The 57671-nt window shown below is 61.7% G+C and carries 47 protein-coding genes and 2 pseudogenes; 30 read left to right on the top strand and 19 right to left on the bottom strand.

Features of this window, described 5'->3' with window-relative positions; genetic code table 11:
* Positions 1-217: 217 nt before the first annotated feature.
* Entirely contained in the window at positions 218-1099 is an 882-nt protein-coding gene (locus tag NE850_RS37205) for an aldo/keto reductase family oxidoreductase (protein ID WP_310700235.1), read from the bottom strand.
* An 89-nt stretch (positions 1100-1188) separates the two neighbouring features.
* Between NE850_RS37205 and NE850_RS37200 the strand changes: the two genes are divergently transcribed.
* On the top strand, positions 1189-1851 hold the full coding sequence (locus NE850_RS37200) for a TetR/AcrR family transcriptional regulator (RefSeq protein WP_007176076.1): 663 nt from the start codon (positions 1189-1191) through the stop codon (positions 1849-1851).
* A gap of 158 nt (positions 1852-2009) precedes the next feature.
* Here NE850_RS37200 and NE850_RS37195 read toward each other — a convergent pair whose 3' ends face one another.
* On the bottom strand, positions 2010-3140 hold the full coding sequence (locus NE850_RS37195) for an MBL fold metallo-hydrolase (RefSeq protein ID WP_007176075.1): 1131 nt from the start codon (positions 3138-3140) through the stop codon (positions 2010-2012).
* 86 nt (positions 3141-3226) lie between these two features.
* On the opposite strand from NE850_RS37195, the gene NE850_RS37190 reads away from it, so the two are divergent.
* Positions 3227-3850: a TetR/AcrR family transcriptional regulator gene (locus NE850_RS37190; protein ID WP_310700234.1), complete on the top strand. Its 624-nt coding sequence runs from the start codon at positions 3227-3229 to the stop codon at positions 3848-3850.
* Between the two features lie 96 nt (positions 3851-3946).
* Here the strand turns inward: NE850_RS37190 and NE850_RS37185 are convergent.
* Positions 3947-4632 (bottom strand): annotated as a pseudogene (locus tag NE850_RS37185) (substrate binding domain-containing protein); the annotation flags it as partial.
* On the opposite strand from NE850_RS37185, the pseudogene NE850_RS37180 reads away from it, so the two are divergent.
* Both NE850_RS37180 and NE850_RS37175 read left to right on the top strand, forming a co-directional pair.
* Positions 4618-4854, top strand: a pseudogene (locus tag NE850_RS37180) (PCC domain-containing protein); the annotation flags it as partial. The pseudogenes NE850_RS37185 and NE850_RS37180 sit on opposite strands and share 15 nt — an antisense overlap.
* A 152-nt stretch (positions 4855-5006) precedes the next feature.
* Entirely contained in the window at positions 5007-6854 is a 1848-nt protein-coding gene (locus NE850_RS37175; protein ID WP_310700233.1) for a diguanylate cyclase, read from the top strand.
* A 204-nt stretch (positions 6855-7058) separates the two neighbouring features.
* On the opposite strand, the gene ilvD is transcribed toward NE850_RS37175, so the two are convergent.
* Entirely contained in the window at positions 7059-8921 is a 1863-nt protein-coding gene (gene ilvD, locus NE850_RS37170; protein ID WP_310700232.1) for a dihydroxy-acid dehydratase, read from the bottom strand.
* Positions 8922-9188: 267 nt separating this feature from the next.
* Between ilvD and NE850_RS37165 the strand changes: the two genes are divergently transcribed.
* On the top strand, positions 9189-9842 hold the full coding sequence (locus NE850_RS37165) for an ureidoglycolate lyase (RefSeq protein ID WP_035516993.1): 654 nt from the start codon (positions 9189-9191) through the stop codon (positions 9840-9842).
* Between the two features lie 104 nt (positions 9843-9946).
* Here the strand turns inward: NE850_RS37165 and NE850_RS37160 are convergent, their stop codons facing one another.
* The 6 genes from NE850_RS37160 to NE850_RS37135 form a co-directional block, all read right to left on the bottom strand.
* Complete coding sequence (locus NE850_RS37160; RefSeq protein WP_310700231.1) at positions 9947-11569, bottom strand: methyl-accepting chemotaxis protein; 1623 nt, start codon at positions 11567-11569, stop codon at positions 9947-9949.
* A 232-nt stretch (positions 11570-11801) separates the two neighbouring features.
* On the bottom strand, positions 11802-12062 hold the full coding sequence (locus NE850_RS37155) for a LysR substrate-binding domain-containing protein (RefSeq protein WP_035516416.1): 261 nt from the start codon (positions 12060-12062) through the stop codon (positions 11802-11804).
* Between the two features lie 57 nt (positions 12063-12119).
* Positions 12120-13427 carry a chloride channel protein gene (locus NE850_RS37150; protein WP_007176069.1) on the bottom strand — a complete coding sequence of 436 codons (1308 nt, stop codon included), beginning with the start codon at positions 13425-13427 and terminating at the stop codon, positions 12120-12122.
* Between the two features lie 90 nt (positions 13428-13517).
* The gene (locus NE850_RS37145) at positions 13518-13937 is read right to left on the bottom strand and encodes a MarR family winged helix-turn-helix transcriptional regulator (protein WP_007176068.1); all 420 of its coding nucleotides are present in this window, start codon (positions 13935-13937) and stop codon (positions 13518-13520) included.
* 148 nt (positions 13938-14085) lie between these two features.
* Entirely contained in the window at positions 14086-14487 is a 402-nt protein-coding gene (locus NE850_RS37140) for a hypothetical protein (RefSeq protein ID WP_007176067.1), read from the bottom strand.
* Between the two features lie 316 nt (positions 14488-14803).
* The gene (locus tag NE850_RS37135; RefSeq protein ID WP_007176066.1) at positions 14804-15463 is read right to left on the bottom strand and encodes an NADPH-dependent F420 reductase; all 660 of its coding nucleotides are present in this window, start codon (positions 15461-15463) and stop codon (positions 14804-14806) included.
* A gap of 129 nt (positions 15464-15592) precedes the next feature.
* On the opposite strand from NE850_RS37135, the gene NE850_RS37130 reads away from it, so the two are divergent.
* A complete protein-coding gene (locus NE850_RS37130) occupies positions 15593-16480 on the top strand; it encodes a LysR family transcriptional regulator (protein ID WP_007176065.1) in 888 nt (295 codons plus the stop codon).
* A 63-nt stretch (positions 16481-16543) separates the two neighbouring features.
* On the opposite strand, the gene NE850_RS37125 is transcribed toward NE850_RS37130, so the two are convergent.
* A complete protein-coding gene (locus tag NE850_RS37125; RefSeq protein ID WP_007176064.1) occupies positions 16544-17170 on the bottom strand; it encodes a TetR/AcrR family transcriptional regulator in 627 nt (208 codons plus the stop codon).
* A gap of 238 nt (positions 17171-17408) precedes the next feature.
* On the opposite strand from NE850_RS37125, the gene NE850_RS37120 reads away from it, so the two are divergent.
* Positions 17409-17720 carry a hypothetical protein gene (locus NE850_RS37120; protein WP_007176063.1) on the top strand — a complete coding sequence of 104 codons (312 nt, stop codon included), beginning with the start codon at positions 17409-17411 and terminating at the stop codon, positions 17718-17720.
* Between the two features lie 50 nt (positions 17721-17770).
* Here the strand turns inward: NE850_RS37120 and NE850_RS37115 are convergent, their stop codons facing one another.
* Complete coding sequence (locus NE850_RS37115; RefSeq protein WP_007176062.1) at positions 17771-18655, bottom strand: LysR family transcriptional regulator; 885 nt, start codon at positions 18653-18655, stop codon at positions 17771-17773.
* A 76-nt stretch (positions 18656-18731) separates the two neighbouring features.
* On the opposite strand from NE850_RS37115, the gene NE850_RS37110 reads away from it, so the two are divergent.
* Positions 18732-20033 carry an aspartate aminotransferase family protein gene (locus NE850_RS37110; protein WP_165187686.1) on the top strand — a complete coding sequence of 434 codons (1302 nt, stop codon included), beginning with the start codon at positions 18732-18734 and terminating at the stop codon, positions 20031-20033.
* A gap of 73 nt (positions 20034-20106) precedes the next feature.
* Here the strand turns inward: NE850_RS37110 and NE850_RS37105 are convergent, their stop codons facing one another.
* The 3 genes from NE850_RS37105 to NE850_RS37095 form a co-directional block, all read right to left on the bottom strand.
* Positions 20107-21312 (bottom strand): S9 family peptidase, encoded by a 1206-nt coding sequence (locus NE850_RS37105; RefSeq protein ID WP_007176060.1) that lies wholly within the window; start codon positions 21310-21312, stop codon positions 20107-20109.
* Between the two features lie 132 nt (positions 21313-21444).
* Positions 21445-22404 (bottom strand): zinc-binding alcohol dehydrogenase family protein, encoded by a 960-nt coding sequence (locus NE850_RS37100; RefSeq protein ID WP_007176059.1) that lies wholly within the window; start codon positions 22402-22404, stop codon positions 21445-21447.
* Positions 22401-22685: a hypothetical protein gene (locus tag NE850_RS37095; RefSeq protein ID WP_007176058.1), complete on the bottom strand. Its 285-nt coding sequence runs from the start codon at positions 22683-22685 to the stop codon at positions 22401-22403. The genes NE850_RS37100 and NE850_RS37095 overlap by 4 nt, the downstream gene beginning before the upstream one ends.
* A 96-nt stretch (positions 22686-22781) precedes the next feature.
* On the opposite strand from NE850_RS37095, the gene NE850_RS37090 reads away from it, so the two are divergent.
* The 10 genes from NE850_RS37090 to NE850_RS37045 all read left to right on the top strand — a co-directional run bounded on the left by NE850_RS37090 (position 22782) and on the right by NE850_RS37045 (position 38690).
* Positions 22782-23597 carry a helix-turn-helix domain-containing protein gene (locus tag NE850_RS37090; RefSeq protein ID WP_007176057.1) on the top strand — a complete coding sequence of 272 codons (816 nt, stop codon included), beginning with the start codon at positions 22782-22784 and terminating at the stop codon, positions 23595-23597.
* 363 nt (positions 23598-23960) lie between these two features.
* Positions 23961-26900, top strand: a complete 2940-nt coding sequence (locus NE850_RS37085; RefSeq protein ID WP_007176056.1) for a GH92 family glycosyl hydrolase — start codon at positions 23961-23963, stop codon at positions 26898-26900.
* A gap of 526 nt (positions 26901-27426) precedes the next feature.
* Complete coding sequence (locus NE850_RS37080; protein ID WP_310700230.1) at positions 27427-29151, top strand: methyl-accepting chemotaxis protein; 1725 nt, start codon at positions 27427-27429, stop codon at positions 29149-29151.
* A gap of 11 nt (positions 29152-29162) precedes the next feature.
* Positions 29163-29453, top strand: coding sequence for a hypothetical protein (locus tag NE850_RS37075; RefSeq protein ID WP_007176054.1), 291 nt, complete (start codon positions 29163-29165; stop codon positions 29451-29453).
* A gap of 106 nt (positions 29454-29559) precedes the next feature.
* Positions 29560-29862 (top strand): hypothetical protein, encoded by a 303-nt coding sequence (locus NE850_RS37070; RefSeq protein WP_007176053.1) that lies wholly within the window; start codon positions 29560-29562, stop codon positions 29860-29862.
* A 497-nt stretch (positions 29863-30359) separates the two neighbouring features.
* Positions 30360-31733, top strand: a complete 1374-nt coding sequence (locus NE850_RS37065; protein WP_310700229.1) for a hypothetical protein — start codon at positions 30360-30362, stop codon at positions 31731-31733.
* The gene (locus tag NE850_RS37060; protein WP_310700228.1) at positions 31730-34621 is read left to right on the top strand and encodes an SEL1-like repeat protein; all 2892 of its coding nucleotides are present in this window, start codon (positions 31730-31732) and stop codon (positions 34619-34621) included. The genes NE850_RS37065 and NE850_RS37060 overlap by 4 nt, the downstream gene beginning before the upstream one ends.
* A gap of 259 nt (positions 34622-34880) precedes the next feature.
* Positions 34881-35642 (top strand): glucose 1-dehydrogenase, encoded by a 762-nt coding sequence (locus NE850_RS37055; protein WP_007176050.1) that lies wholly within the window; start codon positions 34881-34883, stop codon positions 35640-35642.
* A gap of 157 nt (positions 35643-35799) precedes the next feature.
* Entirely contained in the window at positions 35800-38055 is a 2256-nt protein-coding gene (locus tag NE850_RS37050; RefSeq protein ID WP_310700227.1) for an SdiA-regulated domain-containing protein, read from the top strand.
* A 161-nt stretch (positions 38056-38216) separates the two neighbouring features.
* Positions 38217-38690: a peroxiredoxin family protein gene (locus tag NE850_RS37045; protein WP_405044924.1), complete on the top strand. Its 474-nt coding sequence runs from the start codon at positions 38217-38219 to the stop codon at positions 38688-38690.
* On the opposite strand, the gene NE850_RS37040 is transcribed toward NE850_RS37045, so the two are convergent.
* Positions 38680-41070: a beta-propeller fold lactonase family protein gene (locus tag NE850_RS37040; RefSeq protein WP_157187670.1), complete on the bottom strand. Its 2391-nt coding sequence runs from the start codon at positions 41068-41070 to the stop codon at positions 38680-38682. The genes NE850_RS37045 and NE850_RS37040 overlap by 11 nt on opposite strands.
* A 736-nt stretch (positions 41071-41806) precedes the next feature.
* Between NE850_RS37040 and NE850_RS37035 the strand changes: the two genes are divergently transcribed.
* Positions 41807-42448 carry a DUF1254 domain-containing protein gene (locus NE850_RS37035; protein WP_197740265.1) on the top strand — a complete coding sequence of 214 codons (642 nt, stop codon included), beginning with the start codon at positions 41807-41809 and terminating at the stop codon, positions 42446-42448.
* Between the two features lie 161 nt (positions 42449-42609).
* Here NE850_RS37035 and NE850_RS37030 read toward each other — a convergent pair whose 3' ends face one another.
* Together NE850_RS37030 and NE850_RS37025 are read right to left on the bottom strand one after the other, a co-directional pair.
* Positions 42610-42918, bottom strand: coding sequence for a hypothetical protein (locus tag NE850_RS37030; RefSeq protein ID WP_007176043.1), 309 nt, complete (start codon positions 42916-42918; stop codon positions 42610-42612).
* A gap of 218 nt (positions 42919-43136) precedes the next feature.
* Positions 43137-44090, bottom strand: coding sequence for a LysR substrate-binding domain-containing protein (locus NE850_RS37025; RefSeq protein ID WP_007176042.1), 954 nt, complete (start codon positions 44088-44090; stop codon positions 43137-43139).
* Between the two features lie 160 nt (positions 44091-44250).
* Here NE850_RS37025 and NE850_RS37020 point away from each other — a divergent pair, with 160 nt between their 5' ends.
* The 11 genes from NE850_RS37020 to NE850_RS36970 all read left to right on the top strand — a co-directional run bounded on the left by NE850_RS37020 (position 44251) and on the right by NE850_RS36970 (position 57249).
* Positions 44251-45318: an ABC transporter substrate-binding protein gene (locus NE850_RS37020; protein WP_007176041.1), complete on the top strand. Its 1068-nt coding sequence runs from the start codon at positions 44251-44253 to the stop codon at positions 45316-45318.
* A 58-nt stretch (positions 45319-45376) separates the two neighbouring features.
* On the top strand, positions 45377-46456 hold the full coding sequence (locus NE850_RS37015; RefSeq protein WP_007176040.1) for an ABC transporter ATP-binding protein: 1080 nt from the start codon (positions 45377-45379) through the stop codon (positions 46454-46456).
* On the top strand, positions 46443-47315 hold the full coding sequence (locus tag NE850_RS37010; protein ID WP_007176039.1) for an ABC transporter permease: 873 nt from the start codon (positions 46443-46445) through the stop codon (positions 47313-47315). The genes NE850_RS37015 and NE850_RS37010 overlap by 14 nt, the downstream gene beginning before the upstream one ends.
* A gap of 14 nt (positions 47316-47329) precedes the next feature.
* The gene (locus NE850_RS37005; RefSeq protein WP_165187680.1) at positions 47330-48127 is read left to right on the top strand and encodes an ABC transporter permease; all 798 of its coding nucleotides are present in this window, start codon (positions 47330-47332) and stop codon (positions 48125-48127) included.
* Complete coding sequence (locus tag NE850_RS37000) at positions 48124-49260, top strand: FAD-binding oxidoreductase (RefSeq protein WP_007176037.1); 1137 nt, start codon at positions 48124-48126, stop codon at positions 49258-49260. Before NE850_RS37005 ends, NE850_RS37000 begins: the two co-directional genes overlap by 4 nt.
* Positions 49261-49267: 7 nt before the next feature.
* A complete protein-coding gene (locus NE850_RS36995; protein ID WP_007176036.1) occupies positions 49268-49639 on the top strand; it encodes a (2Fe-2S)-binding protein in 372 nt (123 codons plus the stop codon).
* A complete protein-coding gene (locus tag NE850_RS36990; protein WP_007176035.1) occupies positions 49629-51047 on the top strand; it encodes an FAD/NAD(P)-binding oxidoreductase in 1419 nt (472 codons plus the stop codon). Before NE850_RS36995 ends, NE850_RS36990 begins: the two co-directional genes overlap by 11 nt.
* Complete coding sequence (locus tag NE850_RS36985; protein ID WP_165187678.1) at positions 51040-52212, top strand: FAD-binding oxidoreductase; 1173 nt, start codon at positions 51040-51042, stop codon at positions 52210-52212. Before NE850_RS36990 ends, NE850_RS36985 begins: the two co-directional genes overlap by 8 nt.
* 77 nt (positions 52213-52289) lie before the next feature.
* Positions 52290-52643, top strand: a complete 354-nt coding sequence (locus NE850_RS36980; protein ID WP_007176033.1) for a RidA family protein — start codon at positions 52290-52292, stop codon at positions 52641-52643.
* A gap of 217 nt (positions 52644-52860) precedes the next feature.
* A complete protein-coding gene (locus tag NE850_RS36975; RefSeq protein ID WP_007176032.1) occupies positions 52861-54204 on the top strand; it encodes a TAXI family TRAP transporter solute-binding subunit in 1344 nt (447 codons plus the stop codon).
* 1005 nt (positions 54205-55209) lie between these two features.
* Positions 55210-57249, top strand: coding sequence for an arabinofuranosidase catalytic domain-containing protein (locus tag NE850_RS36970; protein WP_310700226.1), 2040 nt, complete (start codon positions 55210-55212; stop codon positions 57247-57249).
* A gap of 192 nt (positions 57250-57441) precedes the next feature.
* Here NE850_RS36970 and NE850_RS36965 read toward each other — a convergent pair.
* Positions 57442-57671 (bottom strand): 4Fe-4S dicluster domain-containing protein (locus tag NE850_RS36965; protein ID WP_310699881.1); only part of this gene is annotated, 230 nt, incomplete at its 5' end.

Genomic DNA, 57671 nt, shown 5'->3' with positions numbered 1-57671 from the left:
AACTTCAATGGGTTCCACGTTAGAGCTGGGCTTAAACATAGGCGTAAGACTACCTCAAAGTTTAAGCGTTCCTCGTGTCCGGTTTTCACGGGGGCCGCCCCAGAACTCACGTAGACACATCGTCGGGGAATGAAGTATCGAGCGGCACTCAGTGACTAACCGCACAGAGACCGCTTTGCGACTCTCTCCTTGATCCGGCCTCGAAAGCCCAATCGACTCAGTCCTGCGTATCCCCGGCACCGATTGTGTCCAACGACGCCAGGACATTCTCCGGCAACTGAAGATTCACGCTTTCAATGTTCTGTTCCAGATGCTCGACCGACGAGGTTCCGGGTATCAGCAGAATGTTCGGCGCGCGCTGTAGCAGCCATGCCAGGGCGACCTGCATCGGTGCCGCATCGCATCGATCCGCAGCGTCGCTCAGCGCATCGGCTTGCAGCGGAGAGAAGCCCCCGAGCGGAAAAAACGGGACATAGGCAATGCCATCTTCTGCAAGATGGTCAATCAGTGCGTCGTCGTTCCGGTGAACGAGGTTGTACATATTCTGCACGCACACAATGCTCGTAATCGCGCGTCCCTGCGCCACCTGCGTTGCGGTCACATTGCTCAGCCCAATGTGCCGGATCAAGCCTTTCGCCTGAAGCGCCGCGAGCGCCGTCAAAGGCTCTTCAATGTCGCCCTCGGTCGGTGCCGCGACGTCGAACATTACACGAAAGTTCACGACGTCCAGCGCATCGAGACCGAGATTGCGAAGGTTGTCGTGCACCGCCGACTCCAGTTCGGCCGCTGACGACGCAGCGTTCCACGATCCATCGCTACCTCGTCTGGCACCTACCTTCGTGACAATGGTCAGCGCATCAGGATAGGGATGAAGCGCCTCGCGGATAAGCTGATTTGTGACGTGGGGGCCATAAAAATCGCTCGTATCGATGTGGGTGATTCCTCTTTCGATAGCGGCACGCAGCACGGCTATCGCTGCGCCGCGGTCTTTCGGTGGGCCGAAAACGTGAGGGCCTGCTAGCTGCATCGCGCCGTAGCCCATGCGCGTAACAGGCAGATCGCCAAGTTGAAAAATGCCGGCCCGCGTAACTTCAGTCATTGATGCACTCCTTCTTTCGGGTTGTCGTTTCCGTAGCTGCGGGGTGTGCGGATAGAATACGAATAATCATTCAGATTGTGAATTCGCATATGCGGACCGATAACGGACAGGGGCTGAACGCCCGCAAACAGCCGCAACAGGCGCGCTCCCAGGCGACTGTGGACGCGATCTTCGATGCGACTATTCAGGTTTTGCTGGCTGAGGGGTTGCAGCGACTTACCACCATCCGCGTGGCGGAAAGAGCCGGAGTATCGGTTGGAACGCTTTACCAGTACTTTCCTCAAAAGCAGGCGCTTCTTTTTGCCGTGCTGCAGCGGCATCTGGAAAGAGTGGTGAGCGCGATGGAAAAAGCCGCTGCGTCAGCGCACCACGCTTCTTTGTCGGCAATGGTGAAGGCTGTGGTTGCGGCATTCGTAAAAGCAAAAACCGAGAATCTGGACGAATCGCGCGCCCTATACGCGGTTGCCCTCGAACTCGATTCACGCAGCTATGTTCGCGAAGTGGAGGCGCGCAACCGCGCGGCGCTGGAAGCCATGCTGAAGACGGCCTCCGATGCGGATTTTGACGACATTGCCATGACCACTTTCATGTTCATGGGAGCATTGGTCGGTCCCATACGTTTGCTGCTTGAAGCGAAGTCGCCGCAATCAATGATCCGGAAGTTTCGCGTTGAACTTGAATCGCTCTGTCTCGGGTATCTGGAACGGGAAGCGCATCCAAAGCGTTCAACGGATCAGACAGGATCCGCGTGAGTTTCGTCTAAGGCACGGCGCCCTGCGGCTCAAACATGAAAGGTCATATTCATGCGCGCGTCGCGGCGTTGTGCACCGCGGACAACGAAACCCCGAACAGGTTAATCCGGCGACCTCTGTCCGCTGTCATTCACGGATCACCCGACGCGCACAAGCAATCACGAAGACTTCGCGTCCCCGACATTGCGCGAAGCACATAGACGCCAGGCGGCCTTTGGCGCGGCGGCGGGCTCGACGGCGTGGCGCCACCAGCGTTCGCCGCGATGCGGCGCGCTCAGATCCAGCCGCTCGCCCATGCCGGGCGTCGACAGCGCGACACCGCGCACGAGAGCCAGCCCCATCACCCTTTCGAACGGCTCCTGCCAGTGGTGCATGGCGAGGTCGAAAGTGCCGTTGTGAATCGGCACGAGCCACTGGCCGCGCAGATCGATGTGCGCCTGCACTGTTTCTTCGGGCTGCATATGAACGTACGGCCACTGCTCGTCGTATGCGCCGGTCTCGACCAGCGTGACGTCGAATGGTCCGAGGCGCTCGCCGATAGTCCTGAACCCATCGAAGTAGCCAGTGTCGCCGCTGAAGAACACGCGCAGATCATCGTCGACTATCACCCACGACGCCCATAACGTGCTGTTGCCGTCGAACAGGCTACGACCCGAAAAGTGCTGCGCGGGCGTAGCGGTGAACTGCATGCCGTCCACCTCAGTGTCTTGCCACCAGTCGAATTGCCGTACCTTCGAGGCGTCGATGCCCCATTCGATCAACCGGTCGCCGACGCCGAGCGGTGTCAGAAACACGCCGGTGCTCTGCGCAAGCAAAAGCACGGTTTCGCGATCCAGGTGGTCATAGTGGTCGTGCGAGAGGATCACGCCTCGTAGCGGCGGCAAATCGGCGAGCGCGATGGGCGGCGCATGAAAGCGCTTCGGGCCGAGATTGCGGAACGGAGAAGCGCGCTCGGCGAACACCGGATCGGTCAGCCAGAACTGGCCGCGCAGCTTCAGCAGCATCGTTGAATGACCGAGCCGGTAGAGGCTGCGGTCCGGTGCCGCGTCGAGTTGCGAACGCGTCAGCGCTTCGATCGGCAACGCGGCTGTCGGCACGGTGCCGCGCGGTTTGTTGAACAGCACGTTCCACACAATGCCCAGTGTCTTGCGCAGGCCTTCGGCGGGACGCGGCTTGGCGTTGCGAAAGCGTTCGCCGTCATGCTGAGGTGAGTGGCTGGACAACGCGCGGCCGCGTTGCGCGGCGGTAACGCCGAGCACGCGGCTGACAAAGGCGGGAAGCGACGTCATAAGGTAGGCGGTCCGGGGAAAAAATGTACACTCCGCAGTGTAGTTTATTTTCGAGAAAAGTAAACTGCCCGGTGTAAAATCTCTGTATGGAATCTAGTGCCATCCGTGCCATCCCTCAGCGCCTGACTGATCGTAAGCGTGTCGCCATTGTTAGCGCCGCAATCGAGGAATTCCTCGCGGCCGGCTACGACGCGACCAGCATGGATCGTATCGCCGCGCGCGCGAACGCCTCGAAACGTACGGTCTATAACCATTTCCCAAGCAAGGAAGCACTTTTCGCGGCGATTCTCCATCAACTGTGGGACGCGAGCCAGCAGGGCGATGTTCCCGCCTACCGCGCCGACGAACCGTTGCGCGCACAACTGCTCGACCTGTTGAGCCGCAAGCTTCGGTTGCTGAACGACGAGTCCTTTCTGTCGCTTGCACGTGTGGCGATCGCGGCCGGTATCCATTCGCCGGAGCGGGCGCGGGACATGGTTGCCCGCCTCGGCGAACGCGAGGAAGACCTGACCGTGTGGGTGCGTGCCGCCGCCGCGGACGGCCGTCTCAAGACCGACGATCCGCTTTTCGCGGCGCTGCAGTTGCAGGCGCTGGTGAAGGGTTTTGCGTTCTGGCCGCAGGTGACGATGGGCCAGGCGCCGCTTGGCGAACGGGAACAAAGGCAGATCGCGGAATCGGCCGCTGATATGTTTCTCGCGCGATATGCGTGAGCGGATGTAACGCCGGCGAAGGCCGCTTTGCATCGAAGTCCGGCCGCACATACACAGTTAGCGGACACGAGATTTGTATCGTACAGGCTGAGTGCGCTACGACGCGCCGGTGAACCGCTTCAATCGCGACTTGAACCGCGCAAGCTCTTTGTCCGCGAGCACGTAATCGTTGCAGTCATGCAGGCGAGCGAAGGCGAGATCCAGAAAGGCTCGGACTCGCTTGGGCTGAGCAGTTCGGTTTCCGTAATAAAGATGCAACCCGATGTGCGCGCTCATATGCTGCAGGAGGACTGGCACCAGTCGTCCCGCCCGGACATGGGACGCAGCCGAGAAACTCGCGAGTTGTCCAATCACTTGCCCCGCGAGTACGGCTTGCACTTCAAGTTCGGTGTCGTTGGTCGCAAACGCGGGGGACATCTGCCGATGTTCGAGCTTGCCATCGAAGCTCAGGTACCAAGGCGCGACCTTGCCCGTGACGGGATGCCGGAACACGCTACAGCGGTGCGCCGCCAGGTCGTCCAGTGTCGATGGCGTTCCGTACGCTTCGAGATAGTCGGGTGTCGCGCACACAAGCATCTGGATGGGAATAGCTGTCGACCAATTACGCCCTCGCTGGCCGACGCCCCGATCCGGAAGCCGACATCGACGCGATCCAGCACCCAGTTGCCGATACCGTCATCGAGTTGGACATCCGGCTGAATACCGGGGTGCTCGCGACAGAACTCGTCGAGCAGCGGCATGAGGATAGCGGCGAACGACGATTTCGGCCCAACGGAGCGCATCTGCACATGTCGGTTGCCGACCCGCGTGGCCAGGTGTCTGGTGGTCACGTGGCGCGCGGTTGCATGATCCGCACAACCGCAGAGATATTGCTGGTGCTTCTTCCCGAATATCGCTTCTCCCGTGAGCGCGACCCGGGTTCAGGATTCATGGAACTTGTGATACAGAATGAACTACCCACGGATCACGCTCACCCCACACGTCCGGACAGCATCGACAAATAGTCATTTCGCCCCTGAACCGCTCTTCGAACCGACACCATCGCAGCGGTCTATTCCGGCATGGTCATCGGCCCCTTTCCCCTCAATTCGTGACGTTCGTCGCCGTTATACAATTGCCTGCCTCGATTCGCGACCTCCTACCGTAATGCGCCCCCATGCTGGCTAGCACCATTTCCGATGAAGACGCCGGTCCCTATTCCCCAACCGGGGCCAGCGGTCTCGCAATAACGCCGGCCGACATGGAATGCCGGGCGTTGACACGGATCGCGCGGTTTCATTTCGGCGTCGCAACCGCAATGGTCACGTTGCCCGACGCGCGCGGTCAGAGAATTCATGCCATCGACGGTTCGTTACCCCACATGCTGCCTCCGGACCTGTCCGGTCCGCCGTTCCAGGCAAGCGCAAAACCGGACCGGACGGTCGTGGTGCCGGATACATGGGACGACGAGCGTTTCGGCGGCAAGGCACGCGACCTTGCTGTGCGCTGGCCGCGCTTTTACGCAAGCTGTGGAGTAACAGGCGCCGACGGGCGCCATCTGGGTGCGCTGTGCCTGCTAGACGATTTACCTCGCAGCCTCGATGACGCACAACGGGAATTCCTGCGCGAATTGGCCGGGATGGTCGCCCACGGACTCGAACGCGCGCACGCAATCGCAACGCTGCGTAACCGCGTCGAAGAACTGGAGACAGGCGGCGAGCTCATGACGTTGGCGCTTGCCGGCAGCGGGACCGGTATCTGGGATCGCAATGTCGTCATCGGCACAATCGACTACTCGCCGGCCTGGAAGGCCATGCTCGGCTATGAGGGGCACGAGCTGAGTAACCGGATGGAAGACGCTTATCTTCGTTTGCATCCGGATGACCGCGCATACGTCCATGCAACGATGCAGAGCCACTTCGAGAACAGGACCGACAGCTACGTAGTCGAGCATCGGATTCGTTGCAAGGACGGCAGCTACAAGTGGATCTGCAGCCGCGGCAAGGTGGTCGAGCGCGGCAGCAACGGTCACGCAATGCGCATGGTCGGCACGTCGACCGACATTACCGCGTTGCGGGAGATGGCCGCGCAGCTACAGCAGTCCATCGAGATGGTCACGAACCTGACCGACGAGGTTCCGGGCATGGTCTTCCAGTACAGGCGAATGCCCGACGGGCTCGCCTTCTTCCCTTACACGAGCGAAGGCATTCGCGATATTTACGAGCTGACGCCGCAGCAGGCTGCGACGGGCGCGGCGACGATCGACGCACTGATCGATGCACGCGATCTGGCCGCATACCGGGAATCGCTTGAAGAATCGGCGGCAAGTCTGTTGCCGTGGCACCTGGAATACCGGGTACGGCTGCCGCGGCAAGGCTTGCGCTGGCGGCAGGGCGATGCCCGGCCGCGGCGGCTGGACGACGGCAGCACGCTCTGGCACGGCTTCATCACCGATGTGACGGATCGCAAGCACATCGAGGCCGAGCTACAGGAGTTGGCAACCATCGATTTCCTGACCCAGTTGCCCAATCGCCGCCACTTCATGATGCAAAGCGAAGCGGAGTTGGCGCGCATCCGGCGTGCCGGCGGTCGCGTAGCCGCCGTGCTGATGTTCGATCTGGATCACTTCAAGGCGCTCAACGACCGCTGGGGACACGCAGCCGGCGACAGCGCGCTCAGCCACTTCGCCGCACTGTTACGAGCCGAAGTGCGTGCCGGCGACATCGTGGGCCGGCTCGGTGGTGAGGAATTCGCAATGGTGCTGCCCAATACCGATACCGACGCCGCCATCGCACTCGCTGGACGCGTTCAGCACCGCACCGCGCGAACCCCCTTGCAGCATGGCGATGAGCACCTCGCGCTAACCGTGAGCATCGGCATCGACATAATGCGGGTAACCGATATCGGCGCCTACCAGTCGCTGTCTCGAGGCGACAAGGCACTGTATCGAGCGAAAGAACGGGGACGCAACCGGATCGAGATTTATGGCGACCAGTGCGGCTCCATATCCATCAAACAGTCATAAATAAGCATTGCGGCCAACGGTCTGCCCATAAGCAGGAACGGACTGCTCAAAATCCGGCAGCCGAAAGGCAGTGCCGGATGCCATGCGCAGTAAAGCCCATGCCAGGCAACCGAACAACCGTCCACACAGAGCCGGAAAAACCCGGACGGCCCGCGCTCGTTGTGAAAACGAGTGCGCGGCCGTCCGCGACAGAACCGTTGCGCGTCACTTGCGCTTCAGTTGCGAGATGTCCCGTACCGCGCCGCGATCAGCGGACGTGGCCAGCGCCGCATAAGCCTTTAATGCCTGCGACACCACGCGTTCACGCGCCGCCGGCATCCACGCCTTGTCGCCGCGTGCCTCCATAGCGTCCCGGCGGCGCGCCAACTCCTCGTCCGACACCACCAGGTGCATCTTGCGCTTCGGAATGTCGATCTCGATCACATCGCCCTCTTCCACCAGGCCGATCGTGCCGCCTTCGGCCGCTTCCGGCGACGCGTGCCCGATCACCAGCCCGGACGAACCGCCGGAGAAACGGCCGTCGGTGAACAACGCACAGGTCTTGCCCAGGCCTTTCGATTTCAGATACGACGTGGGGTAAAGCATTTCCTGCATGCCGGGGCCGCCCTTGGGACCTTCGTAACGGATCACGACCACGTCGCCAGCCACAACCTTGTCGCCCAGAATGGCTTCGACAGCGTCGTCCTGGCTCTCGAACACGCGCGCACGCCCGGAGAAAACCCATTGCGATTCGTCGACACCGGCGGTCTTGACGATACAACCCTTGTCCGCCAGGTTGCCGTACAGCACGGCGAGGCCGCCGTCTTTCGAATACGCGTCCTGTTTGCTGCGGATACAGCCGGTCTTGCGGTCGGTATCCAGCGAGGCGAACGTGGCTTCCTGGCTGAACGCGACGGTGGTCGGAATGCCGCCCGGCGCCGCGCGGAAGAACTTCTGCGCTTCCTCGCCCGCGCCGCCGGCGATGTCCCATCTGGCGATCGCGTCGCCCAGTGTGCCGCTATGCACGTTGCCGCACGACAGATCGAGCAGGTCCGCGCGCGCCAGTTCGCCAAGAATGCCGAGGATGCCGCCGGCCCGATGGACGTCTTCGATATGGTATTTGTCGGTGGCGGGAGCGGCCTTGCACAGGCACGGCACTTTGCGCGAGATGCGATCGATGTCGGACATGGTGAAATCGACGCCGGCTTCCTGCGCTGCCGCCAGCAGATGGAGCACGGTATTGGTCGAACCGCCCATAGCCACGTCGAGCGCCATCGCGTTCTCGAACGCCTGTTTGCTGGCGATGCTGCGCGGCAGGACCGACGTGTCTTCTTCCTGATAGTAGCGGCGGCACAGGTCCACCACCAGGCGGCCGGCCTGCTCGAACAGACCTTTGCGCCATGCGTGCGTGGCGACGATCGTGCCGTTGCCCGGCAACGCCAGACCGATCGCTTCGGTCAGGCAGTTCATCGAGTTCGCGGTGAACATGCCCGAGCAGGAACCGCATGTCGGGCAGGCGCTGCGCTCGATTTCGGCGACTTCCGCGTCGCTGACCTTCGAGTCGGCCGCCTTGATCATCGCGTCGATCAGGTCGATCTTGGCGATCACCTGGCCGTCTTTCGGCGACGTAACCTTGCCCGCTTCCATCGGACCGCCGGAGACGAACACGACGGGAATGTTCAGGCGCATGGCGGCCATCAGCATGCCCGGCGTGATCTTGTCGCAATTGGAGATGCAGACCATCGCGTCGGCGCAGTGCGCGTTGACCATGTATTCCACGGAATCGGCAATCAGTTCGCGCGACGGCAGCGAATACAGCATGCCGCCGTGACCCATGGCGATACCGTCGTCCACGGCGATGGTGTTGAATTCCTTGGCGACGCCGCCGGCCGCTTCGATTTCCTTCGCGACCAGCGCGCCCAGGTCGCGCAGATGCACATGGCCCGGCACGAACTGCGTGAACGAGTTCACCACCGCAATAATCGGCTTGCCGAAATCGCCGTCCTTCATGCCGGTGGCGCGCCACAAGGCGCGCGCGCCGGCCATGTTGCGACCATGAGTCGAAGTTCGTGAACGATATTCAGGCATCTGTATCCTCAGGTATTGGGGGTCGTTTGAATGTGAATTGCACTCCAGCGCAGCCCCGCCGGTGCCCGTTACGGGCAGTGATGGCTCGCGCAAACGCGCGGTGGTGCGATGGGAATGGACGAATAGTGCGAGAGCGCGAGTAAGACGTCCAATATATTTTTCCGGTGCAATTAGGTCGAAAAATATATTAGTTCAAGCGGATCAGCTTGGGGAGGCGTGTATTCGAGCACCTGCGTGCCAGATTTTCGACTCGTATAAACTATGCTGATGTCCCAAGAAATCGATTACCTCAACCCCGCCCTTCCTCCTGGCCTCCGACGCGTATCGATGCCCGTGGTCGACGCGACCCCCGCCACGCTCGATGGCTTTGGCAGGCTTGTGACAGACCCGAGCGAGTGCCCGATCGAGATCGTGCAGTGGCCCGCGGTGGGAACAAGGCCCATCGACTCTGGAACCGGTGACGAGGCCGGCACGACCGAAGGGACATTTGTGAGCGAGTGGCGCGGAGATATTCTCTACGGCCGAAACGAGGCCGTGGGCGGTCACTACATCCTTGCGTACGCAAGGGAGCCTGAAGCTGCCCGCGACGACCACGCCAATGCACCGGAACGCATGCTGCTCTGGCACGCGAACTACCACCCGGACGGCGGACAACTGTTTTTTCCTCTCGATCATCTTCCGTTCTACGTTCCACTCGCATTGCCGGGGGACGACATTACGCCGGAGAAGTTCGTGTGCTTTCGCTTCGACGGCCAGCAGGGTCTCTACATCCACCCAAACATCTGGCACGAAGGTGTGTTCACTCTTCGAGGGACGCAGCGGTTCTTTGACAAGCAGGGCGCAGTTCACGCGCGCGTTTCTGTCGACTTTGCCCGCGAGTTTGGCTGTCTTCTCGAAGCGCCGATCGCCAGCGGCGCCTGAGCGTCCGGTTGGGGCGGCGATCCTCGCGCGAGAGGATGTTACCCAAGTGGAGCAGTCATCGATTTAACAACGCATTGGGCCCGTGCGCCGGCTACATGCCGGACCTAGAGCTTGAAAACACTAACCGCTGTATGCAGTTTCTTCGCCTGATCGTCCAGCGACTGCGCGGCGGCTGCGGCCTGTTCCACCAGCGCCGCATTCTGCTGGGTGACTTCATCCATCTGCGTGACTGCTTGCCCGACCTGATCGATACCCTTGCTCTGCTCGTCCGAGGCCGCCGCGATCTCGCCCATGATGTCCGTCACCCGCTTGATGCTGATCACAATCTCGCCCATTGTGCTGCCCGCCTGATCGACCAGCTTTGTGCCCGTTTCGACCTTGTTCACGGAAGTTTCGATCAGCGTTTTGATATCCTTGGCCGCTGCGGCCGAGCGTTGCGCGAGCGTGCGCACCTCGGTGGCCACCACGGCGAAACCCCGGCCATGTTCGCCTGCGCGTGCGGCTTCCACGGCAGCATTGAGTGCGAGGATATTGGTCTGGAACGCGATCCCGTCGATCACGCCGATGATGTCGGCAATCTTCGCCGAGCCGGCGTTGATCTCTCCCATAGTCGCGACCACCTCGGCCACCACGTCGCCTCCCCTTACGGCAATTGTGGCGGATGACTGTGCCAGGCCATTGGCCTGCCGGGCATTCTCCGCGTTCTGCCGCACCGTGCCGGTCAACTGCTCCATGCTCGCCGCCGTCTCCTGAAGCGAAGCGGCCTGCTCTTCGGTGCGGCTCGACAGATCGACATTGCCTGCGGCAATCTGCTTCGAGGCCGTGCTCACCGATTCCACCGAGTCCCGTACAGCGGCCATCACCTCTGCGATCCGGGCCATCAGGTGATTAAAGGCGACCGCCGTCTGGCTGATTTCGTCCTTACCCTCAACCGATGCACGCTGCGTCAGGTCGAGTGATTCACTCGCCTGCTGCAACGTCCCCTGGATTCCGCCCAGCGCTCGCTGGATCGAACGGGACAACAGGAAAATCCATCCGACCACAATCGCCATTGCAACCACCAATACCGTGATCACCGTCCCGACCGCATTCGTGCTGGTGCGATCGGCGAGTTCCGCAGCCTGCTGGCCCCGCTTGCCTGCTTCGGTGATCGTTGCCTCGATCGATGCAGCAAGCGGCTGAAAGTCGGAATGATAGAGCGAAGCGACCTGATCGTTGGCCGCTTTGGGATCGCGGGCGGCCAGTTCGATTAACTGACGCGACTTCTGATCATAAGCGTTCCATTGCGCGCGCAGTATCTTGAGCCTTGCTTGCTGATCGGGAGATTTGAACAGCGGGTCAATGATCTCAGCCCATTTGCCGATGTTCCGTTCCGCGTCGGCAAAGATCTTTTTAGTATCCTCTGAAGCCGGATCGAGCTCGACTGTAGAGAGCGCGCTTGCCTTGATTTCCGTCAGGCCGCGTACCTGCGTCTCCCGGCGATGCGAGGCCGCCTGCGCATCGTTCACGGCGTTGAATCCGATTGCCGTCACAGCGATACCGCCCCCAATGGCGATCAGCGCGACGAGCATCAGAATCCGGAGTTTTGTTTTGATTGTCATGGTAAGTCGTAGCGAAACTTCAATGATGGCAGCCAGTGGAATCTGCTCAGTACATGATCCGTTGACGGCACATGCATGTTCCTGCTGGTCGGTCCGAGCGGACGAGGTCTCCTTGCTAACGGCCAAAGGCCCGTTTAATTAATGCCCAATTAGCAAAAGACGTTTCTTGAGATGACGGGTTATGGCTTGCGTAGCGTTGCGCTAAGCGCTGTCGTTAGCCAATGCGAGATCGTGTTTCAGGAAAGCGCCGCCGTGTGGCCAACAGCGGATTGCCAATCGACTTCTATACCGTCGGCGCAACACCCAACACGTGTTCGACGAAAGCGACGAAGGCACGCGCTTTCGTCGTCGCTGCCTGTTACAGCCACGGCGACTTCGGCGCGTCGTCGCGGCTGAACGACCAGGACTCGCTTCCGCCTCGCAGCCAGTACACGATCGCCTGATGGCGGCTCAGGTCGGCCGGTGTTGTCGGAATACCCGCTTCGGCGAAATACCGCGGCGCGCCGACAACCAGCCGACGTCCCCTCACAATGCGTTTCGCGGCCATGGTCGAATCGTCAAGCGTGCCCATGCGAAGCGCAACGTCCACGCCCTGTTCGAGCACCGCCATACGGTCCATGTGTTCTTCTCCTGCGAGCCGTGAAAGAAGCCAGGATATCAGACCCGGCTTCGACGCTCAGCCGGCAACGTACCGCTTCGACAGTGCTTCATAGAGCGGCGGAGCGAACAGCCTCGACACCTGGCTGGCGATCAACGCTGTCGCCATCAGCGAAAGCACCAGCGCGTGCCCGTTGATCATCTCGATCACAATGACAAATGCCGTGATAGGACTCTGCGTAACCGCAGCGAGATAACCCACCATGCCGAGCGCGATCAGCATGGGTAACTGCATCTGCCCGAACACGAGATGCAGCGCGTTGCCGATGCCCGCGCCGATGGCCAGCGAAGGTGCGAACAGTCCCCCGGGCGCGCCGGGCAAATACGAGCCGATCATCGACGCCATCTTCAGAATCGGGTAACTCGCGCCCAGCCTCGAACTTCCCTCGAGCATGCCGCGTGCTTCCGCATAACCGCTGCCGAACGTATGACCGCCGGCGGCAACGCCGATCACCGCGATAACCAGCCCGCATGCGGCACCGAAGGCCACCGGATGTCCTTTCCGCCACACTACGAGGCGTGCCGGCATCCAGCGGTCCGTGTTCAACAGCAGCCAGCAGAACGCGCCGCCCGCAACACCTGTGACCGCGCCCAGCATGACCGCGGCAATGGCGAGCATATCCGGAAAGTGCCCGTCGATATCGATCGTGCCAAAGTATGTGTAATTGCCCTGCAAGCCGAGCGAGACGATGCCCGCAAAGATGATCGCAGTGATCAGGACGCCGCTGGTTCTCTGTTCGAAGCTGCGCGTCAGTTCCTCGATCGCAAAGACGACCCCTGCGAGAGGCGCGTTGAATGCCGCGGACAGTCCGGCAGCGGCGCCCGCCAGGGCCAGATTGCGCTCGAGCGCCGCGCCCCGAATACTGCGCAAACGCGCCGGATAGAATCGCCGCAAGCTGAACATGAGCGCGGCACCCACATGGATGGTCGGCCCTTCGCGGCCAATGGTGAAGCCGCCCAGAATCGACAGGAACGACACGGCGATCTTGCCGATCAGAATGCGCATGTTGAGCAGACGGGGGCCCAGCTCGCGCCCTTCATGCAGGGTCGCAATAACCTGCGGAATCCCGCTGCCTTCAGCGCCCGCGAACCAGCTCCGCGTGATCCACACGCCGAGCGCTGCGACCGCCGGTGTAAGGAACAACGGCAACCACCAGAACGAAGTCGTATAGCGCAAAAAGGTGGCGTAGCCGAAATCCACCAGCTTCGCGTACATGACGGCGACAAGCCCCGTTGCGATCGCGCCGAGCCAGAAGATGCCGTAGTGCAACCAGAGGCGTCTGATGCGCAGGATCGTGCGTCGGTCAACAAGAGCATGGAGGTGCATCGGGATGTCGTCGCGTGGAGGCAAATAAGGCACATTGTGACATATATGTGCTGCCCACCGGTTCGACACGCATGCGCGCGACGTAAAGGGCTATTTCGCCGTATCGCCGAACACCCAGCCGAACGAGCCGTAGTGCGCCTTGTGCTCTGCCGCGAGTTTAAGCAGACAACGCTCCCCCTTTGGCGTCAGGTGCACCTGCACCTGACGCCGATCGCTCGCGTCGGCCTTTCGCGTCACCAGACCGGCCGATTCGCAGCGCGACACGAGCGCAGCCGTGCCGTTCGGCGCGGCCTGCAGACGTTCCGCCAATTCACCGACGGTGGCCCACCGCCGCCCCGCGAACCCGCGCACATGCAACAGCAACTGATACTGGAGCGTGGTGATTCCTGCCGCGTTGGCGATCTCTTCCGACACGCGCAAGAACTTGCGCAGTTCGTAGCGGAATACCGACATGGCTTCCAGTTCCTGTTTTCCGGGGAGGTCATTTCCGGATTGCGTGCCTGAACTCATTAAAACTCCAGATCGGTTGTGGAGGCGGCTGCGGCGTGTCGTTGCCGGTAGAGCCGCAGTCATGAGCGCGGATCATACACACGACTTCGCCGACGGTTGCCGAGTGCCGATACCCGATACGCGTAGTGACCGCAAGTGATGGACGCCGCTACCCGAAAACCCGCGCCCATGCCGCGCGAAGTCGACGCGCGCGGTCCTCGAAGAGATATGACGCGGCCAACGTCAGAAGACCGGAAATCGCACCTGTCACGATGTGCTCCACATAGGGGATCCGGTAGTGGCTCTCATGCGAGTAAAAATCGCCTATCGTTGTCAGCAAGCCGACAATTAGCGCATTGCCATATCGACGCCTGTAGAACCCGGCCGCGGGCGTGAAAGTCAGAAGTACAGCCAGAAGGCCGGTCAGCAGACCGGTCTGTAATGCAATTGTCCAGTGCGAGAGACTCATGATATTGGCCCAGCTGCCCGGCATACAGGTCATGCACGCGCTGGTCGGCTGCCAGAAGCGCTGGACAAACAGTTTCATGCGCTGCTTCCATTCGCTTGACATTCAATGCCCTCGTCACCGTCAATACCACCGGGTGTTTCATCCATGTGTCCGGATGACTTTCAGCGCTTCGGCCGGCCCGCGCCGCGCCGGCCAGCCGCGTCGCCATCACCAGGATTCAGACCGGAAAGATTGGCGAGCCGGCGCGAAATGCAGGAATGAATTAAAACATTCGGCTTTCATGAAGTTCGCGAGGCAAAGAAAGTATAGACATCAGCGTGCATTCTGAAAGATACCGACCGTGGACCGTGGAAGGCACCGACCGAAGTTTTCCCGGCGATGCTCCCGCGTTGCCGCCTGCCAACAAGCAACGGCAGGCTCAACGCCGCCACGAACCGTGGGGCAACTCCACATCCCGCTTCGCTTCGGCCAGCTTCTCCAGAACACCGGCACGGTTCAGCCGAACGCAATAGACAGGCTTCGCCCGTTCGAAGCGCCAACTCCCGGACAGCGAGCCGGCATCGACAGCATCGAAGCCGAACTGATCGAGAATGCCGGCTACCACCTGCTTTGCCGCCAGGTCGTCCCCCGCCATTGGCAACGCACGTCTGTGCGGCGTTCCAGCCGGCGTGCCATCGGTTTCGAGATCTTTTGCGAGAATCGCATTGAACGCCTTCACCAGCCGCGCTCCGTGCAAATGGCCCGCCATCAGTTCGCTCGTGGTCATAGCGTACTGGTCCAGCACGTCGATATGGCCATCGCGGTCGGGATAGTAGTTGCAGGTGTCGATCACTATCTTCCCTTCCAGTTCCGCTGCCGGCAATGCGGGATAGCTGCGAAGCGGCACCGCCACCACCACCACGTCGCCGAATGCCGCAGCCTCCCGCGCCGTTCCGACGCGACAACCGATCGCCGCCGCCGTGCTCATCAGCGTTTCCGGCCCTCGCGAATTGCTGATCATGACTTCGTACCCGCTCTGTTTTGCCAGCGTCGCCATCGCCCTGCCAATAAATCCCGCACCGAGAATACCCATCTTCATTTTCGATCTCCTATCGAATTCGCCGAGCGGCGCCGTTGACCGCGCGGACAGTGCAATAACTATGATTGAAAACCCGAACGAGATAAACGATGATTCCGGTTCGCCTGTAGAAACTATGAGTGGGGAATCATGGACCGTCTGACCAGCATGGCTATCTTCGTGAAAGCCGCCGAAAGCGGCTCGTTCGCGGCGGCGGCTCTCGCCTTCGGCATCTCGTCGCAAATGGCTGGACGACATGTGATTGCGCTCGAAGAGCGGGTCGGCGCGCCGCTGCTCGCCCGCACAACCCGCCGTCAAAGCCTGACCGAAATCGGCCAGATCTTCTATGAACGCTGCAAGGCCCTGCTCGCGGACGCCGAGGCGGCGGAATCGGTAGCGATGGATTTCTCGGCGTCGCCGCGCGGGCGGCTACGTGTAACTGCCCCGGTCACATTTGGATCCTGTTGCCTTGCGCCGTTGATCACGCGCTATCTTCGCTCGAATCCTGAGGTCCAGGTTGATCTCACGTTGACGGACCGGTTTGTGGATCTCGTCGATGAAGGTTATGAAGTGGCGATCCGGCTCGGCCCTCTGTCGGATTCTTCGATGATCGCAAAACCGCTAATGCCGTATCGACTGCTCGCCTGTGCTTCGCCGGCCTATCTGAAGGAACGTGGCGAACCCAGAACGCCGGAGGCGCTCGCGAGGCATGAATGCCTGGGGTTTTCTTTCACGTCGCTTCCGCCGTACAACGAGTGGGTGTTCGGCAGCGCGCGCGGCAAACATGCTGTGACGGTCACCGGGCGCTTTCACGCGAACGATACGAAGGCCCTGATTTCCGCGGCGATCGACGGCTTCGGCATTGCTCTCGCACCGGAAATCGCAGTCAAGGACGACATTGCCGCGGGCCGGCTCGTGCGCCTTCTGCGCAAGTACGAGGCGCCTGAACGGCCAATGCACGCGCTGTTTACCGCCAGGCGGCCCACGCCGAAATTGCGCGCCTTCATTGACCAGGTGGTCGCGGAATTCGGGCCGTGAGATAGCGGGAATTCCGGCCGACAACGACTGCATCTCGCGCAAAGCTGCACGCCGTTGATCGATTTACTTCTCTCGCCCCGATACCGACGCAAGATACATACGAACGAGTTCGCGGACCTCGGCAAGGAGCATGGCTCGTGCTGCGGGCTCTTCGCTGGCGGTACTGACCACACCCTTGAGCATGTGGATCAGTACGACCGCCATGACCTTCGCCTTCGCCTGCTTCAGGCCGGGAACCGCTTTGCGCAAGATGTCCGCTACTCCGCCGCGCATGGTTTCGCGAAACCGCGCACGTTCGTCGGCATTGCCGCCGCGCGCGTCCACGAGGGCGGCCGCAAAGCTTCGCTGCGACTGAAGTACGAGCATGAAGTCGACAAACGAGTCCGCCACGCTTTCGAGCGTCATGTCGGGCACCTGTTGCGCCATCTCGGCAAGTGCATTTTTGACATGCAGCGCGTAGCGGAGCAACAGCGCGTCGGCGAGCGCTTCCTTCGACGGAAAGAATCGATAGAGCGAGCCGATTGCGGTGCCGGAGCGGGCCGCGATCTCGGTCATCGTGGCTGCGTCATAACCCTTTTCCGTGAACACGGCGACCCCGGCCGCCATGATCGCCGCGACGCGCTGGCGCCCCTTCTCTCCTTTCGGTTCGGTAGCGCGCGCAGCGTCTGGGGCAGGCTTGGGCGATGTCATTCAGATTGACCAATATTTGAGGATTTGAGAGTAATTCCTCGCATATTATCACGTCATGATAGACGGGCTCTCTTTCAATTTCTCTGCCTTCTTTTATGGATAATTTTAGTTTCGTTGACACACTCCAATGTGATCTCTATTCTATTTGAGAGGATATCCTCTCAAATATTGCAGACACGACGATCCGATCACAGTCCGTCAACCACTTTCATTTTTCAACCAACATCGAGGTAATCAAATGCAGCAGGTCTGGCTGTTTCTCGCCGGGGCGCTTCTGTGCAACAGCGTTCCACACCTCGCTTCCGGATTGCAGGGGCTTCCCTTCCCCACGCCCTTTGCCCGGCCGAGAGGTGTCGGAAATTCTCCGCCGTTGGTCAATGTGCTTTGGGGATTTGCCAACCTCGTCATCGGGCTTCTGATCGTGGCGCGCCATGCGAACACGTTGGAGATTGGCCTGAATGCGGCAGCCGGACTCGCAGGCGCCCTTGCCATCGGGATCTTCCTCGCGCTCCATTTCGGTAAAGTGCAACGAGACAGGCTGCTGGACTGAGCGCGACAATCGGCAAATAGCTCCTTCCGCCCTCTATCGGATCCGATCGATCACAGCAACGGCAGCGTCAGTCTGATGTGTTCCGCGAATGCCGTGATCAGATGGGCGGGACGCTTGCGCTCGAACTTCAGCGTAATGCCAATGGTGGGCAACGGCGGAAGCGCCGGATCGCCATTGAGTATGTGAAGATCCGCGGCAACGGCAGTCTGCGTGATGACGGCAAACGCCTGCCCCGAGCGGACCAGCGCCGTCAGACCGGCCAGACTGCTGCTCGCATAGGCAATGCGGTAGGCCCTCCCCGCGCGTCGCAGCGCTTCGCACGCCGCCACATGGTCGAGCGTGTCGGGATCGGAAACCGCCAGCGGCAACGGGTCGAAGTGGGCGGAATCCATTCCCGGACAGCCGACCCAGACCAGCGGTTCGCGACGGATGATGTCGTCATCCGTCGCGTTCTCCGGCAGAGAAATCATCGCAAGATCCAGCGCATGCATCTCCAGTTGTTCAAGCAGGCGCGGAGTGGGGGCGCAAACGACCTCCACCAGCGCATGAGGGTGTTGGCTCGAGAACTGCCGCAGCAGATGCGGGAGGAAAACGGCGGCGTAGTCGTCCGGGCAGCCGAACCGGATCGTCCCCGAAAGCCCTTTGCCGGACAGATCGGCCATTGCCTCGTCGTGCAGTCGCAGAATACGCTGGGCGTGAATCAACAGGCGTTCGCCGGGGTTCGTCAGCACCACGCCGCGACCCGTGCGCTGGAACAGCGGCTGCTCGACGATTTCTTCGAGGCGCTTCATCTGCTGACTCAGCGCGGACTGGGTCCGGCCGATCCGGCTGGCCGCGCGGCTGAGTGCCCGGACTTCGGCAACCACGATAAACGAACGCAGCAAATCGATTTCGAGTGAAAGACTCAAGATATTAGGCCCACTTCTATCTGCCATAAGAACTATTAGGTTCTATGAAACCAGAGAGCCCTCTAGACTGCAAGTATTCCCGCCACAGTCAAGGAGAAGCACGGTGTCCCTGAACAATGACGCAGCGTTCTGGCGCAACGCCAGGCAGCACCTTATCCGCTACGGCGGTACTTTCGAGCCGATGATCATCGAGCGCGCACAGGGCAGCTTCGTCTATGACGCGGACGGTCGCGCGATCCTGGACTTCACCTCGGGGCAGATGAGCGCGGTGCTTGGGCACAGCCATCCGGACATCGTGTCGGTCATCAACGAATACGCCGGCAAGCTCGACCACCTGTTCAGCGGCATGCTTTCGCGGCCCGTGGTCGATCTCGCGACCCGCCTGGCTGAGATCACGCCTGACGGACTCGACCGGGCACTGTTGCTCAGTACGGGAGCGGAGTCGAACGAGGCCGCCATCCGCATGGCGAAACTGGTCACCGGTAAATATGAAATCGTCGGTTTCGCGCAGTCGTGGCACGGCATGACAGGCGGGGCGGCATCCGCAACCTACAGCGCCGGTCGCAAGGGCGTCGGTCCGGCTGCCGTCGGCTCGTTTGCGATCCCCGCTCCGTTCCCGTACCGGCCGCGTTTCGAGCGCAACGGTCAATACGATTACCTGGCGGAACTGGACTACGCATTCGACCTCATCGATCGTCAGTCGAGCGGCAACCTCGCGGCCTTCATTGCAGAGCCGATTCTCAGTTCCGGCGGAATCATCGAGTTGCCGGAAGGCTACATGGCTGCGCTGAAGCGCAAATGCGAGGAGCGCGGCATGCTGCTGATCCTCGACGAAGCGCAAACCGGCATCGGTCGCACCGGCACGATGTTCGCCTGTCAGCGCGACGGCGTCACACCCGATATTCTCACCCTGTCGAAAACGCTCGGCGCCGGCCTGCCGCTCGCGGCCGTCGTGACCTCCGCACAGATAGAAGAGCGGGCTCATGAATTGGGTTACCTGTTCTATACGACCCATGTGTCCGATCCGCTTCCCGCAGCCGTCGGTCTGCGGGTGCTGGATGTGGTCGAGCGTGAAGGGCTGGTTGCGCGTGCGAACCTGATGGGCGAACGACTCAGGCGCGGCCTGCTGGACCTGATGGAACGCTTCGAGTGCATCGGCGACATTCGCGGACGAGGGCTGCTACTCGGCATGGAGATCGTCAAGGACCGCCGCACGAAGGAACCGGCGGATGGACTTGGCGCAAAGATTACCCGCGAGTGCATGAACCTCGGGCTCAGCATGAATATCGTGCAGTTGCCCGGTATGGGCGGCGTCTTCCGGATCGCCCCTCCGTTGACCGTCCACGAAGATGAAATCGACCTCGGGCTGGCGCTGCTCGGGCAGGCAATCGAGCGCTCGCTGTGATCGCTTTGCTATTTGATTGATGGTTCTGTCCGGCAGCAACAGCCGACGCTGCCGGACAAAACCATCGAACACGCTATAACACCTCGTCTAGCCAGTCGAGCACCTTCCGGTTAAGAAGAGAGCGATTGGTCATTTCGCAATGATCCCCTGCGCCTTGGGCCTTGTTGAAACGAAGCAGTTTTTTGGGGCAGCGCAACGCGTCGAAGAATGCCTGCGTTCCGCTCGCGAGCGGATCATCTTCGGCCAGCGTAAAAAGCGTCGGGCATTGAATGTTTTCGATGCGTCCAGACATCGTGAATTGCTCTACGGATGCAAGATACTCACGCAGATTGCTCGCTCCATTCACCCAATATCCACGCTTCAAAAAGCTCCAGGTCAGCTTCCGGTCGTGGGCGATTATTTCTTCCATGCGCTCGATCAATGCGTCTGGAAGCAAGCTAAGCTGAGCCGCCTGTTCGGGCGTCGCCCCCAGTTTGATGGCGTATGCGCGAAAGCCATCGGCAATGCAAGACTGCGCGGGATCGGCCACGCACGCGGCGAGACGGGGCTCACCAGATGCGGCGCGCGGTGAAAGATAACCGCCAAGGCTCCAGCCGCTCGATACGATACGGCTCGAGTCGACGTTAGGCAGCGTTAGCGCGAAATCCACAACAGCCCTGATCACGGTCTCCCAATCCGGACGCATGTGGATGCCCTGGTCGATAAGTGTGGTTCCCTGTCCCGGGCCGTCGAAAATCAGGCAGTGGTATCCGCGCCGTGAAGCCGCAACCGCCGATGCGAAGAACGGGTCCGTAATGGTTCCGTCGTAGCCGTTGGTCAGGATAAGCAGGGGACGGCGTTCGTTTGGCCGGCCCTGCGCAGTGATGACATACGCGAGCATCGACGACGCTTCGAACGGAATGCGAACCGGCTCGACCGGATCATCGCCGAGCGCCAGTGCCCGATTGAATGCGTCGATCTGCCACCGCGAAGATTCGAAGATCCGCGGATCCACGGGATAGCCAAAATGAGGATGGAAGGCCTTCGCATAGAAACACGCCGCGCGCAGGTAATACTCGCGGGCGCTGATCCGGTGTCCATGCGCCTCGGCGACGCGCCCTTCGTCCATCATCCTGTCCGCCGCCTCTGTCCACGCGTCGTAAAAGGCATTGTCGTCGCCGTCGCCTATCGCCCGCGCCACACTCCGGACTTCGCCGAAATCGGCGCCGCCGTAGGGTATATACGCTATCGGCCACATTCCGAGTTGCTCATGCAGGGCATCGCTGAAGATTTGGGTCACGACTAGCACTCCTTCGCAGAAGGGCCGGCGCAGTGCCTCGCAGTGTCCGCTTGCACGCACCGGGGTTCAAATCACTTGAACGGCGTCGAATCGCATTATTTTTTGCGGTAATTCTCGCACTTTCCTGTCCCGTCACGGATGCATGGTAAACACGGTGCGTGAACGATTTCCGTCATTCTCCCAATGCACGGCAAGCTCGGACAATGGCACTGCCCGCGTTGCAATCTCGAACCGCGATGGAACTGCGGCGCGCAGAACTTCGCCCGCCGCGTGCAGAAGCCGCTCGAATGGGATGCTACCGATACCGCTGCCAAGCAAAGCGATCGCGGAGGCGCGCAGCACGGCGCCAGGCAGGGCGAGCGTCTCTCCGCCAATCGAGCCGATCTGCACGAAACGCATGGGATAACCGTCGGGAAGCAATCGGGCCGCGCCTGTCAGCAGCGTTTGCGCGCTCGGGCCCCACAGGTAGTCGAGCACGACGTCGACGCCTTCACGAAAATGCGGCTCAAGTGCGCGATGCAATGACGGTTCGTCCTGATCGAGCGGGATCACGCAGTCGGCGCCTACAGATTTCAACCCGGCGAGCGTTTGCGGATGACGCCCCGTTGCGATCACCTTGCCGGCGCCCAGATGCTTCGCGATCTGCACCGCGAGGCGTCCCGATGCTCCCGTCGCGCCGTTGACCAGCACCGTCTCGCCTGCAACGAACTTCGCGCGTTCGGTGAGCGCCGCCCACGACGACATGCCCGGAATTGCGATAGCTGCGGCGGTGACAGAATCAAGCGTGTCGGGAATCGCGAAACACTGCACTTCAGGCACGAGGGTTCGCTGCGCGAGACCGCCCGACGGCTCTCTGGGTCCGAAGAAGTAGACGCGCGTACCGTCTTCGCGGCGGCCTACGCCGTCGACACCTGCAACGAAAGGAAACCGTCCCGACGACGAATAATGCGAGCCGGACGCCCTGGCGCGCGTCACATGGCTCAATGCCGAAGCTTCGACGTCGATCAGGACGTAACCCGCCGTGGCCACCGGCGCATCGAACTCGGCATAGACCGGCACGCGGCCCGCTTGTGTAACGACTGCCGCTTTCATGAGCACACCTCGTCAGACTGCAAGCCGGCCAGTTGCGTATCGATCCACGCTCGCAATTCGGGATCGCGAATTTCGAGCACACCGAAAAGCCCTGACGCGCGCAACGCCGGCAGCGCATCGACAATATCGGCGGCGGCCTGCGCGCGTGCCGGCTCGCTTGCATGCGCGTCGCTCCAGACAAGCGCGTTGGCTAGAAACGCCGCGATGGTGCCCTTGCGGATCGTCGCGCCGTGAACGTCGATATGATCGACATGGTCGGGAAGAAGCTGATCGGCTCGCATCGGACTGAACTCCTCAAAAGTGATAGTAGGTCCAGTCTATGTCTGCGGTATCGGCCTGTCTGCGGTATAAAGGCCATTCGATACGGTTTTCCGGCCATGAATACTCCGCTTATTCGCCCAGAGCTCGTCACGTCGCCCGAGGGGCCTTTTCTAGCCGCGGCAGAACTCACGCAACGCGAATCCCGCGCGACCGCGTCGCATAGTCACGCGCGTGGGCAGTTGATGGGCGCGTTGAGCGGGCTTGTCTCGGTCGGCGTGAACCGGCAGCAATGGGTCGTACCCGCGATTCACGCAATCTGGATTCCGCCGCACTGCGAGCATTCGGTCCGCTCGCACGGTCCGTTCTCGGGGTGGAGCGTGTTCATCGCCGAGCAAAGGTGCGCCGAACTGCCGGACGAGCCTCGCGCGATCCGCACGACATCGCTGTTGCGCGCGGCGGTTCGCCGCGCGGCGAGCTGGGACGGCACGCGGCTCGATGCGCAGCGAAGCCGCATCGCGGAAGTCATCCTCGACGAGCTGGCGGCGTCGCAGGCGGCATCATTGGGTTTGCCCGCACCTGAAGATGCGCGGCTCCTGCGCATTACGGACGCATTGGCCCGTGATCTGTCAGACTGCCGTCGTCTCGAACAATGGGCCGAGTGGGCCGGCCTTTCGCCGCGCACGCTGAGCCGGAAGTTCTCCGCGGAAACGGGGATGAGTTTCGCCCAGTGGCGCGCGCAGGCGCGACTGCTTCGCGCGCTGGAACTGGTTGCCGATGGCGTTAGCGTGACGACCATCGCGTTGGAACTGGGCTATGACAACGTCAGTGCGTTTATCGACATGTTCAGGCGGGCGACGGGAACCACGCCGGGGCGTTATGGCTTTGCGGAACCGGGATTGATGGGTGATGGCAATGATCGGCGCGAAAAGTAACGCCGGTGCGGCTGCTTGTGTCGACGCGCTGAACGCACGTGCCTAGGCTCATTCGGGGGCGGGTGTTGCCTGGCCGGCAATGACCCTGCGGCAGCCGTGTCTTTTCCGTTAAAGCTTTCAAAATTCCAAGTCATATCGCTTAAACGAAACCTAAACAAAATCGTTATATTTCAGGCGAATAATCGGGCCTTTGTTTCACACCAATAAGTTTTCAATTTAATGCAACTGCCCGAAAAGTTACTCCCTTGACCCGCGCAATGAACGGCTATGTCCGGCTCATTGGCGCAACTTGAAAACAGCAGCAGAATAAAAAAATTCGGCGCCGCCAAACAGGCCGGATATCGTTTAATTACCGGGTAAATCATGTTAAAAAAAATACGGAATGGAGCCGTAGGGATAGCCATATCCTTAATATTTGCGGCATGCGGAGGCTCGAACAGCGCGCCGTCGCCTTCTTCGTCGTCGGGTGGATCGCAACCATCTTCGCCTTCGGGCGGCGGCACGTCCACCTCGGGCGGCGGCTCGTCGACCCCACCGGTTGAGGCGTCGCTGACACAGTACGTCAACCCGTTGATCGGCACGGCGCCGGGCACCTCGCCGACGCCGACGGCACATGGCGCGGGCGGCAACACGCTGCCGGCGGCCGGGTTGCCGTCGGGCATGGTGCAGTGGGGCCCCGATACCAACACGACGCCGGCGTCGAGCAGCACCGCCGAACCCGGCTCGCCGCCGGGCTACTACTACGACCTCAACTCGATCGCGGGTTTCAGCCTGACCCACATGAGCGGCACGGGCGGCCAGGGCAACAACGGCGAAATCCCGTTCGTCGCGACCACCACGCTCGCCAACCTGACGCCGACGTTCTCGCACGCGAACGAGATGGCGAAGCCGGGTTATTACGCCGTGGCGCTCGACAACTCGGTGAAAGTCGAGCTGACCGCAACGCTGCGTACGGGCTTTGGGCGCTTTACGTTCCCGGCGAACGGTCCTGAGTTCATCCGGATCGACACCACGCACACCAACACGCTGACGGCAACGACGGGCGCCGTTACGCAGGTGTCGAGCACCGCGTTATCAGGCTATACGGTGGGCGGTAACTTCGAAGGCGCGGCGAGCCGCGTGCCGGTCTATTTCTACGCCGAGTTCAACCAGCCGATCTTGTCCACATCGACGGTCAGCAGCGGCGTCGCGACCCTGTCCTTCGCGCCGGGCGCGCCGGTGCTCGTCAAGGTCGGCGTCTCGTACGTCAGCATGGCGAACGCGAAGCTCAATCTCGACACCGAAAACGCCGGCTGGGACTTCGACGCGGTCAAGAACGCCGCCGACACGGCCTGGAACCAGCGCCTGCACTCGATCGTCGTCACGCCGGGCTCGACCACGTCGATGACGAACTTCTACACCGCGCTCTACCACGCGCTGTGGGCGCCGAGCATTTTCAGCGACGTGAACGGCCAGTATCTGGGCTTCGACGGCACGCCCCATACGGTGGTCAGCGGCCAGAACGCGCAGTACTCCGGCTTCTCGAACTGGGACGTCTATCGTTCGCAGATGCCGCTGCGCGCGATGCTGTATCCGACCGAGACCGGCGACATGGTGCAGTCGCTGCTGAACGATGCGGATCAGTGCGGCGCCATTCCGCGCTGGGTCAACGACAATTACGACTCCGGCACGATGGTCGGCGACGGCGGCACGAACATCGTCGCGACCGCGTATGCATTCGGGTCGCACAACTTCGACACGACAGGTGCGCTGAACCACATCATGGCGCAGTTGAACACGAACAACCTGGCGGTCTGCAAGAACGCGTCCGGCACGACGATCGGCGTGAACGGCGGCCGCTCGACGTATCTGAAGTTCGGCTACATCACGTCGGGAGAAACCGCGATTGCGTCGTCGAGCCTCGAATACAACCAGACCGACTTCGCCGCATCGCAGTTCGCGGCCGCGCTCGGCAACGCGTGGATGGCGAAGCAGGCGCTGGGCCGCTCGGCCGGCTGGCAGTATTCGATCAACACGGCGTCCACGCCGCCGCTGCTCGAAGCACGCTCGACGAACGGCGCATACGCGAACGAAACCCAGACCAGTACCGACAACTACGATCAGGGTAGCGCGGAGCAGTACACATGGATGGTGCCCTGGAACCTGACCGGCCTCGTGAATCTGCTCGGTGGCAACAGCACGGTACAGACACGACTCGACTCGCTGCGCACCGCGCTCAATGCCGGCAATGGCGCGGCGAACCTGTACATCGGCAACGAGCCTTCGTTCGCGATTCCGTGGGTGTACAACTGGGCCGGCGCGCCGTCGAAGACGGCCGATCTGATCAAGGACATCGTCACGACGCAGTTTGCGGCGACGCCGGGCGGCCTGCCGGGCAACGACGACATGGGTGCGATGTCGAGCTGGTACATATGGGCGATGATCGGCATGTATCCGGAGGTTCCGGGCGTGGCGGGTTTCGCGCTGCATAGCCCGCAGGTCTCAGCGGCGACGATCACGCTCGAGAACGGCAAGACGATCACGATCAGCGCAGCCGGCGCGCCGAACTCGAACTACGTGCAGTCGCTGCAGGTGAACGGCAAGGCGGTCAATACGCCGTGGCTGTCGTTCTCCGACGTGGCGAACGGCGGGTCGCTGGTCTATGGGATGGGCGCCTCGGCTTCCTCCTGGGGCACGGACGCGTCGGATCTGCCGCCGTCATTCGGTCTGCCCGAGTACGCGAGCATCGCCGACGCGTATAACAACCAGGGCTTCAGTCTGAACGGCAGCATTGCGAATACCGGCCTCGGCGCGGCATTCGACGGAAGCCTGAACAGTTATTCATCGACGGCGCTGGCAGGCGTGATCGGAGCGTCGGGCACCGTGACGACACTCGGCGCGACGTTCTCGCTACCGGTCAATCTCACGAAGAACCAGCAGGCGCTCGACAACGTGGTCGTGGCCGGTCAGACGATCGACATGCCAGCGGGTTCGACGGGTTCGAGCCTCGTGTTTCTCGGCGCGTCGGGCAACGGGCCGAGCACGGGCACGGTGGTGGTCAACTACACCGATGGCAGTAGCACGTCCGCCTCGCTGACGCTGGACGACGGCACGTTGAACGGCGGCGGCGGCACGTTGACGAACACGGTCGTGGCGATGATGCCCTATCGCAACACCCCGACGGGCAGCCAGGACAACACGAAGAGCTACCTGTTCTCGCAGGCGGTCGCGATCAATCCAGGCAAGACCGTGAAGAGCGTGACGCTGCCCGTTAACGTCAGCGCCGGGAAGATGCATATCTTCGGCATCGCGGTGGCTGCGTAACGGGCGGCGGCGTATCCGGTGTGACGACCGCGTAGTGCGCGTCGTCGCAACCGGATGCCCGCCGCTCGCTTTGATGAAGCCCTTCTGAAACTGCGAGGCCATTTCCGATGGCCTCGCAGCGTCGTATCTTCGTGCGAACCCGTTAGCAATCGCGAATTACATCGACATCTTTCCCCGGATGTCGCTCGGAGCGACCGCGTCGGCAACGAATCGCCAGCTACCCAGCTCACCGCCCTGAATGTAAAGAAACACCAGCCGCCGATCGTCTCCTGTGCTCCTCGCCGCCGGGCTCCAGTCCCGACCTCTGGCGCCGTTCTCCCGTCGTATCCGCGCCTCCTCCTATCACACACGGTTGGCCAGTATTTTGCGATTTCCGTAAGGCACCGTCCCGAACTCCAGTACTAATGCCGGCCGATCTTGAGCCGTTATGCATAAGTGTTCTGCCGCACACTCAGGCCAGTGGGCTTCGTGGCGTCTCCTGGCCAAGGGAGTTTGCCACTCGTTCGATTCCTCCATTCATTCCGTCATGAAACTCTTCGCGCGCTTCAGCCTGACTCACCGACTCTATGCCGTCTCGGCCGCACTGATCGTTGCTCTGACAGCAGTCGCTGTCATCTCCTGGATCCAGCTGACCGACGCGCAGCGGATCGCAGCCAACGCGGGCAATGTGCGAATGCAGCAGTTGGAGCGCATTGCAAGCACCGAACTCGGCGTGACACAGGTACTACTGGATTTGCGCCATGCGATGCTGGTGTCGTCAGCCGACGACGTACAGGCCGCCGCGCGGAATATCGACGCGGAACGTCAACAGATTCGTCGCAACGACGATGCGTTTTTCAGCAACATTACTGACGAAGCAGGAAGAGACGCCTTCCGCAATGTCTGGCTCAAAATGCAGGCCGACGCCTGGCCGGTGGCGGAAGCCAATCTTCGGCTGGTTCAGGACGGCCACCGTGACGAAGCGTTCCAGATGTTGACGGCACAAACCATCCCCACCTTCGCGCGCATTCAAAAATGGCTGGGCGAGGAGCGGGCCAGACAAGGCGAACAACTCGGCGGCCAGGTCTCGGACATTGAAAAAGCCTTGCAGTGGACGCGATTGCTGCTGGTGAGCCTCGTGACTGCTATCGCGGTCGGTCTCATTGCGCTCTCGTGGTACATAGGAAGCTGCCTTCGTAGCCGCGTCGCCGAAGCGCAGAGAGTGGCTGAACGGGTTCGGGACGGCAATTTTACGGTTACGGTCGTCGATTCCCACGCTGACGAGATATCGCCGTTGCTGAGTACGCTGGGTGCCATGCAGAATTCGCTGACCGAGGTGGTACGCAGTGTCCGCAGCAATGCGGAAAGCGTGGCGACGGCTAGCGCTGAAATCGCGTCCGGCAACGCGGACTTGTCCGCGCGCACCGAAGAGCAGGCAGCTTCACTGGAGGAAACGGCCTCGAGCATGGAGGAACTGGCCGGCACGGTCCGTCATAACGCGGACAACGCAAGGCAGGCGATGACGTTGGCCAATACCGCATCGGACATTGCACGGCGCGGCGGCGACGTGGTCGGACGGGTGGTCGAAACCATGCATGGCATCTCCGACAGTTCGGCCAAGGTGGCCGAGATCATCACCGTGATCGAGGGCATCGCGTTCCAGACCAACATCCTTGCGCTCAATGCCGCGGTCGAAGCTGCCCGCGCCGGTGAACAGGGGCGAGGGTTCGCGGTCGTGGCCGGCGAGGTGCGCACGCTCGCCCAGCGCAGTGCAAGCGCGGCCAAGGAAATCAAGGATCTGATCGACGACTCGGCGAGCCGGGTGGATACCGGCTCGAAGCTCGTCGAGGAAGCGGGCAGCACGATCAACGATGTGGTCCAGTCGGTCAAGCGCGTGACGGACATCATGGGCGAGATGGCCGCGGCGTCGGCGCAGCAGAGCACGGGTGTCGAACAGGTCAGTCAGGCGGTCAGCCAGATGGACCAGGTGACCCAGCAGAACGCCGCGCTGGTCGAGGAAGCGTCGGCCGCTACGCAGTCGATGGCGCAGCAGGCCCAGGCGTTGCGTGACGCGGTGGCCGTCTTCAAGCTCGACGACCGCGGCGTATCCGCGTCGCGCCCGGCTGTTTCGCGAGCGGTAACGCGTCGTCCGGCACCTGCCGCTCGCACGCCTTCGCGTGCAACGCCGGCCAAGACGGCACCGGTTGTGACGGCGGACAAGAACGCCGTGATCGCGACCGACACCAGTTCCGTGGATTGGCAGGCGTTCTGAGGAGTCTGAAATTGGACAATGCCGACGCGGCGCTGGAGAAAATGAGCCGGCTCGTGACCGCCAACATGGAGACCGTGAGCATGCTTGGGGCACGAGCGATGGTGCTAGGCAAATTTCTCGACGCGGCCCTGCCCCAGCTCACAACGTCGCAGCGCGCCGAGGTCGCGCTGTCATTCCGGCAAGGTATCGAGGACGCGATGTCGCTAATGGACGACGTGCCCTTGCATGCCGGCTATCACTCGGCCCTGCTTGAACTCACCAATGCCATCCTTGCCGCACTGGCTCAGGGATCTGTCCGCTAGTCGCCCCGGCATTGCCGAACCGCAGTTTGGCTCTCGAATCGCGGGAAAACGCGGTATAGTCCGAGGGCGCAGGCATTTCAATTACCCCATTCTGACGGATGTGAATATGATTCCACTCGGTGCAGCGTCTACCCTACTCGGCGGCGTAACCAGCGCCATCAGTTCCGGGCTGTCGATGCTAACGGGCAAAGGCTCCGCGAGCGAGTCAAGTCAGTCGAGTTTTGCGGCGCACCTGAAGTCGGCAACGACGTCACAGAGCAGTTCCGCGAAAAGCGTGCATCACCATCACGTACCAGGCGCAGTCGGCGTGGTGAGCGCAATGGCCAGTTCTTCCCCAGTACAAGCGGCTGCGAGCGCTGGTACGGCACAAGGTGTCGCGGCCGGCTCGATCATCAATATCAGCGCCTGAACGGTTGCCGAAACCCGAGTGGGTAATGCGTTCGTAATAAGCGTTACCCTGAATGAGACACCGTTCGAGAAGGCGCGCAGGGCGGAAGCACGCTGACTGTCCACGATTCATGTTGCCAGCTTAGCCGCCCGGAGTTGGGCGTTTCGCCGGCTAACGGCAATCCGCAGCACATGACCCGTCGCGTCGCTCAGAATCCCCCTGTCATCCTTTCTTCCATGCAAGACCTACGGGGTCAGCGTCTTCTCGTGCCTGTAAAACCGGACTCGACGACATGCGGCGATTCCAGGCGTCATCCGGCAAACTCAACTCCCGCTTCGCATTCGACCGGCACGTTTGGCGAAAAGCTGGATGAAAGCAAAGCAACGCCTCTCAAGAACTCCCGTCATCTTGCCGATATCCATACGGCCACATCCACGTCATGCATGCCGCTTGAATGAACCGGCGCGCCTCCGCGCGCGCGGTTCCGTTCACATTTTCGTAGTGCACATTCGAACAAGATGAAGCTCAAGACCAGTTTCTACGGGGTGATGCTGTTTTTCACGGCAGTAAGCGCAAATGCGCTGGATATGCGAAGCACGCAGCCTGTCGCACCGGCATCGGAAGCGCAGACAACCGTGCCGGCCGGTCCAGCGGCCCTGACCAGCGAGCGTATCCGCCAGATCGTCGGACAGGCAGGACTCGATCCCGATTCGGAAAAGGGCCAGTTGCTCGTCAAGCTGGTCACGCGGATTGCGGCCGACCCGGAGTTCCGGAACCGGCTCAGCAATTGGTCGCAAACGCGAGGGATGTTCGGCGGGCAGTTGTCACCGGACGATCGCTTGCGCGTGCTGCACCTGTTAAAAAGCCTGGCGCAAGGGCCGAAGAGCGACTGCGACGCGCTCGCCGCCAACGGACGCGACTTCTTTCTGATGGCGAAAACCCTCTCCACGCAAAGTTTCCAGAATCTGCTGGAAATCATGGAGATTTCAGTCGATCGCAGCACGCTCGACTCGAACGACGAGCGATACACCACCGCGGAACTGCTCGATGCCGATACGGAACTCGAATCGAAAGTGCCGTCGCAATTCAGCGCGAAGGGTCCGTCGAATGCCTGCGAGTTGATTCGCGTTGCCGTCGACGCGGTCGACGGATTGCCGCCCGCATCGCGCCAGGCCGCGACGTACGAGCTCTTCCAGATCATGGACCACAAGCCATCGGCACGCGCGAAAGTATTGGCCGACCCCTACGCCTACCTGGACGACATGTTCGACGAGCGGCGCATGCCCGATTCGATTCGCCGGAAGTTGCCGCAGAACGGCAGCCGCCCTTTGCCGTTCTCGCGTCTTGTCGTCGATGCCGAATGGAAGAACCCGTCGACGCCCAACCAGCCGACGCCGTTCAAGGACACTTTCGTGAACCGTCGAAATAATGGCGTGATCGCCGAACTGGTGACGCCGGCTGCGGATTCCGCTCGACTGGACTGGTCAGACTTCTGCTTGAGCTACGGCGTCGCGAGTCTGCTGACGCAAACCGTCGGAACCCGCGAGCTGATGCCGCTCGGCACGCTAAAGGACGATGCAGCGGTCGCCACAGCGAGCCGACCGCTTGTCGAAGGGCGCAGCATCGAGCTGGCTCTTCCGCTGCCATCGGAGAAAGGCGAGACCTCGCGGACGTGCGAGGTCGGCAAGACGGTTCCCGCATCCACGCTTTTCAGGTCGCTCGACGGAGACGCGGTCGGTCTGCATTGCCAGTCGGTGACGAAGCGCGGCGAGACAGTGCGCTTCGATGCGTCGTTACTCGTGAACTACGGCATTGCGTGGACGACATCGATTGACGACAAGGACGGCCGGACCGACGCCATCATCAGAAACGTGACGATCCAGCAGCCATGAGGGTGCGACAAAAATCGCGCAACGGGGCGCGTCGCGATGCCGGCGCGCTGCTGCTCGCGGCGCTGGCAGGTCTGCCTTTTACGGCAATGGCAATGGCGTTGCCGGCATCGCCGCATGCGGATACCGCTGCGGTACTTTCAGGCGCCCGGTTTCACGCCGCGGATCCACGGTTGGCGCTCGAGAACCGCACGACGCCTTGTGCATTGATGCTCGACAATCGCACCTGGAGCGTCACGCCATTCGAAAAGCCGAAAGACGAACGCGCGCGATGCATGAACGAGGCGGCGCAAGGCAACCTGACCGCGCGGGCCATCTACGGCCAGATGGTGACGTACGGCTATGGCGGTGAGCGTGACACCGCGACAGGCGTGGCGATCCTCAAGTCGTCGGCGCTCGACGGCTCGCTGCTCGCACGCCGCATGCTCGGCAACCTCTATCGCAACGGCACCGCGGTTCCACAGGACTATCTCGCTGCGCGCCAGTGGTTCGAATCGGCTGCCGCAGACGGTGATGCGACGTCGGCCACGGTGCTCGGTGCAATGAGCGCGAACGGAGAAGGCCAGCCGGTCGATAACGCCGCCGCATACAGGTACTTCGTTCAAGCCGCAGAGGGTGGCTCGGCGAACGGCGCGGCCAATGCGGCGCAATTCGCCGCGCTCGGGCGCGGCGTGCCGAAAGATCCGGCTGTCGCCGCTTCGTGGATGATCCGCGGCGCGAGCGGCGGCGATGCGGGCGCGCAGTTCCTGCTCGGCCTCGCGTTGTTGCGCGGCGAAGGCGTGCCGCGCGACGCCGGGAACGGCGCCGGATGGTTGCGCGAAGCCGTGCGCCAGGGCAACACCGGCGCCGAGGCGGCGCTAGGCGACGCGTATCTCAGCGGCGTTGGTGTACAGCGTGACGCGCACCGCGGTGTCGATCTGATGTCGCACGCGGCAAGGCAAGGTTGGGTCTATGCGCAGCGCAGAATGGGCGACCTCTATGCAACCGGCACGGGTGTCGCGAGGAACGACGTGCTGGCACGTTCGTGGTACCGGAAGGCAGCGGTCGAAGGCGACGCCGCCGCACGTTTTGCACTCGCGGACCTCTATCGCACCGGTCGCGGCGGTCCGGTCGATCTGGAGGCAGCCATCGGCTGGATGCGCGGCGCAGCGGATGCAGGACTGGCGACAGCGCAGAACGACCTCGGCGTGATGTTCCGTGAAGGCTGGGGCACGCACAAGGATTCCGCCGAAGCTCGCACGTGGTTCGAGAAAGCGCACGCGCAGGGGCTCGGCGTCGCCTCGTTCAATCTCGCGATCTATGCATTGCGCGGAGAAGGCGAGCCGGTCGACTTCGGCAAGGCGTTCAAACTGGCGAGCCAGGGCGCCGGGCGCGGCAGCGAAGAGGCGGCGGTCACCGCCGCCGCAATGGCGTGGAAGGGGCAAGGCACACCAGTCGACAAAGCGCTGGCGCTGCGCTGGTATCGCTTCGCGGCGGACCACGGCAACGTGGAGGCGGCGCGCTGGATCGGCAATCAATATCTTGCGGGCACCGAGGTGCCGCGTGACGAGCCTCTCGGCCTGCACTACCTGACGCTCGCGACAAACGCGGGCGATCCCGCGAGCAGCGTGTCGCTCGGCGCTTATCTGACCGAGCATGGTCAGTCTTTGTCGGGCAAGACGGGCGTCGAGTGGCTCGAAGCGGCAGCGCAGCGCCGCGTTCCCGCAGCTTACGCGGCGCTCGGCTATACGTACGCGCGCGGCATTGCGGGCAAGCAGGATTCCGGTGTCGCGCTGAGCTGGTTCTCGCAGGGCGCGCAGCTCGGCGACCCGGCATCGCAGGCATGGCTTTGCAGCGCGTACGCATATGGAAGCCCCGGCGTGCAGCGTCGTCCCGATTACGCGGCGCGCTGGTGTCAGGCCGCATCGCGCAGCGGCAACGTGCTTGCGATGAGCATTCTCGCCGACGCGCGCAACGGCGTCGCCAATGACACTAGCCGGGCGTACTGGCAGTGGAAAGTCGCGGACCGGGGCGATCCGAAGTACCAGTCGATACTGGGCGACAGCTACGATCTCGGCGATGGTGTCGCGCCCGATCTGTCAGCGGCGACATACTGGTTCCGGCGCGCGGCGGATCAGGGCAATGCCTCCGCTCAAAGCTCGCTGGCGTGGCACCTGTTGACGGGCCTGGGCGGCCGCGTCGACGAATACGAGGCCTTTGCGTGGGCATCGAAGGCGGCGCCGGCCGACGCGGAAGCCAAACGGATGGTGGGCGTCGCTTATGCGTATGGCCGCGGCGTCGGGCGTGATCCGGCTGCGGGCCGTGTCTGGCTCGAAAAAGCGATGGCCGCTGGCGACGACTGGGCTGCCAGCGATCTCGCGACCTTGTACGAGATTGGGCTGCTCGCGCAGCGCGAGCCGGCGCGTGCAATGCAACTTCATCGCCAGGGCGCGCGAGGCGGGGCCGAGCAGTCGCAGATTGCGCTCGCCTTGCACGCGCTGGCGGCGGGCACGGAAACGGGCCTCGGCAGCAATGAGCGGCGTTGGCTGGTCCCGGCCGATGCGGCGTCGAACCTGTGGAGCGACGATTCGCTCGCGCCCGTCGGCGAACTGCGCCGGCGCTGGGACGGTTTGTCGTGCCTGAATGAGGCATTGCTCGGCAATCCGCTGATGCAATACGGCGTCGGCATGCGCTTTCTGACCGGCAACGGCGTTCCGCGCGACCGTGCGCTCGGTGCCGCCTGGATCGCCCGCGCGCGGGCTGGTTTCGAAGCCCGTGACGGCGTGCCGGCGTACGCCGCCGCAATCAGGATCGTCGAGGCGAGACTGTCCGAACGCATGGGCGATGACGAGAAGCAGCGCGCTCGCGAGATCGCGGCGAATCTGGACGCGACGGTGAGGGAGTTGCAGTGAAGCGGCGGCGAAGCCGTTGTCGTGCAGATCGGCTGGCCGCTCATGCGGGCTGGAAGACGTTAATCGCGCGCGATGTGTCACAAGAGTTTAGCTAACGCGATTCATCAATTTATCTGGTTTGCCGGACCACCACCAGACAGATATTCTTCTTGTCGCCTCCTGAAGCAACCGCCCGCCCCCTCCCCGGACCGGAACCCGCATGCATCATCGCGATTGCGCTGAAGAGGCGTCATCTCACCGTCACGCAGAGGTTCGCTAAATGAATACCGTCCCGCAGGTCCCGTTGATTCTGATAACAGGCGGAGGCCGTGGCGTAGGCGCGGCGACTGCGCGGCTCGCTGCCGCACACGGTTACGATGTAGCGATAAGCTTCGTCTCCGACGAGTCTGCCGCTCTCGCGGTAGCGGCTGATGTGGAAGCTGTCGGACGCCGGGCTTTAGCCGTGCGCGCAGACAGCGCAGATCCTGAGCAGGTCGCTCAGCTATTCGCCGCGATCGACCGGAAGTTCGGCCGGATCGACGTGCTGGTGAATAACGCCGCGATCATTGCGCAGCAATCCCGGCTGGAGGATCTCGAATTCGAGCGGATGCAGCGTATCTTCGCGGTCAACTCGATCGGCCCTATCCTCTGTGCGCAGCAGGCGGTGAAGCGGATGTCGCATCGTCACAATGGCCGAGGCGGTGTCGTGATCAACGTTTCATCGGCATCGGCCAGGCTTGGCAGTCCAAACGAATATGTCGACTATGCTGCGTCGAAGGGTGCGCTTGAGACATTCACTACCGGCTTTGCAAAAGAAGTCGCGCGGGAAGGGATACGCGTCAACTGCATTCGCCCCGGCCACATCTACACCGACATGCATGCAAGCGGCGGCGAGCCGGGACGAGTGGATCGCGTCAAGGACTCGATCCCGATGGGAAGAGGCGGTCAGCCTGAAGAGGTTGCGCGGGCGATCCTATGGCTGGCAAGCGCCGAGGCGTCTTTCATCACCGGCACGTTTCTCGATGTCACCGGCGGCAAGTGAGCAAAAGGGTACGGCAATGGAGGCGGTGCTCCGCGGATACAGCATGTGACAGGTCGCCCCCGTCAGGTCTTTCGTACCGTTTCATCAGTCACGAAGACGCAACACAAGTCCGTTATGGTCGCGAATTCTTACCGACCTTTCAACTTCTTACCGTACCGTGAAAACAAAACTCTTAATTTCTGCGATTCTCGCAGCCGGTCTTAGCGCATGTGGCGGGGGCGATATTGGCAGCAGCACTGCTGGTGACAGTGGCGGCAATACCACTGTGCCTGCGGTAGATCGCAAAATCCCTGCGCTTGCATTTGCCGATCCGCAAAGCACCTATGACTTGAATAGCTACACGCAGACAGCAATGTTTCCTCTGCAGTACGCTACGACCGGCACCAATCTGTTGAACGCAGAGGCATCCGGCGTGACCTATGACAAGGATACCGATTCGCTGTTTGTGGTTGGCGACGGTGCCACTTCAGTCGTACAGGTTGCAAAGAGCGATGGTCACGTTATCGATTCCATGACGCTCAATGCCGGCGACTTCGAGGACACCGAAGGCATCACTTATGCCGGTGGCGGCAAGTTCGTATTGGTGGAAGAGCGTCTTCGTCAAGTCGATCTGTTCACTTACGTTCCAGGCGGAACACTGCGCAGAGCAGACGTGCAGTCCGTCAAATTGGGTACAACGGTTGCCAACGTCGGTATTGAGGGTGTTACTTTCGATACCAAAACAGGCGGCTACATTGCCGTGCGCCAGTCGCAGCCGACCAGCATTTTCCAGATGGCGGTCAATTTTTCAGGCGGGTCGGCGACGGCATCGAACGGCACGCCCATCTTGCCAACGACAGACAATCCGCCGGTGTTGTTCGATGCGGCCAAGACCGGCCTTTCTGCGTTCAATGACGTTTTCTCGTTGTCGAATATCGCACCGGCCAACGCTCCGGATTACGACAGTGTCATCATCATCGGTGCGCCGGATGGCAAGATCGTCAAGATGGATCGTACCGGCAAGTTGCTGAGCAGCTTGTATATGAGTGCCACGGCCCAGAACGAGGGTGTGACGATGGGCCCGGACGGCACCATTTATGCGGTCGGTGAACAGGCTGCGGGACCGAGTCTGCCGGGCCTGACCATCTTCAAGCCAACCACCGGCACGAACAATGTCGGCATGGGCAGCAACCTCTACCTGACGTTCGATCAATCGGTGAAGGCGGGTGCGGGTAATATCGTTCTCAGTAATGGCGCCGACGACACCCGGTCGATTCCTGTGAGCGACACATCGCAAGTGACGTTCAGCGGTAGTGTGATGAAGATTCATCCGAAGTTCTACATGGTTGCCGGCACCACCTACCACATCACGTATCCGACTGGGGCGATCAAGACCACAGCGGGGAACGATGTTTCTGCCGTGACCGACTTATCGACATTCTCGTTCAAGGCGATTGGTACTGTTGACCACACCGCCCCGACATTGACCAGCACCGCGCCGGTAGATGGCGCGACAGGCATTATCGGCAACCACATGACATTGTCGTTCAGTGAAGTCGTGCAGGCGGGCACAGGTAACATTGTTATCAGCAACGGCTCCGATACGCGTAATGTGTCCGTTGACGACACGACCCAGGTCAAATTCAACGGCGCCCGGGTGAGCATCACCTTGACGACACCGCTGCAGGATAGCTCTCGCTACACCGTAAAATTGGCCAACGGCGTTATCAGCGACCTGTATGGCAACGCATATGCGGGCACGACGCAGAGTTTCACCACTGCAGCGGCAGGTGCGCCGGCGCCGACCGTCCTGATCTCGGAGGTGAACTCGAACGCAGACGGAGGCCAGGATTTCTTTGAAATCTACAACTACGGCAGCGCGGCAATTGATCTGACCGGCTGGAAGTGGGGCGACAATCATGCCGACGTCAACGATGCCAACAATAGCGCGGCATTTGTGGCGGGTACGATGCTCGCACCAGGTGAACATCTGGTCGTTGTTCCAGGTGTGCCCGGCACGGACGACAATACGTTCCGCACAACCTGGGGACTCGCCGGCACGGTTCCGGTCGTTGTGATGCTGAACGTCAATAACGATCCGGCAAATCCGATCGGTTTGGGTAAAGGCGATGCGGTAATCGTCTATGACGCGAACGGTAATGTCGCGGCTGCAATGAACTACGGGACGCCGATCGCTGCGGCGCAGGGAGACGGCACGACGAAAGCGATTCCAACGGCCACGGGTGCAGATGCCAGCCTCGTTGCGGCCGGAAACCATGCTGGTGCCGTTTTCGTTGGCGGCAATGCGAAGGTCTCCGCCGTGTGGGATACCGTTTCGCCAACGACGCCAAACTACGTTGAGGCAGTGGTTGGCGTGCACGGCGGTATAGCCGAGCCGCTTAAACCTGCATCGATTGGTTCGCCTGGACAGTAATTTCCCGCCGCTTTGCGGCATGTGTATGGCGAAAAACCGTCCGACTTTGTCGGGCGGTTTTTTTTTGATCTTACGCGTCAGTCCGTGAGGCTGGACGCCTTCCGTACCGACTTCAAGGGGGGAAGCCACCGTATAGCGCGCCGCCGGAAATTCATCCGGTGATGGAACGCGCCATCGCAGAACTGATTGCGAGCGGGCAGGCCGCCGGAGCCATTAAGGCCGGTGATCGCGCGCCGCACTTCAACCTGAAAGATCAGGATGGCAACGACGTGTCTTCCGCAGCGCTGCTCCTGAAGGGGCCACTGGTCGTGACGTTCTATCGCGGCGCCTGGTGCCCGTACTGCAATATCGAATTGCAGGCGATCAACGAAGTGCTGCCGCAAATTCAGACATATGGCGCGAACGTCGTGGCGATCTCACCGCAGACACCGCTCACTAGCCGCAAGTCGGTGCGCACCAACGAACTGGGTTTTCCGGTGCTGAGTGACATGAACGGTCGTGAACGGTCAGACGCGCGCCGACTTCGGACTGCGCTTCGCGCTGCCCGACTATCTGGTCGAGCTTTACAAGAACCTGAAGAACGATCTGCCGGCGTAGGCATTTGCGGCCAACACAGCGCCCCGGTCAGGGATTGACTACGGCAAGATCGAACGGGCGAGCGCCGACGCCGAACGGGCTACCGGCCAGATCCTGCAGAGCCCCGGTGGCCGGATCGATCGAAACGACTGATCCGTAGATCGCCAAAGCGTTACTCACGTACAGGTACTTGCCTGTAGGGTCTGGAACGGTGAAATTGGTGCCCGCGTTACCGTAGGCTCCGTAGCTGTCGGAGGTCAGTTGGGTCAGCGCGCCGGTCGTTGCGTCGACCGAATACGTCAGCAGGTTGCCGCCGTTGCCGGTACTGGCGAACAGCAGCTTGCCGTCCGGGCTCAGGGATGCACTTTGCCAGCCCCATCCGGTGTAGTTTGTCGTGGCCGTGAACGGGCTGCCGCTCACCGGAGTCAGCGCCCCGCTCGTCGCGTCGATGGCGAGGGCCGTGATGTTAGCTTCCCAGTTCACCACGTATAGCACAGTCCCCGCAGGATTGACGGTAATACCGTAGCCGCCTTGGTTGACCGCGCCGGTGTCGCTGAAGGGGCCGCCGCTGATCGGGGTCAGCACCCCGGTCGTGGAGTCCACGGCGAAACCCGAGATGTCGTGACTGTTCTGGTTCAGCACATACAGAAACTGACCGTTGGGCGTGATCGCCAGGCGGGTGGGCGCCGAGCCGACTATGTAGGGGGAGCCTACTGGGGTGAGTGCACCGCTGATCTGGTTGATCGAATACACCGACACGCTTGGGCCGTTCGAATTGACCACGAACAGCAGCGTGCCGGCTGGGTTCACGACCATGCCATTGGGCGAGGTGCCGGATGCAAATGGGCTACCGGCGACCTGGGTCAGTGCGCCGGTTGTGGCATCGACGGTGTAGGCGGAAATGTTGTTCGAATTATTGTTGGCTGCGTACAGGAAAGTGCCCGCAGGGTTGGTGGTAACCCAACGCGGATAGGTACCGGCCGGAAAAATTCCACCGGCTGCAGCCCCTACGTCCCCAGTCGTATGGTTGTAGGTGTATCCCAGTATGCGGTTGTTTGTGTAGTCAGGTATGTAAATGAAACTGGTTTTGGCAGGTGTGGTCACGCAACTCACGGCAACGCTCGTCACATTGACGCTCACACCCGCGCCCGAGCCGTTGGAGACGGTGCAGGTCTGCCCGGCGGGCTGAGTGCCGACGGTAACGGCGTAGCTGCCGTTGTACGCCACCGGCGTGGCAAAGGTGAAGCTGCCGTTGACTGTGACAGTGGTTGGATCAGCTGCATTATTGTTCAGCGTGACCTGAGTGCCGCTGGCCAGGCCCGAGACCGTGCCACCGATAACGTAGGTGTTGGCTGAGCAGGTCACGCTCACGTTCGAGGTATTCGCGGTGACGCCGGCGCCCGTGCCATTGGAGACGGTGCAAGTCTGCCCAGTGGGCTGGGTACCGACTGTGACCGCGTAGCCGCTGTTATAGGCCACCGGTGTGGCGAATGTGAAGCTGCCGTTGGCCGCGACAATTGTTGGATCCGCGCCATTGTTGTTCAGCGTGACCTGACTGCCCGTAGCCAGGCCCGAGACCGTGCCACCGATAACAAAGGTGTTGGCTGAGCAGGTCACGGTAACGTTCGAGACATTGGCGGTAACGCCAGCGCCCACACCATTGGAGACCGTGCAGGTCCGCCCGGAGGGCTGGGCGCCCACGGTGACGGCGTAGGTGCTGCTGATCTCCACCGGAAACGTAAACGTGCCATCGGAGTGGATCGTCAAGGCGCTGCCGCCATTGAGCAGCAACGTCAGCGATCCGCCTGACAGTCCGAAAACCCTGCCACCGAGCGTGTAGGACGATACCGAGGTGACCGACGACTGAGTGCCCGTCGTCATGGGCAATGTAACCTTGACCAGCGGGCCAGCCGATGTGGGCGCTGCAATCTGCACGCTGGAAGGCGTCGGGGCGGACAAAGGATTGCCGTCAAAGAATCCGTCCAGCTCCTGACCATTAGCGACAAACGGGGTCGTTGTGGGATCAAATCCTGTGGTGCTTACGCCGTTACCACTCAAGGCTTGTAGCAGCGACGCCGTCAGAATATTGGCCTTCGCCTGCAGGTATTGCGTCGCGGTAATCTGCGACAGCAACGCCAACACTTGTCCGCTCGTGGCCGGGAGGGCTGCAGACGAGGCCAGGCCAGCCGCGTCATAGGATAGCAATGTGGTCAGGGGATCGATGTTCACCACGCCGTTGATGACGCGTGACCCCTGCGGGGGAACCGCAACGGCCATCAATGGCGCTCCGTTCGGCGTGGTGTACCCCAATACCGTGATTGCAGCCGATCCTGGCGCACAGTTCGTGGTACTCATGGCATAGGTGCCATCGGTGGCTGTGGTGGCTTTGGCGCAGACATTGCCTTGCGTGTCAATCGCCTCGACGGTTTGCCCGGCCACAGGGTGTCCGTACGCCACCGTGCCGGAGACTTGGCTGGCACTGGGCCCAATCGGCGTTATGCCTCCACCGCTTCCACCGCTACACGCAGCCAGAAACAAGGTCAATACCACCGCGGCGGTCACACTGAGGCAAGAACGCAGATTCATGAATAGTCTTGAGGGAAAAGTAATTGCACGACAGAGCGTGCCTTGTCAGAAGCGATATTGAACGTCGATAAGCGTCACCGGACACCATCGCAGGCTGCCTGGATCGTCCTCGATTTGCCGCCATCGCACATTCCCGCTCGCTGAACGGCAGATGGTGGCCGGAGACGCCCGCTGCGAGGTCGCTCCTTAGCTAACGGCCAAAAGTCGTTTAAATTGATGCGGAATTAGCAACAGATATTTCCCGAGATCGTTGGTTATGGCTCGGACTGCATGGTGGTATAAGCTGCCCCGACACTGCAAAAACGAGGGCTACCAAATAGCTCCAAGGGCGAGCAACCATTTGGCCAACGTCTAAGCCAGTGCGAAATTCGGATTCCGGGGCGGAGCACGCGCACCGCGAGCATGCCAATCAAACGGCCGCACTCTGGAGGCGCAAAACGATCATTCCCACGCTCAACCGTTGAGTAATTTGAAATGAACTGCCGCAATTTTTCGGTTGGCGTTTCAATGAAGACACACGTCCGAGTGATTTGAATTCAAGAATGGATACCCGGTTGACGACACAGCTGAACGTCTGTTCGAACTGCAATTGGTCAATCGGGCTACCGAGGTCTATCTGACGCAGATGATGCCCGTCAGCGAGATTGCATTGCGCGAGGGCATGCGCGCATTTTGGTTCGAAAAACCCGACACAGGTTGTGATCTGGGACAACCTGATGGACGTTCAGACCTGCTGCTGACTGCGAACACCGAGACGGCATACGCGATGAGCCACCTCGACCTAAGGACGGATGGTCCGACCGTTATCGAGGCTCCACCACATATGCTAGGGTTCGTTCAGGACGGCTTGCAGCGTTACGTGGCCGATATTGGCCCGTTACGCGCCGACAAGGGCAAAGGCGGAAAATTTCTGGTGTTGCCCCTCGCTATAAAGGCTCATGCCAACACCACAGCGGACGTTCGAAACTTCGGCATGAGCATCGCCTGTTGGCCGATGTCTGTCCGCCACCTAGCCCTTAATCAGCAGAGTCACCGTGATATCGTCGACCGAGCACCCGGAGATACGAAACCTGTCATTGCGTCTGCTAACCTGATCGAAGCCCAAAGATCGATAAAGTCCGATTGCATACCGAACGTTGTTCATTCGCCTGTCACCGACCCGGGCCGCAAGAGTCGGCTCTTCGTGGCAAAGCCACCCTTCGAATGTGCCCCTGAAGGTGCGGCCCAGTAGTTTCCTGGCCGGATTCAGTGTGGCGCGAACCGCTGTCAGGAAGATCTTGGGGAGAAACAAAAAAGCCGCTGTCCGTGAGGGCAGCGGCTTTTCTTACAACGGCGGGTGAATGAGGGCGCCTGTTCGCTCTGTGCTTGCGCCTGATGCGTTATAAATTGCTGTTATTTACCAGCCGGCGACGCTGTACTTGGGGTTGCCAGCGTGTTATTGACTCCGTAAGCGCTGGCATTGGACGTCGAGTTCGTGTTCGTGGTCTGCTGCAGGCCGGAGTTCGCCGACCCGGCGCTCATGCCGCTATCCGAGTTGGTGGCGCCAGCTGTGCCGTAGCCGCTCGTTGCATTGGCCGGCGATACGGCGGCGGGCGACACTACGCTCGGGGTTGCCAAGGTGTTATTGCTTTGTGCATAGGCCTCGCCCGACAGCGCGAGTGCGACGACAGCCGCGATTAATGTACTGGTTGCCTTGTTCATGACCTGTGCCTCCTGGATGGACTCGAATTTTTTATGTAAATATAAGCAATGGAAAGTCTAGGAAAACGGTCGCTGATAATTAAGCGCATTGTTCGCAAGGGTTAATTTCGCTTTTCGGAATGACGTCTAATGGCGTTCTGCTCCCAAATCTGAAGCCGGCGTGGTTCGACATTGCGCGACGAATGCCGGGGCGGAAGAAGCGAACGTCGATATCCCCGTCACCCTCCAATCCCCGACCGCAGCGCCTTGCGCCTTCCCACACTCCGGGCCGGCACCACCACCTCCGCCAGCAATTCGTCGTGCAACCCGCGCAAGACTTCCACAAACGCCGAAGCAAGCCGCTCTCGCGGCCTGTGCGGAGGAAAAAGCAGATAGGTCTGAAACCGCGTAGCCGGCAAGAACGGGCGAATCGCGATCTCAGGCCCCGCGAAGTCGCGTGCGACGATTGGATGCGCGAGCGTCACTCCCATGCCGTGGCGGACCATCTCGCAGCACATCGCGGTGTATTGCGCCTCGATTGCCAGAACGCGCTGCACGCCCGCGCGCTGGAACACTTCGTCCATCAACACGCGCGTGCCGTCGCCGTGACACAGCGAGATGAACGACTCGCCTTCCAGATCCTCCGGCTTGATGCTGCGCTTCGCCGCCAGCCGATGCGCAGCCGGCATCACACAAACGGCAGCCACGTCCGACAACTGCTCGACCTCGCAATCGGACGCCTCACTCACATACACCGCCACGCCGAGATCGCAAAACTGAGACGCCGTCCAATGATTGACCGTGCCGGACGTATTCACGTGAAGCGACACCGTGACATCCGGGAACAACTCCACAAAACGTTTGATCGCGTGCGGCACCAGCGTCATGCCCGCCGAAGGCATCGCCGCGATGCGCAGGCGGCCGCTGCCGAGATTGCGAATCTGCGCCGCGGCATTCGCCAACCCCTGCAGGCCGACAAACGCGCGTTCGACTTCGCGAAAGAACGCCTCGCCTTCGCTCGTCGGAATCAGGCGCACGCCGCTGCGCTGAAAGAGCTGTAAGCCCGTGTCGCGCTCCAGCTGAGCGATCAGACGGCTGACGTTCGGCTGCGAAGTGAAGAGCGCCTTGGCCGCGGCGGTCATCGATCCCGACACCATCACCGCCCGAAACGCCTCGATGTGCTTGAGATTCATAGGTGTTCTCCCTTAGACAACCGCCGTCAATCCATATCATCCATGCATAGATAGGTATTTTATTCGTATTGGACGGCATGATTGGCCGGCGCGAAACTGCATTCTATTCGACGGGCAGCGAAGCCCGCCCTCCCCCACACCGGAACTGGAGATCGTCGTCATGAGAAGCGCGTTGCATCGCCGTTTGTCCGCCCCGTCCCGCACCACCATCGCGGCGCTTTCATTTGCGGCTGCGTTGGCCGCGCCGCTCGCCGCGCAGGCCGAGACCACGCTTTATGTAGCCAACGTCGGCGGCTCGAACGAGCAGGTCTACCGGCAGAAAATCATCCCGCCGTTCGAAAAAGCGCATAACGTCAAGATCGTCTACGTCGCCGGAAATTCGAGCGATACGCTCGCCAAGCTGCAGGCGCAGAAAGGCCATCAGCAGATCAACGTCGCGGTAATGGACGACGGTCCCATGTACCAGGCCATGCAGCTCAACCTGTGCGCGAAGCTCGACGACGCGCCCGTGATGAAAGACCTCTACCCGCTCGCGAAGCTCGGGCCGACGGCGATCGGCGTCGGCATGGTGGCAACCGGCATCGGCTACAACGAAGAAGCATTCAAGAAGGCCGGCCTGCCGCCGCCCGACTCGTGGAAGGCGCTCACCGACACTCGCATCAAGGGCAAACTCGGCGTACCGCCGATCACCAACACCTACGGCCTGCATACGCTCGTCATGCTCGCGCGTCTTTCCGGCGGCGGCGAGAAGAACATCGATCCGGGCTTCGCCGCAATGACGAAGGAAGTCGCGCCGAACGTGCTGTCCTGGGCGCCGACGCCCGGCGAGATGGACGGCCAGATGCAATCCGGCGACGTGATCCTCGCGCCATACGGCAGCGGCCGCGCGGTCGCATTGCAGAACACCGGCTTTCCGCTCAAGTTCATTTACCCGAAAGAAGGCGCGGTCGCGTTGCAGGTAGCGGCATGCGTGGTCGCGGAGAACGCGCAGCCGCAGTTGTCGCAGCAGTTCGTGCAGTACCTGTTGAGCCCGGAAGTGCAGGTGTTGCAGGCGCAAGGCATCGGTCTGGGCCCGGTCAACAAGACCGTCAAGCTGACGCCTGAAATAGCTGCGCGCGTGCCCTACGGTCCCGAACAGATCTCGAAGCTGACCGCGATGGACTGGACCACGATCAACCAGCATCGCACCGAGTGGACCGAGCGCTGGAACCGCTCGGTCGAACGCTGAACTCCGGCACCAGCAAGTCCCTCGCGCGGCGCGCGTTTCTGATGAAGGAGCAACGCATATGGCCTTCCTGACCCTGCAGAACATCTCGAAACGCTACGGCGATTTCACGGCAATCGAACACCTCGATCTGTCTGTCGAGCGCGGTGAACTGCTGTCGCTGCTCGGACCATCGGGCTGCGGCAAGACCACCACGCTGCAAATGGTCGCGGGTTTCGTCACGCCGACCACCGGCAGCATCCTGCTCGATGGCCGCGACATCACGCACGAGCGTCCGGAGAAACGCGGCATCGGCGTGGTGTTCCAGAGCTACGCGCTGTTTCCGCACATGACGGTGGCGGGCAACGTGGGCTTCGGTCTGGAGATGCGCAAGGTCAGGCGCAAGGAGCGTGAAGAGCGCGTCGCCGAAGCGCTTTCACTGGTACGCCTCAAAGGCCTCGGTCATCGTTATCCGAAGGAGCTGTCGGGCGGCCAGCGGCAGCGTGTGGCGATCGCGCGCGCCATCGCGATGCAACCCGAACTGCTATTGCTCGACGAACCGATGTCCAACCTCGACGCCAAGCTGCGCGAAGAGATGCACATCGAATTGCGCGCGATCCAGAAGCGCCTTGGCATCACGACGATTCTCGTCACGCACGATCAGGTGGAAGCGATGACCATGAGCGATCGCATCGCGGTGATGCATCGCGGCACCATTGCGCAACTGAGCACGCCGTACGACGCGTACGAACGCCCCGCCACACCGTTCGCGTCGACGTTTCTCGGGCGCACCAATGCGTTTTCCGGCGAAGTGCTGCGCCGCAATCCGCGCTGCGCGGAAGTCGACGTTGCCGGCACGACGCTGCACGTCCCGCACGAGGGCCGCCATGTCGTTGGCGCGGTAAACGTCTATATCCGCCCGGAAAAAGTCCATCTGGCCAATGGCGATGCCCGGGTGCGCGGCCGCATCTCGACGCGCGTATTCGTCGGCAATCAATGGCTGCTCGAAGTGGACACCGAACTCGGCAAGCTGCGCATCGCGCAACCGAACCACGGCGCGCCGCCGCCCGAGGAAGGCCAGGAAGTCGGCCTTGCCTGGACCGACGACGACCTGCGCGTGCTCACGCAGGACAACCAGGAGAGCGCTCATGGCCACGCTTGACGACGCCCGCCCCGGCGCCGCGCCGTGGCTGCTGTCGGGGCCCGCGCTGCTGCTGTTCGTCGGCCTCTTGCTGGTGCCGCTGCTGCTAACGCTGATGCTGTCGTTCCGCGTCTTCAGCGACACGGCCGGCGTGACCGCCGCCTATACGCTCGCCAACTACTGGGAAGTCGTCAGCGATCCTTACTACGGCACGATCTTTCTGCGCACCGCCGGCCTCGCCTTCGCCGTCACGCTGCTGTCCATCGTGCTCGGCGTGCCGGAAACCATCGTGCTCGCGCGCATGAGGCGGCCGTGGCAGTCGCTCTGTCTGTTGATCGTGCTGGGCCCGCTGCTCATTTCCGTGGTGGTGCGCACGCTCGGCTGGCAGATTCTGCTCGGCAACAACGGCGTGCTGAACAACCTTCTTCAGGCGCTGCATATCACCGACGAACCCATCCGCCTCGTCTTCACGATGACCGGCATGATCATCGCGCTCACCCATGTGCTGGTGCCCTTCATGGTGATGTCGGTCTGGGCGACCATGCAGAAGCTCGATCCGCAGGTGGAATGGGCCGGCCGCTCGCTCGGCGGCTCGCCGTTCGCGGTGTTCCGCCGTGTGGTGCTGCCGCAGATCATGCCGGGCGTGCTGTCGGGCTCGATCATCGTATTCGCGTTGTCGGCCTCGGCGTTCGCCACGCCCGCGCTGATCGGCGGCCGGCGCCTCAAGGTGGTCGCCACTGCCGCCTACGACGAATTCCTCGGCACGCTCAACTGGCCGCTCGGCGCAAGCATCGCCGTGCTGCTCCTGATTGCCAACGTGGCGATCGTGATGGGTTGCAGTCGTCTTGCCGAACGCCGCTTCCAGCACATCTTCGATTGAGAGGGAGAACGACCATGAAACAGAACGGCATTCTCGGCCTCGTCTACAACGCGTTCTTTCTGACCTTCATCCTCGCGCCGCTCGTAGTGGTGATGCTCGTGGCGTTCACCGACAAGGGCTTCATCTCGATGCCTTTCGATGGCGCGTCGCTGCGCTGGTTCCGCGCGATCCTCGAGAACGGCGACATCGTCTCGGCATTCTGGCTGTCGGTGCGGCTCGCGTTCGCGGCGGCGACCGTCGGCATGCTGCTTGCGGTGCCCGCCGCGCTGGCGATCGCCCGCTATCGCTTTCCGGGCCGCGCCGCGCTCACGAGCTTCTTTCTCTCGCCGATGATGATTCCCGCAGTCGTGCTCGGCATCGCGTTCCTGCGCTTCCTCTCGCTGCTGCATCTGTCCGGATCGTTCTGGTCGCTGGTGTGCGCGCACGTGATCATCGTGCTGCCGTATGCGTTGCGGCTCGCGCTGTCGTCGGCGGTGGGGCTCGATCGCGACGCCGAACGCGCCGCACTGTCCTGCGGTGCGAGCCGCTTCACCGCGTTTCGCCGCGTGGTGCTGCCGATGATCCGCACCGGTGTGGCGGGCGGCTGGGTGCTTTCGTTCATCCAGAGTTTCGACGAACTGACCATGACCATCTTCGTCGCGACGCCCGGCACCACCACACTGCCCGTCGCCATGTACAACCAGATCGCGCAGACGATCGATCCGCTGGTCGCTTCGGTGTCGGCGGTGCTGATTGTCGGCACTGTCCTCCTGATGATCCTGCTCGATCGCATGGTCGGCCTGGATCGCATTCTGATCGGAGAAGCCCGATGACATTGACAAGCACCGCCAGCCCCGACGTGCTGGTGCTCGGAGGCGGCCTCGTCGGTTCGGCCGTGGCCTACGGGCTCGCCCGCGAAGGCGCGCGCGTGACCGTGCTCGACGAGGACGACGGCGGCTTGCGCGCGTCGCGCGGCAATTTCGGCCTCGTCTGGGTTCAGGGCAAGGGCTATGGCCTCTCGCCTTATGCACGCTGGTCACGCAGTTCGGCCACGCGCTGGCCGGGACTCGCCGAAGCCCTGCTGAAGGAAACCGGCGTGAATGTGGCGTTGCGTCAGCCAGGCGGCTTTCACTTCTGCTTCAACGACGACGAACTCGCCGAACGCGAGAAGCGGCTCTCGACACTGCAAGCCGAACTCGGCGATTACCCGTACCAGATGCTCGATGCCGCCGAAGTCCGCGCACGCATTCCGCAAGTCGGCCCCGCGGTGATCGGCGCAAGCTATTCGCCGATGGACGGCCACGTGAATCCGCTCAAGCTGCTGCGCGGCCTGCACACCGCCATGCAGGCGCGCGGTGTGCGGCTCGTCTCGGGCGAGCGCGCGGAACGCATCGAGCCGCAAGCGCAGGGCTTCGTCGTGCACGGAAAGCGCGGCACGTATCGCGCGGCTCAAGTAGTGCTCGCCGCCGGGCTCGGCAATCGCACGCTCGCGCCGTTCGTCGGGCTCAACGCGCCGGTCGCGCCCAATCGCGGGCAGGTGCTGGTGAGCGAGCGCGTCGCCCCGTTTCTCGACTATCCGACGCTCAACGTGCGCCAGACCGACGAGGGCAGCGTGCAGTTCGGCGATTCGATGGAAGAAGTCGGCTTCAACGATTTCACCACCACGCACGTGCTTGCCGACATCGCCCGGCGCGGCGTGCGCGCGTTCCCGATGTTGCAGCACGTGCGGCTCGTGCGCATGTGGGCTGCACTGCGTGTCTACAGTCCCGACGGTTTTCCCATCTATGACCAGTCCGAGGCGCATCCCGGCGCGTTCGTCGTCACGTGCCATAGCGGCGTGACGCTGGCCGCCGCGCATGCGCTGCGCGTCGCGCCGTGGATCATGGGCGCGCCGATGCCCGAGGAACTGCCCAATTTCTCGGCGCGCCGTTTCGAGCACGCCAGAGAACTGACTCCCGCTCATTGAATTCGACATGACTACCCAATCGACTCACACACTCTTCAAGCCGCTGCCGGGCGCGCAAGGTGCGGCCGCCGCGAACGTCGCGATCTGGTTCAACGATCAGCCACTGTCCGTGCCCGGCGGCCGCTCCGTGGCGGCGGCCCTGCTCGCCGCAGGCGTGTCGCGCTTTCGTGCGACCCCTGTGTCCGGTGCACCGCGCGGGCCTTTCTGCATGATGGGCGCGTGCTTCGAATGTCTGGTCGAGATCGACGGCGTGCCGAGCCGCCAGGCCTGCATGGTCGAAGTCAAAGCCGGCATGCGGATCCATTCGCAGGAAGGCGCTCGCGATCTGCCGCCCGCGAGCATGACGGACGCACCGCTGGAGAACGCACATGGCCGCTGATTTCGCATCTGAATTCGCTTCCGAAACCGTTGACGTCGTCGTGGTGGGCGCCGGCCCCGCCGGCATGAGCGCGGCGACGCGCACGGCGCGCGCCGGTCTCAGAACGGTGCTGATCGACGAACAGGACGCCGTGGGCGGCCAGATCTATCGCGGCATCGGCCGCGCCGATGCGCGCCGCAAGGAGATTCTCGGACCGGACTACGCGGCGGGCGCCGCCATCGCCGATGCGTTCGCCGCCTCCGGCGCGCACCACGTGACCAATGCAACCGTGTGGCAGGTCACGCGCGAGCGTGGCGTCAATTATCTGAAGGACGGCAAGATCGGCAGCTTCGACGCGAAATGCGTGATTCTCGCGAGCGGCGCATTGGAGCGGCCCTTCCCGATTCCCGGCTGGACGCTGCCCGGCGTGCTGACGGCGGGCGCCGCGCAGATCCTTTTGAAGAGTGCGGGCGAAGTACCCGCCGCGCCGCCGGTGCTCGCGGGCTGCGGACCGCTGCTGTATCTGCTCGGCTGGCAATACGTGCGCGCCGGCGTGCCGATCCGCGCGCTGGTCGATACCACGCGTCACGAAGACCGCTGGCGCGCCAAGCGTCACGTGATGTCGGCGCTGCGCGCGTGGCCGTTCCTGAGCAAAGGCTTGCAACTGATCCGCACGCTGCGCCAGGCAGGCGTACCCATCTTCGAGGCGGCGGACGATCTGCGCGTGGAAGCGCGCATCGGCACGGATCATGTCGAGCGCGCCGCCGCGCTTCACTTCACGACGCAAGGCACGGCGCATCGTATCGAAGCCGATGTGATCCTGCTGCATCAGGGCGTCGTGCCGAACACACAATTCACGCAAGCGCTGCGCGCCGCGCACCGCTGGGACAACGCCCAACTCTGCTTCACCCCGAAAGTCGATGCGTGGGGCGAGCTGGATGTACCGGGCATCTTCATCGCGGGCGATGGTGCGGGCATTGGCGGCGCACAGGCAGCAGCCTTGCAAGGCTCGCTCGCGGGTCTCGCAGCAGCCGCGCAACTCGGCGCGATCAACACGGCGACACGCGATGCCGAAGCCGTCGCGCATCGCCGCGCACTCGCGGACGTGATGCGCATCCGGCCGTTTCTCGACAGCCTTTATCGTCCGCGCGACATCAACCGCATTCCGCGCGACGAGACCATCGTCTGCCGTTGCGAGGAAGTCACCGCGGGCGAGTTGCGCAAGTTCGTCGAGCTCGGCTGTGTCGGACCGAATCAGGCGAAGTCGTTCGGACGCTGCGGCATGGGCCCGTGTCAGGGGCGCATGTGCGGCCTCACGGTCACTGAAGTGATCGCCGATGCGCGCCGCGTCTCGCCCGCCGAAGTCGGCTACTACCGCATCCGTCCGCCGATCAAGCCGCTCACGCTGGGAGAGCTTGCCGGTGAATGACGCGACCGACATCCAGGAAGCCGATGTCCTCGTGGTCGGCGGCGGGCTGCATGGCACGAGCAGCGCGTTCCATATGGCGAGGCGCGGCGCGAAGGTGATCGTGCTCGAAGCCGACTATGTCGCCCGTCATTCGTCGGGCGTGAATGCGGGCGGCGTGCGCACGCTGGGGCGTCCGTTGCCGGAGATTCCGCTTGCGTTGATGTCGCGGGAAATCTGGCATGGCATGAACGACCTGCTGGGCGAGGATGGCGGCTTCGTTCCTTCCGGCCAGTTGAAGATCGCCGAAACGGACGACGAACTCGAAGCGTGCCGCCAGCGCGTCGCACTACTCGAATCGCAGGGATTCACGCACGAGAAAGTGATCGACCGGCAAACTGTGCTCGGTCTCGAACCGGCGCTCGCGCGGCATGTCACCGGCGGAATCTGGGTCGAGCGCGACGGCTACGCACTGCCCTATCGAACCACGACGGCATTCCGGCTCGCCGCGCAGCGGTTCGGCGCGCGCTTTCTGGAAGGCACGCCCGTGCGCCGCATCGAACAGCGCGGCACGCGATGGTTCGCAGTCACCCCACAGGGCACATTCAGCGCACAAAAGCTGCTCGTCACCGCGGGCGCATGGTCCGGCGAACTGGCGAAGCAGGTCGGCGAGCCGGTGCCGGTGCATCCCGAAGGTTTGATGCTGATGGTCACGCATCGCGTCGCGCCCTTCTGTTCCGCGACGCTCGGCGCAACCGGCAGGCCGCTGTCCTTCAAGCAGTTCGACAACGGCACAGTGGTCATCGGCGGAAAACTGATCGGCATTGCGGACCTGGCCAATCGCCACGGCGAAGTCGATTTCGTCCGCCTCGTGCGTAGCGCGCGGACCGTGACCGATCTGTTTCCTCATCTGCGCCATCTCGGCGTGAACCGCGCGTGGGCCGGCGTCGAAGCCTTTACCGAAGACGAACTGCCGGTGATCTCCGCGAGCCGCAAGGCTTCGGATCTGTATTACTCGTTCGGCTATTGCGGCAGCGGCTTTCAGCTTGGGCCGGGCTGCGGCAAGCTGGTGTCCGAACTGATGCTCGACGGCGCGCCCTCGATTCCGCTCGATGCGTTTGCCATCGATCGCTTCGGCCGCGACGCGGCATCTTGCCTCACGGGCGCTTCGTCTCTCGCGACGCATTAACCGGTTTCATTTTTTTCTGCGTCGCGCCGATAGTCAGCGCGCGGCGGCTTCGTTCGACTTCAACTGGAGAAATTGTCATGACCGATATCGTTCGTATCGAAACCAATCAACGCATGAGCCGCGTCGTCAAGGCGGGTGGCCTGGTGTTCGTCGGCGGCCAGACTTCCGCCGATCATACCGCTGACGTGAAAGTCCAGACCGCGAAGGTGCTGGAGAAGATCGACAACTATCTGGAGAAGGCCGGCATCGACAAGACGCGCCTGGTTTCCGCACAAGTGTGGCTCGCGGACATTGCCCGCGACTTCGCGGGAATGAACCAGGTATGGGACGCTTGGGCGCCGCAAGGCAACGCACCCGCACGCGCGACGGTGCAAGCAAAGCTCGCCGCACCCGAGTTGCTCGTGGAAATCGCGGTCGTGGCGCTTGCTTGAAAAAACGCTGCTAGCGCGTCGGGTTATCTCGCGCGCGACGGTCTGCAAACTGACGTTCCAGGTTGATGCGCCGTCATCCGCCTGGATTAGCCGCCAATTCGCCGCAGGAAGAAAGCGTTTGGCAGGTTGTTGACATGAAGCGAGGTAGCCTGCAGTCTAAGAACGTTATGGCAACGTCGTGCCTCCCGCCCGAAGCACGGACCAGAGAGACCAAACCGTGCCAAGGCACAACCCAGTTCTCCAGCGCGCCCGGAAAGCACCCGTAAAACCCAGGCGCCCGTGGCTCTTCATCACGGGCGCGATCCTGCTGCTGGCCGTGTCAGGCTGGGTACTGGCAATCATTCTCGCGCCCGCTTTCCAGCATACGATCGTCATGACGTCTGGAGCGGACGGAGGAATCTATCGCGGCTTTGCGGAGCGCTACGCGCCGATCCTGAAACAGAAAGGCATTACGCTCGATATCCGTAGTTCTTCCGGTTCAGTCGAAAATTATCAGCGGCTGAAAGACCCACGCAGCGAATATCAGGTCGGCTTTATCCAGTCCGGCACGACTCGTCCGAAAGAAACAGACGACCTGAAAACGATCGCCGCAGTCTCGTACGAACCGATCTGGGTGTTCTATCGCGGCGACGCCACGATCGACCGGTTGGCGCAACTGCGCGGCAAGCGGATTTCCATAGGCGTGCCCGGCAGCGGCCTGCTCAATGTTGCCCTGCAACTGCTCGCCTACAGCGGCGTTTCGGGTGACAACACCACGTTGTTGCAAATGGATGCGGCCAAGGCATATCAAAGTCTGGAAAACGGACAACTCGATGCGGCGTTCTTTATCGGCAGGCCGGATGCCGAGATGCAACGAACTCTGCTGAACAGCAATCTGAAGCTGATGAGCTTTGCTCAGGCCGATGCCCTAGTCCAAAAATTCCCGTCACTCTCCAAGGTCATTTTTCCGCGTGGCTCGACGAGCATTGCCAATGATCGGCCGTCAGCCGATGTCACCCTGCTCGCCGCCACGGCTTTGCTCGTGGCCAAGGAATCCTTGCATCCGGCCTTCGTCTATCTGTTACTGGATGCAGCCAGCGCCGTCCACGGTCGCGAAGATTACTTCACGCCACTCGGCAGGTTTCCCAACGTCAACACCGACGAATTTCCCGTGTCCGATGAAAGCATCCGCTATTTCAAGTCTGGGCGTCCCTTCCTTCAGCGCTACCTCCCGTTCTGGCTGGCCAGTTTTGTCGAACGGCGCCTTCTGATCCTGCTGCCTTTTGCGGCTTTACTGCTCGGCGTGCTTCAGGCGTTACCGCGAATCGCGGAGACGCGGATCAAAAACCGCCTCGTGGTCTGGTATCGCGAAGTGAAGCTGCTGGAAGATGAGATACGGCGAAGCGAGCGGCCAAGCCGGGAGCAGATTTCACAATGGAGCGACGAGATCGAACAGATCGACGCGCACGCTAACCAGATACGCCTGCCGCAGCGATATCTTCCGGATATCTACGCCCTCAAACAGGCTATTGATGTTGTAAGGGGGCGGATTTCCTATATGGCCAGGCAGGCGGAGAAATAGCCGACGGGAAGATTCGGCCGGCACGCGGTCAGAGTTTACGAGCACCTCTCGACCTTTGAGCGTCCGTGTCACCGTGCGATCAATGCGCCCCCACGGCAGCAGGTCGGATTCGCGAATCCGTGCGAGACGTTGCCCGCTACGTATGGAAATATTCTCAGGCGACGGCGAACGTGCGACACCCTCATTGAGGTAGCTCGCCCCGAAGGACGCGGGCTAGGGTATCGCTTTCGTTGAGGTACCAGGCAGATGCTCTCTGCCGGCCTGTCCCTCTGTAGGCAAAGCCCCCGGTTAAACCTGGCCAAGTCCGTGAGCACGCCATGCCTGATCGCATCGATCGGAGCCAGCCTCGAAGTCGCGGCATGTAGTGGAACGGAGTTGGTAGATCGAGCAGGCTACCGAGCACGCGACTTCAACGGTCAGCGCGATACAGCGGACCGGGCTTCGCTTCAGTGCCGCGCATTGCAACGCGCGGTGCGATGATTCTAGCAGCGCGCAGCACCGCCCTTTTCAGTGACCGCGCGAGGCTTTCGAGACGAATGACCATGACGACATCCGGTATTTTCATTAGGCATGCTTCACGTGCGCCCCAACTTTCCGATCGCCTGACCGGACGTACGCTCGGCCGCCAGCCGTTGATTTATGAACGATCATATTAGCGATAATATTGACCACCGCTCTAACGAGAGCAACCTTTCCAGCCCTGTATATGGGCGAAATCTTTCGTTTCTATTATGGAAACATAGGGGATTATACCGAGACGTCGAATTGATATTATTGACTAATATTATTACCAAACCGGCGACCGTATCGCCTCTAACCTGATTTCCACCTGGTGCATAGCCTGGACGGCGAACTGCACGACAAGGCTGCGCATTTTATAACCCGCCGGAAACGAACGCCGCTCCAAGGAACAACTGTTTGCCTGACACAGAATTATTAATTAGTCAGTTTGCATAACTAAGTGATTCAACTCAAAACAGAAACATGGTTTCATAGGAGGAGGTCATGATGTCCAGAGGAATTGGATTAGTTACTGTTCTATTAGCGATGACCGTAGGAGTTGCCGCATGTGACGGAGATAGTGGCGGCGCGACCGCATCTCAGGCAGCGAATGTATCGACTTCAAGTTTGACACCGACGAATGCCGCGCCCGCGTCGAACGACAATGCATCGATAGACTTGGCGACAGCAATGCCCCTACCTTGCGACGCCGCCGCCACGGCCAACACACCATGCTCCGCGGCTCATAGTGTCACCCGCCTGCTGACCCGGAATTACAGGGGGCCGTTATTCCAGGTTCAGCGGGGATCCGACAATGCAAAGCAGGACATCTATCCCTACACGTCCAGCACCTTGCCGTACGGCGCTGACCGCTCGCTGATCGGCTCAGCCAATGTCAAAAGCGCAAACACGTTCTGCAACAACACTACCTGTTCCGTCACGTACATTTACGACCAGATCGACCTGGTCGCGCCGCTAAAGGGCGGAGCGTTCGGCAATGTCCCGGCCACCCTTGCACTTAACCCGGACGGAACCGAATCACTGACCGTTCCGAATAGCGGCTCACGCCCGCAAAAAACGACGACCGTACCGGTGCTCAACGGCTTTGCGACGATCACGCTTCCGGGAACCAGTGGAGCACTGACCGTTCAACTGTCGCAGCCGCCTACCGCGCTGACCGCCCAGTCGCCCACTCTCCAGCTATCGATCGGGAACGATTTGCCGGCGCTTTCCGGCACACCGGCGAAGCTAGGCTTCGTGCCGCTGCAAGGCACGCAGATTCCCGCGCTGGGCACGTTGGCGGGACAAGCGTATCGCAACAGGTTCGGCACGGTGAACCAGTCGATCGGTGATAGCGACATCGCCGAATATATGGTGGCGGGGGCGCACTATAGCCAGTCCTCCACGTGCTGCGGGACTTACGGAAATATGGAAAACAGCGCCAATCCCGGCACCTATGCACATGGAGAGATCGAAGGCGAGATGTTCGCGCTGGCATTCTCAAATGGCAACGCTGCTGTATTTGGCTACTGCGATGGCAATTCGAACCAGCCGCCCAACGTAAAAGACCCCGTATGCAATGCGCGTGATACTAACTGGCCAGGCGTCGACGCGGAGGCAGGCGTCTATCTCTACGGCCCGCCGCAGCCTGCAAGAGAAAAGTTCGTTACCGTGCTCTCCAAATACTCGCCGGTGACTGCGTCGAATATCTTCGCTGTCAAAGGCGGCTCAGCCTCGCAGAGCGCACTCACGGCGCTCTATGATCAGGCGCCCCCGGAAGCCTATAACTTCGGCAACGATGCGGGTCATGCATTTAACGGGCAATGGCAAGGCGGGCTGTCGCTTGGCGAAGGCGGCGACGGTAGCGCTGCGCCTATCCAGTTCTTTGAAGGAGCGGTGATCACCAAGGCGACATCCGACACGACCGACAATGCGATCCAGGCGAGCATCGCAAGCTTTTATGGACCGCCGGCCGACAAGGCGGTGGCCGCCTGCTATGCAAACAACCTGATCAACTCGCCGCTGAGTCTCGCCACGCCGGATATCTGGTCTCAACAGAATGGCGGCACCGCCGTCCCTGCGACCGATATTTCGGGAGTGAACAGAGGGGCCGCAACGGTGACCAGTACGAACGGCTCGTCAGTTTCGAATGTCCGCGAAATCATCAGGGTTCAGGGCGGCCAATCGTATAGCTTTACTGACTATGTTCTCGCCACCACCAACGCGACGGTCTTTCCCGGCGGATCGATCCAGACCGACGACCCGAGCGGCACCGAATTCGCGTGGGTCCTCAATACGAATACGGGCGCTGTAGTACGAGGGACGTGGGGCGCTGGACAACCCACAGCGCTGAGCGCAGTGAAATCCGGCAATTGGTGGAAAGTGACGATGACCCTCACCGCTCCTGCGGGATCGAACAATGCGTCAGTGTTTATCGATCCGCCCACGTCCAACGCTGCCGGAGCCCGGTCACAGCAAGCGTCGTACTTGAGCGCAACGCATTATTGTCCGAGCCTTGCAATCGTGGCTAATTCGGGAACGTAGACGTGAACGGAGCGGTGGTTTCGGCAAACACCCGCTCCTGGAGGAATGAGTGAATTGGTTCGGACGGTGCCGCAGCACCGTCCGAACCAGAGCGTAATGGAAGATGTCCGGTTCGATAGCGGCCAGCTTCGATGCGCTGCAACGTCGATCTGCGTTCTTGTGCGGGCATGTCCTGTTCACCCGCGAGATCGATCACATGTTCGGGTAGTTCGGACCACCGCCGCCCTCAGGCGTGACCCAGACGATGTTCTGCGTCGGATCCTTGATATCGCACGTCTTGCAGTGCACGCAGTTTTGCGCGTTGATCACGAGGCGTTCGGTGTTGTCGTCGTTCTTCACGAATTCGTACACTTGCGCCGGGCAATAACGCGACTCCGGACCCGCATACGTCTGCCAGTTCACATTCACCGGCACTGACGGAT

Origin of the sequence: Paraburkholderia sp. USG1 (genome assembly GCF_031570135.1) — a bacterium.
GTDB classification, from domain to species: domain Bacteria; phylum Pseudomonadota; class Gammaproteobacteria; order Burkholderiales; family Burkholderiaceae; genus Paraburkholderia; species Paraburkholderia dioscoreae.
This window is presented reverse-complemented; position numbering and strand designations above follow the sequence as displayed.

Bases quoted from the DNA above. Each gene is read 5' to 3' on its own strand.
- NE850_RS37205 (WP_310700235.1), bottom strand. From the start codon at position 1,099: ATGACTGAAGTTACGCGGGCCGGCATTTTTCAACTTGGCGATCTGCCT.
- NE850_RS37200 (WP_007176076.1), top strand. From the start codon at position 1,189: ATGCGGACCGATAACGGACAGGGGCTGAACGCCCGCAAACAGCCGCAA.
- NE850_RS37195 (WP_007176075.1), bottom strand. From the start codon at position 3,140: ATGACGTCGCTTCCCGCCTTTGTCAGCCGCGTGCTCGGCGTTACCGCC.
- NE850_RS37190 (WP_310700234.1), top strand. From the start codon at position 3,227: ATGGAATCTAGTGCCATCCGTGCCATCCCTCAGCGCCTGACTGATCGT.
- NE850_RS37175 (WP_310700233.1), top strand. From the start codon at position 5,007: ATGCTGGCTAGCACCATTTCCGATGAAGACGCCGGTCCCTATTCCCCA.
- ilvD (WP_310700232.1), bottom strand. From the start codon at position 8,921: ATGCCTGAATATCGTTCACGAACTTCGACTCATGGTCGCAACATGGCC.
- NE850_RS37165 (WP_035516993.1), top strand. From the start codon at position 9,189: ATGTCCCAAGAAATCGATTACCTCAACCCCGCCCTTCCTCCTGGCCTC.
- NE850_RS37155 (WP_035516416.1), bottom strand. From the start codon at position 12,062: ATGGACCGTATGGCGGTGCTCGAACAGGGCGTGGACGTTGCGCTTCGC.
- NE850_RS37150 (WP_007176069.1), bottom strand. From the start codon at position 13,427: ATGCACCTCCATGCTCTTGTTGACCGACGCACGATCCTGCGCATCAGA.
- NE850_RS37145 (WP_007176068.1), bottom strand. From the start codon at position 13,937: ATGAGTTCAGGCACGCAATCCGGAAATGACCTCCCCGGAAAACAGGAA.
- NE850_RS37140 (WP_007176067.1), bottom strand. From the start codon at position 14,487: ATGTCAAGCGAATGGAAGCAGCGCATGAAACTGTTTGTCCAGCGCTTC.
- NE850_RS37135 (WP_007176066.1), bottom strand. From the start codon at position 15,463: ATGAAGATGGGTATTCTCGGTGCGGGATTTATTGGCAGGGCGATGGCG.
- NE850_RS37130 (WP_007176065.1), top strand. From the start codon at position 15,593: ATGGACCGTCTGACCAGCATGGCTATCTTCGTGAAAGCCGCCGAAAGC.
- NE850_RS37125 (WP_007176064.1), bottom strand. From the start codon at position 17,170: ATGACATCGCCCAAGCCTGCCCCAGACGCTGCGCGCGCTACCGAACCG.
- NE850_RS37120 (WP_007176063.1), top strand. From the start codon at position 17,409: ATGCAGCAGGTCTGGCTGTTTCTCGCCGGGGCGCTTCTGTGCAACAGC.
- NE850_RS37115 (WP_007176062.1), bottom strand. From the start codon at position 18,655: ATGGCAGATAGAAGTGGGCCTAATATCTTGAGTCTTTCACTCGAAATC.
- NE850_RS37100 (WP_007176059.1), bottom strand. From the start codon at position 22,404: ATGAAAGCGGCAGTCGTTACACAAGCGGGCCGCGTGCCGGTCTATGCC.
- NE850_RS37095 (WP_007176058.1), bottom strand. From the start codon at position 22,685: ATGCGAGCCGATCAGCTTCTTCCCGACCATGTCGATCATATCGACGTT.
- NE850_RS37090 (WP_007176057.1), top strand. From the start codon at position 22,782: ATGAATACTCCGCTTATTCGCCCAGAGCTCGTCACGTCGCCCGAGGGG.
- NE850_RS37085 (WP_007176056.1), top strand. From the start codon at position 23,961: ATGTTAAAAAAAATACGGAATGGAGCCGTAGGGATAGCCATATCCTTA.
- NE850_RS37080 (WP_310700230.1), top strand. From the start codon at position 27,427: ATGAAACTCTTCGCGCGCTTCAGCCTGACTCACCGACTCTATGCCGTC.
- NE850_RS37070 (WP_007176053.1), top strand. From the start codon at position 29,560: ATGATTCCACTCGGTGCAGCGTCTACCCTACTCGGCGGCGTAACCAGC.
- NE850_RS37065 (WP_310700229.1), top strand. From the start codon at position 30,360: ATGAAGCTCAAGACCAGTTTCTACGGGGTGATGCTGTTTTTCACGGCA.
- NE850_RS37060 (WP_310700228.1), top strand. From the start codon at position 31,730: ATGAGGGTGCGACAAAAATCGCGCAACGGGGCGCGTCGCGATGCCGGC.
- NE850_RS37055 (WP_007176050.1), top strand. From the start codon at position 34,881: ATGAATACCGTCCCGCAGGTCCCGTTGATTCTGATAACAGGCGGAGGC.
- NE850_RS37045 (WP_405044924.1), top strand. From the start codon at position 38,217: ATGGAACGCGCCATCGCAGAACTGATTGCGAGCGGGCAGGCCGCCGGA.
- NE850_RS37030 (WP_007176043.1), bottom strand. From the start codon at position 42,918: ATGAACAAGGCAACCAGTACATTAATCGCGGCTGTCGTCGCACTCGCG.
- NE850_RS37025 (WP_007176042.1), bottom strand. From the start codon at position 44,090: ATGAATCTCAAGCACATCGAGGCGTTTCGGGCGGTGATGGTGTCGGGA.
- NE850_RS37020 (WP_007176041.1), top strand. From the start codon at position 44,251: ATGAGAAGCGCGTTGCATCGCCGTTTGTCCGCCCCGTCCCGCACCACC.
- NE850_RS37015 (WP_007176040.1), top strand. From the start codon at position 45,377: ATGGCCTTCCTGACCCTGCAGAACATCTCGAAACGCTACGGCGATTTC.
- NE850_RS37010 (WP_007176039.1), top strand. From the start codon at position 46,443: ATGGCCACGCTTGACGACGCCCGCCCCGGCGCCGCGCCGTGGCTGCTG.
- NE850_RS37005 (WP_165187680.1), top strand. From the start codon at position 47,330: ATGAAACAGAACGGCATTCTCGGCCTCGTCTACAACGCGTTCTTTCTG.
- NE850_RS37000 (WP_007176037.1), top strand. From the start codon at position 48,124: ATGACATTGACAAGCACCGCCAGCCCCGACGTGCTGGTGCTCGGAGGC.
- NE850_RS36995 (WP_007176036.1), top strand. From the start codon at position 49,268: ATGACTACCCAATCGACTCACACACTCTTCAAGCCGCTGCCGGGCGCG.
- NE850_RS36990 (WP_007176035.1), top strand. From the start codon at position 49,629: ATGGCCGCTGATTTCGCATCTGAATTCGCTTCCGAAACCGTTGACGTC.
- NE850_RS36980 (WP_007176033.1), top strand. From the start codon at position 52,290: ATGACCGATATCGTTCGTATCGAAACCAATCAACGCATGAGCCGCGTC.
- NE850_RS36970 (WP_310700226.1), top strand. From the start codon at position 55,210: ATGATGTCCAGAGGAATTGGATTAGTTACTGTTCTATTAGCGATGACC.